At 72.0% G+C, this 47390-nt stretch carries 55 protein-coding genes; 29 read left to right on the top strand and 26 right to left on the bottom strand.

Annotated features, from left to right (window positions below):
• Window positions 1-158 precede the first annotated feature (158 nt).
• Window positions 159-1145 (bottom strand): aldo/keto reductase, encoded by a 987-nt coding sequence (locus ABIC61_RS15860; RefSeq protein ID WP_354030695.1) that lies wholly within the window; start codon window positions 1143-1145, stop codon window positions 159-161.
• Between the two features lie 131 nt (window positions 1146-1276).
• On the opposite strand from ABIC61_RS15860, the gene ABIC61_RS15855 reads away from it, so the two are divergent.
• The 3 genes from ABIC61_RS15855 to ABIC61_RS15845 all read left to right on the top strand — a co-directional run bounded on the left by ABIC61_RS15855 (window position 1277) and on the right by ABIC61_RS15845 (window position 4158).
• A complete protein-coding gene (locus tag ABIC61_RS15855; protein ID WP_354030694.1) occupies window positions 1277-1819 on the top strand; it encodes an acyl-CoA thioesterase in 543 nt (180 codons plus the stop codon).
• 9 nt (window positions 1820-1828) lie between these two features.
• Complete coding sequence (locus ABIC61_RS15850; RefSeq protein WP_354030693.1) at window positions 1829-3391, top strand: FAD-binding oxidoreductase; 1563 nt, start codon at window positions 1829-1831, stop codon at window positions 3389-3391.
• A 185-nt stretch (window positions 3392-3576) separates the two neighbouring features.
• Window positions 3577-4158: a YdeI/OmpD-associated family protein gene (locus ABIC61_RS15845; protein WP_354030692.1), complete on the top strand. Its 582-nt coding sequence runs from the start codon at window positions 3577-3579 to the stop codon at window positions 4156-4158.
• A 19-nt stretch (window positions 4159-4177) separates the two neighbouring features.
• Here the strand turns inward: ABIC61_RS15845 and ABIC61_RS15840 are convergent, their stop codons facing one another.
• Entirely contained in the window at window positions 4178-5098 is a 921-nt protein-coding gene (locus ABIC61_RS15840; RefSeq protein ID WP_354030691.1) for an endonuclease/exonuclease/phosphatase family protein, read from the bottom strand.
• 85 nt (window positions 5099-5183) lie between these two features.
• Here ABIC61_RS15840 and ABIC61_RS15835 point away from each other — a divergent pair, with 85 nt between their 5' ends.
• The 4 genes from ABIC61_RS15835 (at window position 5184) to ABIC61_RS15820 (ending at window position 10349) form a co-directional block, all read left to right on the top strand.
• On the top strand, window positions 5184-6065 hold the full coding sequence (locus ABIC61_RS15835; protein WP_354030690.1) for an aldo/keto reductase: 882 nt from the start codon (window positions 5184-5186) through the stop codon (window positions 6063-6065).
• Between the two features lie 152 nt (window positions 6066-6217).
• On the top strand, window positions 6218-6793 hold the full coding sequence (locus ABIC61_RS15830; RefSeq protein WP_354030689.1) for a PadR family transcriptional regulator: 576 nt from the start codon (window positions 6218-6220) through the stop codon (window positions 6791-6793).
• Window positions 6790-7518: an ABC transporter ATP-binding protein gene (locus tag ABIC61_RS15825; protein WP_079237515.1), complete on the top strand. Its 729-nt coding sequence runs from the start codon at window positions 6790-6792 to the stop codon at window positions 7516-7518. The genes ABIC61_RS15830 and ABIC61_RS15825 overlap by 4 nt, the downstream gene beginning before the upstream one ends.
• On the top strand, window positions 7515-10349 hold the full coding sequence (locus ABIC61_RS15820) for an ABC transporter permease (protein ID WP_354030688.1): 2835 nt from the start codon (window positions 7515-7517) through the stop codon (window positions 10347-10349). The genes ABIC61_RS15825 and ABIC61_RS15820 overlap by 4 nt, the downstream gene beginning before the upstream one ends.
• 74 nt (window positions 10350-10423) lie before the next feature.
• On the opposite strand, the gene ABIC61_RS15815 is transcribed toward ABIC61_RS15820, so the two are convergent.
• Entirely contained in the window at window positions 10424-10867 is a 444-nt protein-coding gene (locus ABIC61_RS15815) for a hypothetical protein (protein ID WP_354030687.1), read from the bottom strand.
• A gap of 119 nt (window positions 10868-10986) precedes the next feature.
• On the opposite strand from ABIC61_RS15815, the gene ABIC61_RS15810 reads away from it, so the two are divergent.
• The 3 genes from ABIC61_RS15810 (at window position 10987) to ABIC61_RS15800 (ending at window position 12681) form a co-directional block, all read left to right on the top strand.
• Entirely contained in the window at window positions 10987-11781 is a 795-nt protein-coding gene (locus ABIC61_RS15810) for an SGNH/GDSL hydrolase family protein (RefSeq protein WP_354030686.1), read from the top strand.
• 73 nt (window positions 11782-11854) lie between these two features.
• Window positions 11855-12448: an ArsR/SmtB family transcription factor gene (locus ABIC61_RS15805; RefSeq protein WP_144753728.1), complete on the top strand. Its 594-nt coding sequence runs from the start codon at window positions 11855-11857 to the stop codon at window positions 12446-12448.
• Window positions 12445-12681 carry a hypothetical protein gene (locus ABIC61_RS15800; RefSeq protein WP_354030685.1) on the top strand — a complete coding sequence of 79 codons (237 nt, stop codon included), beginning with the start codon at window positions 12445-12447 and terminating at the stop codon, window positions 12679-12681. The genes ABIC61_RS15805 and ABIC61_RS15800 overlap by 4 nt, the downstream gene beginning before the upstream one ends.
• Before the next feature lie 26 nt (window positions 12682-12707).
• Here ABIC61_RS15800 and ABIC61_RS15795 read toward each other — a convergent pair whose 3' ends face one another.
• Both ABIC61_RS15795 and ABIC61_RS15790 read right to left on the bottom strand, forming a co-directional pair.
• A complete protein-coding gene (locus ABIC61_RS15795) occupies window positions 12708-13823 on the bottom strand; it encodes a hypothetical protein (protein WP_354030684.1) in 1116 nt (371 codons plus the stop codon).
• Between the two features lie 131 nt (window positions 13824-13954).
• Entirely contained in the window at window positions 13955-14620 is a 666-nt protein-coding gene (locus ABIC61_RS15790; protein WP_354030683.1) for an SDR family NAD(P)-dependent oxidoreductase, read from the bottom strand.
• 150 nt (window positions 14621-14770) lie between these two features.
• Between ABIC61_RS15790 and ABIC61_RS15785 the strand changes: the two genes are divergently transcribed.
• From ABIC61_RS15785 to ABIC61_RS15770, 4 genes are all read left to right on the top strand, one after another.
• Entirely contained in the window at window positions 14771-15901 is a 1131-nt protein-coding gene (locus tag ABIC61_RS15785) for a PQQ-dependent sugar dehydrogenase (RefSeq protein ID WP_354030682.1), read from the top strand.
• A 68-nt stretch (window positions 15902-15969) separates the two neighbouring features.
• On the top strand, window positions 15970-16884 hold the full coding sequence (locus tag ABIC61_RS15780; RefSeq protein ID WP_354030681.1) for a helix-turn-helix transcriptional regulator: 915 nt from the start codon (window positions 15970-15972) through the stop codon (window positions 16882-16884).
• The gene (locus tag ABIC61_RS15775; RefSeq protein ID WP_144753750.1) at window positions 16881-17087 is read left to right on the top strand and encodes a hypothetical protein; all 207 of its coding nucleotides are present in this window, start codon (window positions 16881-16883) and stop codon (window positions 17085-17087) included. Before ABIC61_RS15780 ends, ABIC61_RS15775 begins: the two co-directional genes overlap by 4 nt.
• A complete protein-coding gene (locus tag ABIC61_RS15770; RefSeq protein WP_354030680.1) occupies window positions 17084-18274 on the top strand; it encodes an MFS transporter in 1191 nt (396 codons plus the stop codon). Before ABIC61_RS15775 ends, ABIC61_RS15770 begins: the two co-directional genes overlap by 4 nt.
• Before the next feature lie 72 nt (window positions 18275-18346).
• Here ABIC61_RS15770 and ABIC61_RS15765 read toward each other — a convergent pair whose 3' ends face one another.
• Complete coding sequence (locus ABIC61_RS15765; RefSeq protein ID WP_354030696.1) at window positions 18347-19363, bottom strand: aldo/keto reductase; 1017 nt, start codon at window positions 19361-19363, stop codon at window positions 18347-18349.
• A gap of 122 nt (window positions 19364-19485) precedes the next feature.
• Between ABIC61_RS15765 and ABIC61_RS15760 the strand changes: the two genes are divergently transcribed.
• Window positions 19486-20184 carry a carboxymuconolactone decarboxylase family protein gene (locus ABIC61_RS15760; protein ID WP_354030679.1) on the top strand — a complete coding sequence of 233 codons (699 nt, stop codon included), beginning with the start codon at window positions 19486-19488 and terminating at the stop codon, window positions 20182-20184.
• A 3-nt stretch (window positions 20185-20187) separates the two neighbouring features.
• On the opposite strand, the gene ABIC61_RS15755 is transcribed toward ABIC61_RS15760, so the two are convergent.
• From ABIC61_RS15755 to ABIC61_RS15735, 5 genes are all read right to left on the bottom strand, one after another.
• Entirely contained in the window at window positions 20188-20520 is a 333-nt protein-coding gene (locus tag ABIC61_RS15755) for a helix-turn-helix domain-containing protein (protein WP_144753756.1), read from the bottom strand.
• Window positions 20520-20903 (bottom strand): hypothetical protein, encoded by a 384-nt coding sequence (locus ABIC61_RS15750; protein WP_079237529.1) that lies wholly within the window; start codon window positions 20901-20903, stop codon window positions 20520-20522. Before ABIC61_RS15750 ends, ABIC61_RS15755 begins: the two co-directional genes overlap by 1 nt.
• Window positions 20904-20972: 69 nt before the next feature.
• Window positions 20973-21944, bottom strand: a complete 972-nt coding sequence (locus ABIC61_RS15745) for an NAD-dependent epimerase/dehydratase family protein (RefSeq protein WP_354030678.1) — start codon at window positions 21942-21944, stop codon at window positions 20973-20975.
• A gap of 102 nt (window positions 21945-22046) precedes the next feature.
• Window positions 22047-23219 carry an FAD-dependent monooxygenase gene (locus ABIC61_RS15740; protein ID WP_354030677.1) on the bottom strand — a complete coding sequence of 391 codons (1173 nt, stop codon included), beginning with the start codon at window positions 23217-23219 and terminating at the stop codon, window positions 22047-22049.
• Complete coding sequence (locus tag ABIC61_RS15735; RefSeq protein WP_354030676.1) at window positions 23216-23704, bottom strand: DUF4126 family protein; 489 nt, start codon at window positions 23702-23704, stop codon at window positions 23216-23218. Before ABIC61_RS15735 ends, ABIC61_RS15740 begins: the two co-directional genes overlap by 4 nt.
• Window positions 23705-23874: 170 nt before the next feature.
• On the opposite strand from ABIC61_RS15735, the gene ABIC61_RS15730 reads away from it, so the two are divergent.
• From ABIC61_RS15730 to ABIC61_RS15700, 7 genes are all read left to right on the top strand, one after another.
• The gene (locus tag ABIC61_RS15730) at window positions 23875-24222 is read left to right on the top strand and encodes a PadR family transcriptional regulator (RefSeq protein ID WP_097181398.1); all 348 of its coding nucleotides are present in this window, start codon (window positions 23875-23877) and stop codon (window positions 24220-24222) included.
• Between the two features lie 2 nt (window positions 24223-24224).
• Window positions 24225-24593: a DUF1048 domain-containing protein gene (locus tag ABIC61_RS15725; protein ID WP_079237533.1), complete on the top strand. Its 369-nt coding sequence runs from the start codon at window positions 24225-24227 to the stop codon at window positions 24591-24593.
• Window positions 24590-25351 carry an ABC transporter ATP-binding protein gene (locus tag ABIC61_RS15720; RefSeq protein ID WP_354030675.1) on the top strand — a complete coding sequence of 254 codons (762 nt, stop codon included), beginning with the start codon at window positions 24590-24592 and terminating at the stop codon, window positions 25349-25351. The genes ABIC61_RS15725 and ABIC61_RS15720 overlap by 4 nt, the downstream gene beginning before the upstream one ends.
• Window positions 25351-26112: an ABC transporter permease gene (locus tag ABIC61_RS15715; RefSeq protein ID WP_354030674.1), complete on the top strand. Its 762-nt coding sequence runs from the start codon at window positions 25351-25353 to the stop codon at window positions 26110-26112. Before ABIC61_RS15720 ends, ABIC61_RS15715 begins: the two co-directional genes overlap by 1 nt.
• A 118-nt stretch (window positions 26113-26230) precedes the next feature.
• On the top strand, window positions 26231-26878 hold the full coding sequence (locus ABIC61_RS15710; RefSeq protein WP_354030673.1) for an SDR family oxidoreductase: 648 nt from the start codon (window positions 26231-26233) through the stop codon (window positions 26876-26878).
• A gap of 5 nt (window positions 26879-26883) precedes the next feature.
• Window positions 26884-27669 carry an SDR family NAD(P)-dependent oxidoreductase gene (locus tag ABIC61_RS15705; RefSeq protein WP_144753783.1) on the top strand — a complete coding sequence of 262 codons (786 nt, stop codon included), beginning with the start codon at window positions 26884-26886 and terminating at the stop codon, window positions 27667-27669.
• Window positions 27666-28367: an alpha/beta hydrolase gene (locus tag ABIC61_RS15700; RefSeq protein WP_354030672.1), complete on the top strand. Its 702-nt coding sequence runs from the start codon at window positions 27666-27668 to the stop codon at window positions 28365-28367. Before ABIC61_RS15705 ends, ABIC61_RS15700 begins: the two co-directional genes overlap by 4 nt.
• Here ABIC61_RS15700 and ABIC61_RS15695 read toward each other — a convergent pair.
• The 3 genes from ABIC61_RS15695 to ABIC61_RS15685 form a co-directional block, all read right to left on the bottom strand.
• Window positions 28318-28887, bottom strand: coding sequence for a DUF6611 family protein (locus ABIC61_RS15695; protein ID WP_354030671.1), 570 nt, complete (start codon window positions 28885-28887; stop codon window positions 28318-28320). The genes ABIC61_RS15700 and ABIC61_RS15695 overlap by 50 nt on opposite strands.
• On the bottom strand, window positions 28884-29414 hold the full coding sequence (locus ABIC61_RS15690) for a hypothetical protein (protein ID WP_354030670.1): 531 nt from the start codon (window positions 29412-29414) through the stop codon (window positions 28884-28886). The genes ABIC61_RS15695 and ABIC61_RS15690 overlap by 4 nt, the downstream gene beginning before the upstream one ends.
• Window positions 29415-29506: 92 nt before the next feature.
• Window positions 29507-30208: an SDR family oxidoreductase gene (locus tag ABIC61_RS15685; RefSeq protein ID WP_354030669.1), complete on the bottom strand. Its 702-nt coding sequence runs from the start codon at window positions 30206-30208 to the stop codon at window positions 29507-29509.
• Window positions 30209-30293: 85 nt separating this feature from the next.
• On the opposite strand from ABIC61_RS15685, the gene ABIC61_RS15680 reads away from it, so the two are divergent.
• Window positions 30294-30689 carry a MerR family transcriptional regulator gene (locus ABIC61_RS15680; protein ID WP_354030668.1) on the top strand — a complete coding sequence of 132 codons (396 nt, stop codon included), beginning with the start codon at window positions 30294-30296 and terminating at the stop codon, window positions 30687-30689.
• Window positions 30690-30692: 3 nt separating this feature from the next.
• Here the strand turns inward: ABIC61_RS15680 and ABIC61_RS15675 are convergent, their stop codons facing one another.
• Together ABIC61_RS15675 and ABIC61_RS15670 are read right to left on the bottom strand one after the other, a co-directional pair.
• Window positions 30693-31214, bottom strand: coding sequence for a P-loop nucleotide/nucleoside kinase family protein (locus ABIC61_RS15675; protein ID WP_354030667.1), 522 nt, complete (start codon window positions 31212-31214; stop codon window positions 30693-30695).
• Entirely contained in the window at window positions 31211-32458 is a 1248-nt protein-coding gene (locus ABIC61_RS15670; RefSeq protein ID WP_354030666.1) for an FAD-dependent monooxygenase, read from the bottom strand. Before ABIC61_RS15670 ends, ABIC61_RS15675 begins: the two co-directional genes overlap by 4 nt.
• A gap of 33 nt (window positions 32459-32491) precedes the next feature.
• Between ABIC61_RS15670 and ABIC61_RS15665 the strand changes: the two genes are divergently transcribed.
• The 5 genes from ABIC61_RS15665 to ABIC61_RS15645 all read left to right on the top strand — a co-directional run bounded on the left by ABIC61_RS15665 (window position 32492) and on the right by ABIC61_RS15645 (window position 36327).
• A complete protein-coding gene (locus ABIC61_RS15665) occupies window positions 32492-33031 on the top strand; it encodes a MarR family winged helix-turn-helix transcriptional regulator (protein ID WP_354030665.1) in 540 nt (179 codons plus the stop codon).
• Window positions 33032-33126: 95 nt separating this feature from the next.
• Window positions 33127-33921, top strand: a complete 795-nt coding sequence (locus tag ABIC61_RS15660; protein ID WP_354030664.1) for an alpha/beta fold hydrolase — start codon at window positions 33127-33129, stop codon at window positions 33919-33921.
• Window positions 33922-34665 (top strand): sulfite exporter TauE/SafE family protein, encoded by a 744-nt coding sequence (locus tag ABIC61_RS15655; protein ID WP_354030663.1) that lies wholly within the window; start codon window positions 33922-33924, stop codon window positions 34663-34665. It begins immediately after the preceding gene.
• Window positions 34666-34759: 94 nt separating this feature from the next.
• Window positions 34760-35077: a helix-turn-helix domain-containing protein gene (locus ABIC61_RS15650; protein WP_144753808.1), complete on the top strand. Its 318-nt coding sequence runs from the start codon at window positions 34760-34762 to the stop codon at window positions 35075-35077.
• On the top strand, window positions 35074-36327 hold the full coding sequence (locus ABIC61_RS15645) for a type II toxin-antitoxin system HipA family toxin (protein WP_354030662.1): 1254 nt from the start codon (window positions 35074-35076) through the stop codon (window positions 36325-36327). Before ABIC61_RS15650 ends, ABIC61_RS15645 begins: the two co-directional genes overlap by 4 nt.
• A gap of 60 nt (window positions 36328-36387) precedes the next feature.
• Here the strand turns inward: ABIC61_RS15645 and ABIC61_RS15640 are convergent, their stop codons facing one another.
• From ABIC61_RS15640 to ABIC61_RS15625, 4 genes are all read right to left on the bottom strand, one after another.
• The gene (locus ABIC61_RS15640; RefSeq protein ID WP_354030661.1) at window positions 36388-36621 is read right to left on the bottom strand and encodes a hypothetical protein; all 234 of its coding nucleotides are present in this window, start codon (window positions 36619-36621) and stop codon (window positions 36388-36390) included.
• 9 nt (window positions 36622-36630) lie between these two features.
• Window positions 36631-37515 carry an NAD(P)-dependent oxidoreductase gene (locus ABIC61_RS15635; protein ID WP_354030660.1) on the bottom strand — a complete coding sequence of 295 codons (885 nt, stop codon included), beginning with the start codon at window positions 37513-37515 and terminating at the stop codon, window positions 36631-36633.
• A 35-nt stretch (window positions 37516-37550) separates the two neighbouring features.
• Window positions 37551-39581, bottom strand: coding sequence for a GMC oxidoreductase (locus tag ABIC61_RS15630; RefSeq protein WP_354030659.1), 2031 nt, complete (start codon window positions 39579-39581; stop codon window positions 37551-37553).
• Window positions 39582-39736: 155 nt separating this feature from the next.
• Entirely contained in the window at window positions 39737-40105 is a 369-nt protein-coding gene (locus ABIC61_RS15625) for a VOC family protein (protein ID WP_354030658.1), read from the bottom strand.
• A gap of 61 nt (window positions 40106-40166) precedes the next feature.
• Between ABIC61_RS15625 and ABIC61_RS15620 the strand changes: the two genes are divergently transcribed.
• A complete protein-coding gene (locus tag ABIC61_RS15620) occupies window positions 40167-40613 on the top strand; it encodes a MarR family winged helix-turn-helix transcriptional regulator (RefSeq protein WP_354030657.1) in 447 nt (148 codons plus the stop codon).
• Window positions 40614-40678: 65 nt separating this feature from the next.
• Here ABIC61_RS15620 and ABIC61_RS15615 read toward each other — a convergent pair whose 3' ends face one another.
• The 6 genes from ABIC61_RS15615 to ABIC61_RS15590 all read right to left on the bottom strand — a co-directional run bounded on the left by ABIC61_RS15615 (window position 40679) and on the right by ABIC61_RS15590 (window position 47179).
• Window positions 40679-42016 (bottom strand): glycoside hydrolase family 1 protein, encoded by a 1338-nt coding sequence (locus ABIC61_RS15615; RefSeq protein ID WP_354030656.1) that lies wholly within the window; start codon window positions 42014-42016, stop codon window positions 40679-40681.
• The gene (locus ABIC61_RS15610; RefSeq protein WP_354030655.1) at window positions 42013-42930 is read right to left on the bottom strand and encodes a carbohydrate ABC transporter permease; all 918 of its coding nucleotides are present in this window, start codon (window positions 42928-42930) and stop codon (window positions 42013-42015) included. Before ABIC61_RS15610 ends, ABIC61_RS15615 begins: the two co-directional genes overlap by 4 nt.
• Window positions 42920-43888, bottom strand: a complete 969-nt coding sequence (locus tag ABIC61_RS15605) for a carbohydrate ABC transporter permease (RefSeq protein ID WP_354030654.1) — start codon at window positions 43886-43888, stop codon at window positions 42920-42922. Before ABIC61_RS15605 ends, ABIC61_RS15610 begins: the two co-directional genes overlap by 11 nt.
• Complete coding sequence (locus tag ABIC61_RS15600; protein WP_354030653.1) at window positions 43885-45147, bottom strand: sugar ABC transporter substrate-binding protein; 1263 nt, start codon at window positions 45145-45147, stop codon at window positions 43885-43887. Before ABIC61_RS15600 ends, ABIC61_RS15605 begins: the two co-directional genes overlap by 4 nt.
• 80 nt (window positions 45148-45227) lie before the next feature.
• Window positions 45228-46277: a LacI family DNA-binding transcriptional regulator gene (locus ABIC61_RS15595; protein ID WP_354030652.1), complete on the bottom strand. Its 1050-nt coding sequence runs from the start codon at window positions 46275-46277 to the stop codon at window positions 45228-45230.
• A gap of 104 nt (window positions 46278-46381) precedes the next feature.
• Window positions 46382-47179: a hypothetical protein gene (locus ABIC61_RS15590; RefSeq protein WP_144753848.1), complete on the bottom strand. Its 798-nt coding sequence runs from the start codon at window positions 47177-47179 to the stop codon at window positions 46382-46384.
• Window positions 47180-47390: the final 211 nt, after the last annotated feature.

The following is a 47390-nucleotide window of genomic DNA, read 5'->3' as shown; positions in this document are numbered from 1 at the left end:
ATGTCCCGGCCCGCGGGAGGTTCGGCGGCGGGTGTTGCCCCGGTTGGGCGGGGGTGGGCCGCACCCGCCCCGGGGGGGGGGCCCCCACCCCCCCCCCCCCCGGCGGGGGGGGGGGGGGCCCGCGGCCCCCGCGCCTCCAGGCCGTCATCCGGTCGCGTCTACCGACCGATGGTCGACATGTCGGGGTAGCGGTCGCCCGTCGGGACGGGCAGCGCCGACAGGCGCGTGATCTGATCCTCCGTGAGGGCGAGGTCGGCTGCGCCGACGTTCTCCTCGAGCCGCGAGACCCGCTTCGTGCCGGGGATCGGGACGATGTCGTCGCCCTGCGCGAGCAGCCAGGCGAGGGCGACCTGCGCGGGGGTCCCGCCGGCCTCGGTGGCGATGTCCTTGACGGCGTCGACGATGCGCATGTTCTCGGCGAAGGCCTCCTCCTGGAAGCGCGGGTTCGCCAGGCGGAAGTCGTCGGAGTCCAGGTCGGACGGCTTCGTGATGGCACCGGTCAGGAACCCGCGGCCCAGCGGCGAGTACGGCACGAGGCCGATGCCGAGCTCGCGGAGGGTGTCGAGCACGTCGCCCTCGGGGTCGCGCGTCCACAGCGAGTACTCGCTCTGGAGGGCCGTGATCGGGTGCACGGCGTGCGCCTTCCGGATCGTGGCCGCGCTCGCCTCGGAGAGACCGATGTGGCGGATCTTGCCCTCCTGCACGAAGCCGGCGAGCTGCCCGATGACGTCCTCGATCGGGACGGCCGGGTCGACGCGGTGCTGGTAGTAGAGGTCGATGTGGTCGGTGCCGAGCCGACGGAGGGAGCCCTCGAGCGCCTCTCGGACGGACTCGGGTGCGGAGCTGATGCCGCGACCGGTGGCCGGGGTCTCCTCACCGGCGGTGTGGGTGATGAGGCCGAACTTCGTCGCGATGACGACGTCGTCGCGACGGTCCGCGAGGGCGCGGCGGAGCAGGTCCTCGTTCGTGTAGGGGCCGTACGCCTCGGCGGTGTCGAACAGGGTGACGCCGAGGTCGATCGCGCGGTGGATGGTGCGGATCGACTCGTCGTCGTCGGTGCCTGCGCCCGTGTAGAAGGCGCTCATGCCCATGGTGCCGAGGCCGACGGTTGCGACCTCGAGGTCTGCGAGCTTGCGTGTCTGCATGGGTGCAGGTCTACTCCGGGTCCCTCGGTTGGAGGGAGGCACTGACCGGACCCGTCAGCCGGGAATGCGACTTCGTGCGGTTCCTCCAAGGTTCCGCGCGTTCGGCGGTCACCCCTGGTGGGATCGGGTCCGTGAACCTGTACTTCCGGCTGTTCCTGCTCCAGTTGCGCGTCCGGCTCCGCCCCACCATCGGCGGACGGCGACCCTCGCTCTGGGACGAGGTCCGCACGCCGTTCCGCGTGACCCTGACCGACCTCGACCCGCTGCGCCACGTGAACAACGGGAAGTACCTGTCGATGCTCGACCTCGGGCGGCTCGACCTCATGCTCCGCTCCGGGTTCTGGGGCGCCATCGCGGAGCGGGGCTGGTACCCGGTGGTGTCCGCGCAGACGATCACCTACAAGCGGTCGTTGACGCTCGGGCAGCGGTTCGAGCTCGTCACCCGGGTGCTCGGGGTCGACGACCGCGCCGTGTACCTCGAGCAGACGTTCACCCGGCGCGGGGCCGTGGTCGCCCGAGCGGTGGTGCAGGGACGGTTCCTGCGGAAGGCCGACGGGAGGGTGCCGCCGTCGGAGCTCCTCGAGGCAGCGGGCGCGACGGACCGGGACCTGTCGGTGCCGGAGTGGGTGCACGAGTGGGCGGGGGCGACCCGCATCAGCAGCTCCGCGGGGTAGACAGGTCCGGTGAGCGAACGCGACGACGAGCACCGCACCCCTGCCACCAGCCGACGGGTCCTGCTCGCCGGGGGAGTCGGACTCGGGATCGCCGGGGTGCTCGCGGCGTGCAGTCGCCCCTCGCCGTCCCCGTCACCGAGCGCGACGTCGACATCCCGGCCGACCCGCACCCCGACCGCGTCCCCGACACCGGGCGGACCCGACACGTGGGACGCCCTCGCCGCCGCGGTGTCCGGCCGGCTGCTGCGGTCGGGGTCGAACGGCTGGGACTCGGCACGGCTCGTCGAGAACCCCCGGTACGACGACGCCGATCCGCAGGCGATCCTCCGGGCCGCCGACGCCACCGACGTGCAGGCCGGGCTCGCCTTCGCCCGGAACACGAACACGCCCGTCGCACTCCGAGCCGGCGGACACTCCTACACGGGGTGGTCGGCGGGCGGCGCGAGCGGCACCGGCGTCCCGCGGTCGCTCGTGATCAGCACGCAGGACCTCGACCGGGTCCAGCTGCACGACGACGACACCGTGACGATCGGCCCCGGTGCGCAGCTCGGGGACGTGTACGCCACGCTCGCGAAGGCCGGTCGTGCCATCGGCGCCGGGTCGTGCCCGACGGTCGGTATCGGCGGACTGACGCTCGGCGGCGGTGTCGGGGTGCTCGTGCGCTCCTTCGGCCTGACCTGCGACCAGCTGACCGGTGCGACCCTCGTCACCCCGGACGGCACCGTGCACGAGGTCTCGGCGACCGCCGAACCCGACCTCTTCTGGGCCTGCCGGGGCGGTGGGGGTGGAAGCGTCGGCGTCGTGACCGCACTGACCTACCGGACGCAGGCCGCGCCTCCCGTGCTGCTCTTCCGCATCACCTTCCGGTGGTCTGCCGCCGCTGCCGTGGTGCGCGCCTGGCAGGACTGGGCGCCCACGGCGGACCGACAGCTGTGGTCGACGCTCAAGCTCCTGAACGGCTCGCGGCACACCGCCCCGACGGTCACGGTGACGGGCGTCTGGACCGGGGCGAAGACCGGGGCGGACGCCTCCGTCGACGGGTTCATCCGCGCGACCGGTGCCACGCCGCTCGCGCACACCGCCCAGCAGCTGACCTACGGAGCGGCGATGTCGACGCTCGCGGGGAAGGCGCAGCGGGTCTCCCAGGCGGCGACCTCGTCGATCGGCACCACGAAGCTGACGGACGCGCAGATCGACACCCTGGTGCAGCACGCGGCCGCGGCGGGCGACGTCGCCGGCAACCGCGAGGGCGGGGTCGCCCTCGACGCGCTCGGCGGCGTCGTGTCGGACGTCGGACGGACCGACACCGCGTTCCCGTGGCGGTCGGCGCTGATGACCGTGCAGTACACGGCGGTGTTCGCGGACGAGGCGGACCCGGCGCCGTTCGACGCGTACGTGCGGGGGTTCCGGAAGGCGATGCGGCCGGCGTGGGGCGACGCGGCCTACGCGAACTACTGCGACGCGGCGATCACGGACCCGGCGGACTACTTCGACGTGAACACCTCGCGGCTGCACCGGATCGCGGAGCAGGCGGACCCGACGGGGATGCTGGCGCAGCCGCACTGGGTGTGACCGCGCGGGGTCTGGCCGTGCGCGACGCGAGTCTCGGCATGCGCGACGCGAGTTTCGCTGTGAGCGACAGTTCTCGCGATGCGCGCCGCGAGAAGTGTCGCCCACGCCGAGACTCGGGCACGGCCGGGCCGGGCACGACCGGGCCGGCCGGACCGGGGACCGGACCGCCGTCCTACGATGAGCGCGTGGACATCGACGACCTCGTGCTGCCGGACACCGCCGCCTGGCGCGCCTGGCTCGACGCCCACGAGGACGAACCCGACGGGGTGTGGCTCGTCCTCGCGAAGAAGGGCACCACGGAGCCGACTACCCTGACCTACGACCAGGCACTCGACGAGGCCCTGTGCTCCGGCTGGATCGACGGCCAGAAGCGTGGGCGTGACGAGGCCACGTTCCGGCAGCGGTTCACCCCGCGGCGGAGGGCCTCGCTCTGGTCGCAGCGGAACATCGGACTCGTCGCGACACTCATCGCCGAGGGACGGATGCGGGACCGGGGCCAGGCGGAGATCGACCGCGCGAAGGACGACGGCCGGTGGGACCGCGCGTACTCCGGGGCCGCTGCGGCGACCGTGCCGGAGGACCTGCAGGCAGCGCTCGACGCCTCGCCCGCGGCCGCCGCGCTGTTCGCCGAACTCGACGCCACGAACCGGTACGCGGTGCTTCACCGGATCATGACGGCACCGAGCGCGACGGCTCGGACGAACCGGCTGGCGAAGCTCGTCGGCGGGCTCGAGCGCGGCGAGACCCCGTACCCGCGGAAGGCCTGAGCCACCGGCCGACCGGCCGTCAGCCCCGGAGCCCGACCTGCACGCCCCGGTGGTCGCTGCCGTTCGCCGGGAGGACCTCGGTCGACGTCGTGGAGAGCCCGCGGACGAACACGTGGTCGATCCGCACGACGGGCGCCTGCGCGGGCCAGGTGAACCCGAACCCGCCGCCCTCGTCGAGCATCCGGGTCAGCGGGAGCATCTCCGGGTCCTTCGAGCCGCCGTTGAAGTCCCCGGCGACGACGAGCCGCTCCGAGTCGTCGTCACGGACCGCGGTCGCGAGGGACGCCAGCATCGTCGGCCGTCCGTCCTCGCCGCCGAGCCGCAGCGAGTCCATGTGCACGACGTACAGCCGGACGTCGCCGAGGTCGGTGTCCACGGTGACGCGGAGCGCCCGCGCCCACCCGAGGCCGAGCGTCAACGGCTCGCCGCCGCTCAGCGTCGTCCGACTCCACACCCCGATCGACCCGACCCGGTAGTGGTGCGGGTACCGTTCGTCGAGCACGCCCGCGACGGCGGTGCCCGAGGACTCCGTGAGCTCCTCGAGGGCGATGACGTCCGGGGTGCGTGCTGCGATCGACCGCGCCGTGGCCGCCGGGTCCTCGTTCGCGGCCTCGACGTTCTCCGTCACGACCGTCAGCTCCGGCGACCCCGGCGCGTCCGGCGTGAGCACACCGGGCAGGATCGCGAACGCCCACGCGGCGGCGAACGCCAGGGAGCCCACAGCGAGCCGCTTCGACCGGGTGCCGAGGGCGACCCCGGCGACGGGCACGAGCAGCAGGGCGAGCCAGGGGAGCAGGGAGCCGACGACCGAGCCGGCGGTCCCGAGGACACCGAGCGCGGCGGGGAACACGAGGACGACGATCCCGGCGAGCAGCACGATCCCGACGACACCGATGACGAGCGAGCGGCCGGGACTCCGTCGTGGGGAACGGAAGGGCACCCGAGGAGCATACGAACCGGCGCTGACAGCACCCCGGGGGACAACCGTCCAGCACGGGTCGAACGCTCAGGCGTACACCGGGTGCATGACCACTGGCACCGACACCACGAACCGTCCGGCCGCCGCCTCCGGCACCTTCCGCATCGGGGGCGACCTCGAGGTCCACCGCCTCGGCTACGGCACCATGCAGCTCACCGGCCCCGGGGTCTGGGGGCCGCCGAAGGACCACGACGAGGCCGTGCGGGTCCTCAAGCGCGCGGTCGAGCTCGGCGTGGACTTCTTCGACACCGCCGATTCGTACGGCCCCTACGTCGCCGAGGACCTGCTCCACGAGGCGCTGCACCCGTACGGCGACGACGTCGTCATCGCGACGAAGGCGGGGCTGACGCGCACCGGCCCGAACGAGTGGCCGCCGGTCGGCCGCCCGGAGTACCTGCGCCAGGAGGCCGAGATGAGCCTCCGCCGCCTGGGCCTCGAGCGCATCGATCTGTTCCAGCTCCACCGCATCGACCCGAAGGTCCCGCTCGAGGACCAGGTCGGCGAACTCAAGAAGCTGCAGGACGAGGGCAAGATCCGGCACATCGGCCTGTCCGAGGTGTCGGTCGACGACGTCAAGGTGGCCCAGGAGATCGCGACGATCGTCTCCGTGCAGAACCTGTACAACCTGCAGAAGCGCGACGCCGAGGAGCTCCTCGACTGGTCGACCGAGCAGGGCATCGCGTTCATCCCGTGGTTCCCGCTCGCGACCGGCGGGCTGACCGGCGAGGACTCCCCGCTCACCGAGATCGCGTCGCGGAAGGGTGCGTCGCCGGCGCAGCTCGCGCTCGCCTGGCTGCTCAAGCGCTCGCCCGTCGTGCTGCCGATCCCGGGCACGTCGAGCGTCTCGCACCTGGAGGACAACCTGCAGGGCGCGACCATCGAGCTGACCGACGACGAGTTCGAGGAGCTGTCGAAGCTGGGTCGCTGACGCGACCACGAGACGGACTGGAGGCGCGGTGTCGGCTGGCACCGCGCCTCCAGTCCGTCTGCTGTCCGTTTTCAGGACGCTGGCTTGCGTCGGCATACCGGGTATGTGCATACTCAGTATGTCCACGGTGGACGGAAACTGGGGGGATCGTCATGAGCGTACGGATGGGCGTACTCGCGCTGCTGGTGGGGGGACCCGGCTACGGGTACCAGCTCCGGGGGGAGTTCGAGCACCGGACCGGGGGCAGCTGGCCGCTGAACATCGGCCAGGTCTACACGACGCTCGACCGTCTGGAACGGGACGGCCTCGTGGCCCGCGGCGACGCCGACGACGACGGACACGTCGTCTACACGGCGACCGACGCGGGTCGCGAGGCAGTGGCGCGCTGGTTCAGCGAACCGGTCCCGGCCAAGCGCGGACGCGACGAGCTCGCGATCAAGTTCGCCCTCGCGGTCACCGTGCCCGGCGTCGACGTCACGCACCTCGTGCAGGTGCAGCGCGCGGCGGCCGTGCGGAACCTGCAGGACCTCACCCGGCTGAAGCGGGGCACGGACCCGGCGGAGGACCTCGCGTGGTCGCTCGTCCTCGAGTCGATGCTGTTCCAGGCGGAAGCCGAGGTGCGCTGGCTCGACCACGTGGAGTCGAGCGTCGCCCGGTACCGGCCGAACGAGCATCCCGCTCCGGTCGACGCACCGGCGTCCGACGCGACCGTCCGGAGCGCCCGGTGACCGCCGCGCCGCTCCTCGAGCTCGACGCCGTGAGCGTGCAGTACGGCTCCGGCGCGAAGGCCGTCACCGCCCTCGCCGGCATCGACCTGCAGATCCGCCGCGGCGAGATGGTCGCGGTGATGGGTACGTCGGGCTCCGGCAAGTCCACGCTGCTCGCGTGCGCCGGTACCCTGCTCCCACCGACCAGCGGTGAGGTGGTGATCGACGGGGACTTCGTGTCGGACCGTCCCGCGAAGGACCTCGCCGCGCTCCGCCGACGCCTGGTCGGGTTCGTGTTCCAGGACTTCAACCTCATCCCGTCGCTCACCGCCGTCGAGAACGTGGCCCTGCCGCTCGAACTCGACGGGTGGAAAGCCTCGCAGGCACGGCGAGCCGCAGAACTCGCGCTCGACAACGTCGAGCTCGGTCACCGTTCCGACGCCTTCCCGGACGACCTGTCCGGCGGGCAGCAGCAGCGCGTGGCGATCGCCCGCGGGGTCGTCGGCGAGCGCCGGCTGGTCCTCGCCGACGAGCCGACGGGTGCCCTGGACTCGCAGACCGGCGAGGTCGTGCTCCGGATGCTCCGCCGACACGTCGACGCCGGCGCGGGGGCGCTCCTCGTGACACACGACGCCCGGCACGCGGCGTGGGCGGACCGGATCGTGTTCCTCCGCGACGGCCGGGTGGTGGACGAGACGGTGTACTCGGGCGTCGAGATGGCGCTCACGGACCGGGCCGCCTCGTGAGCGCGCGTCGGCGCCGAGCCGACGTCGACCAGCCCCGTGTCCGCACGCCGTTCGCACTCCGGCCGGCGCTCCGGCTCGGGCGACGACTGGCGTTCGCGAAGGTCGGGCGTGCGGCGCTCATCGTCGCGCTGATCGGGATCCCGACGGCCGGGTTCGCCGCGGTGTCCGTCGTGGTGCAGTCCACGCAGCCGACCACGACCGAACAGCTCGGGTACGACCTCGGGCACGCGGCCGCGCAGATGCGGGCGATGGGCCCCGACCTGCCGGGCATGCGGCAGGACCCGGTCGCCTGGCAGTACTCCGAGGCAGCGAAGGGCAGCCCCGCGTCGAAGGCCGAGGGCGACCTCCGCTACGCGAACGTCCTCGACCACGTGCCGGCGGGCGCGGTGTCGATCCCGGTCGGGTCCGCGTCGATCGTGCTCTCCGGGCCGAAGGGTCCGATCGGGCTCATGGCCGTCGAGGGTGCGGTGTGGTCGAAGGTGCTCGCGGGGCACTGGCAGGTGCTCGAGGGCACCGCGCCGACCGACCGCGACGAGCTCATGGTGACGCCGGCGACCCTGACACGGCTGGGGGCGTCGATCGGGGACACCGTCGACCTGACCGACCCGGTCACGAAGCGGTTCACCATCACCGGGACGATGCGCGACCTCGGCTCCGACCCGGGCGAGCAGGGTGTCTTCCTGCCGTGGGGCACCACGCTCTCGCCGACCACCGGGGAGGACGCGCGCGGTGTCTCCGACGTCACGGTCTACCTGGCGTCCGACGCACCGACGTGGTCGGAGATCCGGCAGCTGAACGCGCACGGGATCGTCGTCCAGTCCCGCCCCGTCGTCCTCGACCCGCCGGACGAGCGGTTCCCTGCCGCGCAGCGGAACTCGTCCCTCGGCTGGTACCTCGGGGCGATGGCGCTGCTCGGGGTCTTCGCGATGTTCGAGGTCGCCCTGCTCGCCGGGGCCGCGTTCCTGGTCGGGACCCGGGCGGACACCCGCTCGTACGCGATCGTGACGAGTGTCGGTGGGGACCGTCGGTTCGTGCGGACGATCGTGGCCGGGTCGGGTCTCGTGCTCGGTGTCACCGGGGCGGTGCTCGGCGTCGCGCTCGGCATCGGGATCGGCGCGCTGGCGTTCCGTCTGGTCGACAACGGCAACGTCAGCACCTGGCCGGGCCTGCACGTCCCCGGGTTCCTGCTGCTCGCGATCGGTGCGGCCGGGGTGCTCGCCGGGCTCGTGGCCGCGCTGGTCGCCGCGCGTGCCGCCACCCGGATCAACGTGCTCGCCGCGCTGCGCGGATCCCTCCGACCGGCGCAGGTGAACCTCCGCGCCGAGCGTCGACGACGCGTCTGGGCACCGATGCTCATCGTCGTCGGCACGGTGATGACCCTCGCGTGCGGCGTCGGGGTCCTGCTGCTCAACGACCGTCCGGTGCAGGGCGACGACTACGCCTGGGTCGCGGGGGCGGGCGTCGCGATCGGCCCGTGCCTCGTGCAGGTCGGCGTCGCGATGTGCTCGCCGTGGCTCCTCGCGCTCGTCGCCCGCCTGTCGACGCGGCTCGGGCTGTCGGCACGCCTCGCTGCGCGGGATGCCCGACGGAACCCGGTCCGGACCGTCCCGGTGCTGGCGAGCGTGATGAGCGTCGTGTTCGTGGCCTCGGTCGCGATCACGTGGAGCGCGTCCTCGCACGCGCAGTTCGTCCGCGACTACGAGTACCGGACGGCGGTCGGCGTCGCGACGGCGTCCGTGTCGCTGAGCGACGACGAGGGGAACTCCGTCGGGTACGACGCGGCGCTCACCGCCAGGGCGGCGAAGATCGTCTCCGGCGTGCTCGACCACGACCGGGTCCGGGTGCTCGGCGTCGTCCAGGAGCAGGCGGGCAAGGGACCCTCCACGGTGACGCTGCCGCACGACTGGGTGCGCAAGGACTGCCGGACGAACGACACGACGTCGTGCTCGCAGTACCTGCAGTCGCAGGACAGCACGACGCCGCACATCTGGACCGGCACCGTCGACGACTACGCCCTGCTCACCGGGCACCGTCCGTCCGCGCGCGTCCGCGACGCGCTGGCCTCCGGCAAGGCCGTGTCGCTCTGGCCGGAGTACGCGCACGACGGCGCCGTGCGGCTCGACACGTTCCACGACCAGACCTGGGACAGCATGACGACGACGTCGGGGGAGCGACCGGACGCCACGACGACGATCCCCGCCGTGCTCGACGTGCAGTCGCCGCGGATCCAGGTCGGCGTCTTCATGACCCGCCAGACCGCCGAGCGGTACCGCGTGCCCGCCGTCGACGGGATGCTCGTGACGACGCAGCCGACCGAGCTCACCCCGACGCAGTGGGACGAACTGTCCTCCGCGTGGCAGAGCCAGGGCGGCCTCGACCGCGATCGGTGGGGTGGCCCGACGTTCATGTACGAGACCGGTCCGGTGGACGCGCAGGGCGTGGTGAAGGCGCTCGTGCTCGCACTCGCCGCTGCCGTGACGATCGGCGCGACGGCGGTCGCCATCGGACTCGCACGCTCGGACGGGCGCCGTGACGACGAGGTGCTCGACTCGGTCGGTGCGGCCCCGGTCCTCCGGCGTCGGGTGTCGGCCTGGCAGGCGGCGATCCTCACCACGGTCGGCGCGGTGATCGGCACCCTGCTCGGGCTGCTGCCGATCCGGGCGCTCACGCTGCGCTTCACGGCGGGTCCGGTCGGGACGTCGCACATGCCGTTCGTCGCGGACTGGCCGTTCCTCGCGTTGCTCGCCGTCGGCCTGCCCCTGCTGGTGACGGTGGGGACGTGGCTGACGGCGGGCCGCAGCCGACGGGTCGCGGTGCGTCGCGCACTCTGACGCGGCCCCACACCGGACTGGAGGCACGGGGCGGCGCCGCCACGCGCCTCCGGTCCGGCGGGATCTCGGCCCCGTCAGGAACGGGCGCCGGGCTGCACGACCATGAGGACGGCGACCGCCACCCACACGAGGTTGAACAGACCGACGAGGAGCGCGAGTCGACGCGGTGACGCGGCCGTGCCGTTGCCCCGGAGCACCTCGCGCTGCTCCGGCAGCACCCCGAACGCCAGGATCGCGGCCGCCACCGCCGTGAGTCCGATCGACACGAGCAGCCAGACATCGCCGAGGGAGTCCAGCTCGTACGCCAGCGCCACACCGAACGTCGGGACCGCGAGCGACACGATCGAGTAGACGTGGCAGATCCGGTGGAGGACCGTCGCGACCGCCCGCGCCCCCTGGTCGGCGGCGTCGGTGACGAGCGCACGAGCCGGCTTCGGGAACAGGCTGCCGGCGACCGCGACCGGCCCCAGGGTGAGGAGCGCCGCCACCACGTGGACGGTGAGGAGGACGCTGGACATCCGCACCAGCCTAGGGCGTGGGCGAAACTGGGAGCGGCCGCGAGGACCCACAGCGAACGCCGTGGTTCCCCAGGTCTGGGGACTGGTACCGAGCGCCGATCCGGGGGATACCTGATGTCGTGTCCCGCACCCGTCGGCTCGCCCTGATCGCGAGCATCGTCACCGCCGCCTGCCTCGTCGCTGGTGGCTCCTTCGTCGTCGGCTCCGCCGTCTTCGGCACCGCACGGTCGGCCACCGCCGAGAACGCGACCGCGGGCCTGTCCGTCCCCGGCGCCCGCGTCACCCTGGCACCGGTGGAGCGGGCGGACACCAGCATCCCGGTACGCGAGCAGGTCGTGACGGGTGCCCTCGGCGACCGCGGCCGCTCCGGCGCCGTCACCTTCGCGTACGCCGGCGACTCGATCACGGCCCGGCCCGACTCCTGGTTGCACGTCATCGAGTCCGACGCGCGCCTGCACGCCGTCGGCGGGTACGCGCACAGTGGCTACCGGGCGGACCAGGTGCTCCACGAGATCGGCCCGGTGCCGACGGCGGACGTCCTGGTGGTCGAACTCGGAACGAACGACGTCAACCAGGCGGTCCCGACGGCGACCACGATCGCGAACGTCGACGCCGTCGTGCGGAAGGTCGGCGCACAGCACGTCCTGGTCGTCGCCGGGCCGCCGTCGGACTGGACGAGCAGCCACTGGGGTGCCGATCGCCGCGCCGGGCAGCTCGTCCTGAGCCGGGCACTCGAGCGGGACGCGATCGAGCACGGCTGGTCGTACGTCGATCCGTTCACGGCGTTCCGGCAGGCGGACGGCGCCTGGGTGCGCGGTTCCTCGCCGGACGGCATCCACGGGACGGCGGCGACCAACGTCGGGATCGCACGGGAGATGGCCTCGGCGATCACGGCGGCCGCACGCCGAGACTGACCGTCACCGACTGCAAAGAACCTGCTGCAAAGAAGTACTTGCAAAGAGTTCTTTGCAGTCGTACTCTCGAGGCATGGCCCCCGAAGCACGCGTCCTCGACCTCCCGTCGATGAAGGCGCTCAACCATCCACTGCGCACCGAGCTCTTCAACGAGCTCGCCGCGCACGGTCCGGCGACGGCCACCACCCTCGCCGAACGGGTCGGGGAGTCAACCGGCTCGACCAGTTACCACCTCCGCCAGCTCGAGAAGCACGGCTTCATCGAGGAGGTCGAGGGCCGCGGCAACGGCCGTGAGCGCTGGTGGCGCCGGGTCCCCGTCGCCGTGCACTCCGGCGGCACGACCGGTCCGCAGTCGCCCGCGGGCATCGCCGCCGCGAGGTTGCTGGCGAACGGGTCGAACGAGTTCTCCGAGCAGCTGATCCGCGAGTTCCTCGCGCGCGACCAGGAGACGCTCGACCCCGCCTGGCGCGATGCGAGCGAGTTCTCCACCGCGATCATGCGGCTCACCCCGGACGAGGTCGTCGAACTCACCGACGGCATCCACGCCCTCATCGACACATTCCGTACCCGGCACGTGCTCGACGACACCACGGTCGAGGGCACCGAACGTGTCTTCCTCCGCCTCGCAGCACTGCCCGTCCTCGACGACGAAGAGCAAGGATCATGAGCGCAGCACTCCACCTCACCGACGTCGGCCCGCTCGAACGGGCCGCCCACCGCATCGGCACGGCACTGCTCCGCTGGAGCGAGTCGCGTGCCGCCCGGGTCGAGTTCCGGTCCGGGCCCGGCACGGCCCCCGACCGCACGACAGCACGCCTCGCCTTCGAGCAGCGCACCGCCCTGGAGGCACGCCACCGGCACTGGGACACGCTCACCGCCGACGTACCCCGGGTCCGCTGACCGGGGTCGGGCCCGACGGGTCGGCCTCAGCCGCCGACGCAGAACGACTCGACGGCGACGTGCACACCGTCGGGCCCCCCGCCGAGTCGCATCCGCTCGACGGCGGCATCGGCCCGGAGCGGCATGACGAGGTCGGTCCCCATGGCACGGTCGACCGTGGCGTAGCCCGCCGACTCCCAACCGGCCAGCACGCGCGGAGCGAGGTCCTGCGGCCGCACGGTCGGCAGCACGAGCGTCCCGGTCCACCGCCGCCCCTCGCCGTCGCACCGTTCCTCCGTCAGGACCACGGGTGGCGACGCCGCTCGCGCCGGGGTCGGCGAGGACAGGTCGTCGAGCGGACCGGCCCAGCGGATCGTGTCGTCGAGCAGTGTGCGGGTGCCGTCCTCGACCGCGGCGGCGGCGAGTTCCGTCGAGGTCACCGGCGTCGGGCCGGGCCACTCGGGCTCCGGCGTCCGCGCCGGGGCGGACGACGTCGCAGACCCGGGTCGGGACAGCAGCGACGCATCCGGCAGGCCGCTGCCCGCGAAGAGTGGACCGGTCGCGAGCGCGCCCGACAGCGCGACCGCGACGACGGCGTCCGCCGGCCAAGTGGTCATGATCGACGGGAGCTCGTCCTCGGGGATCCCCCGGTGTCGTCGCCACCGCAGCGTCAGCGAGGCGGTCAGGAACGCCGCACCCGCCAGCACGACGGGGAGTTCGACGAACAGCGGGAGGACACCGAGCCCGACGGCCCACCAGGTCGCCGGGAGCGCGGTCGCGACCGCCATCATGCCGTAGGCCGCGACGAGCAGACCGGTCTCACGCTCGGGGAGCCGCTCGTGGTAACCCGTCCTGCGGGTTGCGATCCAGACGGCCGCAGCGACGGCGTTGACGGCGACACCGATCCGACCGAACTCGAAGCCGACGAACTGACCGAACCCCCACCCGACGATCGTGTCGGGGTACGGGCCGTCGAGCTCGTACCGCGTGTGCCCGTCCAGGTGCAGCAGCACGAGCACACCGCCGATGCCGAGCAGGAAGAGCGCCCACGACCACCTCGGGACACCGAGGCGCCTGAGGGCCGCGGCGGCGAAGAGCACTGCGGCGGGCATCAGCAGGAGCAGCGCCGTGCCGGCCGCTGCGTCGAAGGCGTCGGGGTCCACGTCGCGACGCTACGAGTCCGACCTCGGCGCGGCAGAGTCAGGACGGAGGACTACGTCGGACGGCCCATCACAACCGGGTTCCCCGTGGCGGACGGGAGGCGCGTGGCGGGTCCCCACGCGCCTCCAGGCCGTCACTCGGGAAGCGGCTCCGCGTACGTGCGGAAGTCGCCGCGCTCGGTGTGGATCGCCCACAGGCGGTCCGCGATCGACTCGCCGGAGTGGTCCGGCTGCCCGTCGTCGATCCCGAACGGGATGATGAGCTGCCCGACGTGCACCTGTTCGTCGCGGACCGCGTCGTGCAGCAGCTGCGCGTAGGCGCTCTCGCCCGCGAAGGCGACGGACGTGCCGGTGACCCGCGCGCCCGGGCGGACGGCACTGCCGCCGTTCACGAACAGGATCGTGCCGCGGCCGATCGCACGCATGCCCGGCAGGACCTGGCGCACCGCGTTGACCGAGCCGTAGACCGAGAACTCGATCGGGCCGACCAGGTCCTCCGCCGTGGTCTCGAGCACCGGACGCATGTACTCCTTCGCGGGCAGCGGGCTGTACTGCAGCACCTCGATCGGGCCGAGCTGCTCGGTGGCACGCTCGAGCGCGCCGCGGAGCGAGTCGCCGTCCCGGACGTTCGCGGCGAACCCGGCAGCGGTGATGCCCTGCTCCCGCAGCGATGCGGCGAGGCCGTCGAGGCGGCCCTGGTTGCGGGAGACGAGGGCGATCGAGAAGCCCTCGCGGCCGAAGCGTTCGGCGACGGCGAGGCCGAGGCCCTTGCCGGCTCCGACGATGGCGATGGTGGTCATGGCGTGGTCCTTCCGGTTGTGACGGCGTCCTGCTCGTGCTCGGACCCGACGGTAGGCCGCGCAGCGCACCGGAGAGGGGTGCGGACAGGGCCACCCAGCGGATTCCCGAGCGCGCCGAGTGTGATCGACGCACGAACCGGGAGGAACACCGTGCACACGATCCTTCGACCACACCGCACCTGGGCGGCCCTCGGAGCGGCCGCCGTCACCGCACTCGTGCTGACGGCGTGCACGGACGACGGGGCACGGACGCTGCGGGGCACCGCGTCCGCTTCCGCGTCCACGGTCCCGACGGCCCCGGCAGCCGGGGTCCTCGCGCCGGGCGGTGAGACCTCCGACATCGCCACCGGCCTCGACGCCCCGTGGTCGGTGGTCCGCACCGGCGACGGTGTCGACGCCCTGGTCAGCGAACGCGACTCGGCGAAGGTGCTCGAGCTGACCGCGCCGGGGAAGACACGGGAGGTGGGCACGGTCGCGGGCGTCACCGGTGGGGGCGAGGGCGGACTGCTCGGGCTGGCGATGCACGACGGCGACCTGTTCGTGTACTCCACCGCCGAGGACGGCAACCGCATCCAGCGCTACGACCTCACCGGCAGCGCGGGGTCCTACGCGCTCGGCGACGCGACGACGATCATCGACGGGTTGCCGTCCAACAGCTTCCACAACGGCGGCCGCATCGCGTTCGGACCGGACGGCATGCTCTACGCGAGCGTCGGCGACGCCGGCACGGGGTCGGACGCACAGGACCGCGACTCGCTCGCCGGCAAGATCCTCCGGCTCACCCCGGACGGCGACGTCCCCGGCGCGAACCCGTTCCCCGGCTCCCCGGTGTGGAGCCTGGGACACCGGAACGTGCAGGGCATGGGCTGGACCGCGGACGGCACGATGTTCGCGTCCGAGTTCGGGCAGGACACCTGGGACGAGTTGAACGTCATCGAGCAGGGCAAGGACTACGGCTGGCCCGAGGTCGAGGGCAAGGGCGGCGAGGACCAGGGGTTCGTGGACCCAGTGCAGCAGTGGTCCACCGACGACGCGTCGCCGAGCGGCCTCGCGGTCATCGGTGACACGGTGTTCGTGGCGAACCTGCGCGGCGAGGTCGTCCGGGCGATCCCGGCGTCGTCACCCGCGGAGTCCGCCGAGTACTTCACGGGGGACTTCGGCCGCATCCGGACCGTGCTGGAGGGGCCGGAGGAGTCGCTCTGGTTCGTCACGAACAACACCGACGGCCGCGGCGACCCCACCGAGGGCGACGACCGGATCGTGTCGGTGCCGCTCGCCTGACCAGACCTCCGCTGGCAGGTACGGACGGCCCCTCCTTCGCTGCGGCCGGTCGCCGTACCGTGGAGGACATGGACACGAGAGACGAAGTCCGCGACTTCCTCCGCACCCGCCGGGAGCGCGTCACGCCGGAGCAGGTCGGTCTGCCCGACTTCGGCGGCGCCCGGCGCGTGAAGGGCCTCCGCCGCGAGGAGCTCGCCCTCGTCGCGGGCATGAGCGTCGACTACTACATCCGGCTCGAGCGGGGGAACCTCACCGGGGTGTCCGAGAGCGTGCTCGAGTCGCTGTCCCGTGCCCTCCGCCTCGACGACGCCGAGCACGCCCACCTGTTCGACCTCGCCCGTGCGCAGAACGCCTCGGCGACGACGCGGCGGCGGACCCCCACTTCGAAGGTCCGGCCGAACGTGCAACGGGTGCTCGACTCGATGACCGCACCCGCCTGGGTGCGGAACGGCCGTTCGGACTTCCTCGCCGGCAACGCCCTCGCCCGCGCGCTCTACGCACCGCTCTTCCTCAAACCGTCCGGGACACCGAACACCGCACGCTTCGCCTTCCTCGACCCCCGCGGCCGGGAGTACTGGCGCGACTGGGACGGCGTGACCGGTGACATGGTCGCCGTGCTCCGTGCCGAGGCCGCCCGATCGCCGTACGACAAGGGCCTCACCGACCTCATCGGGGAGCTCTCGACCCGCAGCGAGGAGTTCCGGCAGCGCTGGGCCGCGCACGACGTGATGCGGCACCGCACCGGCACGAAGCTGCTCCACCACCCGGAGGTCGGCGACCTCGACCTCACCTACGAGACGATGGAGCTGGTCACCGACACGGGGTTGACGCTCATCGTCTACGGCGCCGAGCCCGGCTCCCCGTCCGAGGAACGCCTGCAGCTGCTCGCCAACCTCACCGCGACCGAGGCGGCGAGCGCCGCGGAGGCGTCCACCGCCGAAGCCGCGGGTTCCGCTGCCGTGACCACCGCGGAGGACGCATGAGCGAGACCGACTCGATCCGCACCGCCCGCCCGGCGGAACCGCTCTCGTTCTTCGGACGGATCAGGTTCCGCCTGCACGCCGAACGCGAGATCGACGAACTCACACGCGACCACGCCCGTGAGGACCGCATCCGCGCCGAGGCAGCCGTCCGCCTGGCCCCGGGGCCGTGGCACCTCGGCGAGCTCTTCCGGCGCCGTCCGTGAGCGACCGCACGGGGATGACGCCCGCGCGGACCCTGCTCTTCGCGATCGCCGGGGGCGCGGCGGTCGGCAACCTGTACTGGGCACAACCGCTGCTCGACGAGATCGCGTCGTCGCTCGGGACCTCCGCAGCGGTCGCCGGGCTGCTCGTCACGCTGACCCAGGTCGGGTACGCGCTCGGCATCCTCCTCGTGGTGCCGCTCGGCGACGTCCTCGACCGGCGCCGGCTGATCCCCGGGGTGCTCGTCGCGTCCGCGGTCACGCTGCTCTTCGCCGCCGTCGCGCCGTCGTTCGCCGTGCTCCTGGTGGCACTCGCGCTCGTCGGTCTCACCACCGTCGCGGGCCAGCTCCTCATCCCGCTCGCCGGCGACCTCGCCGATCCCGCGTCCCGCGGGCGGGTGGTGGGGACCATCGCCTCGGGCGTCCTCACGGGCATCCTGGTCTCGCGGACGGTGAGCGGGCTCGTCGCGGACGCGTTCGGCTGGCGGACGATCTACGTGGTCGCCGCCGTCGCGGCCCTGGTCTTCGCCGTGCTGCTCCGACGGGCGATCCCCGAGCTGGACCGACGCGATCGCGTGCGGTACCCGGCGCTCATCGCCTCGGTGTTCCGTGCGGTCGCCGCGCACCGCTCCGTGCGCGTGACCCTCGTCATCAGCTCCGCGGTGTTCGCCGTCTTCACGATGTTCTGGACGGCGCTGACGTTCCTGCTCAGCGCGGAGCCGTTCGGGTACTCGACGAGTGCGATCGGGCTCGTGGGTCTGGCCGGACTCGCCGGTGCGGTCGCCGCGCAGCGGGTCGGTCGACTCCACGACCGCGGGGTCTCGGTGCCGGTGACCGGCGCGGCGATCGCCCTCGTGCTCGTCTCGCTCGTGGTCGCCGGGCTGGGGTCGCGGTCGATCGTGGTGGTCCTCGTCGCCGTCGTGTTGCTGGACGTCGGCGTGCAGGCGACGAACGTCCTCAACCAGACGCGGCTCTTCGCGATCGACCCGGCAGCGCGGAGCCGCCTCAACACCGCGTTCGTCACCGGGAACTTCGTCGGCGGAGCGATCGGGTCCGCACTCGCCTCGGTCCTGTGGAACGCCGGCGGGTGGACCGCGGTCACCGTGGGCGGCGCGGTGCTGGTCGGGTTCGCGCTGACGGTCTGGGCGGTCCACCGCCGACGTGGCTTGGTGGTGCGCACCGCGCACTGACGCGCGGATGGTGCGATGCACGGACTGGAGGCACGGGGCGGGCCGGCACCGTGCCTCCAGTTGCGTCCCGTGTCAGCGGCGGCGAGCCGACGCGAGGAGCGTGTGCTGACCGTAGCTGTCGTCATCGGGGTTGATCGTCACGCCGGGGGCGACGACCTCGTCGATGCGGTCGAGCACCTCGGCACTCAGGACCCGGTCGGCAGCCGGCAGCTGGGAGTCCAACTGCTCCATCGTGCGGGGACCGATGATCGCGCTCGTGACGCCGGGGTGGGTGATCGCCCACGCCAGTGCCAGCTCGATGAGCGACATGTCCTGCGACTCGGCGAGCAGTGCGAGCTCCTCGACGACGTCGAGCTTCCGCTGGTTCGCGGGTGTCGACATGTCGAACCGGGCGGCCGGACGGTGCTTCGCGGTCGGGGTGCCCGGGGCGTCCTTGCGCCACCGCCCGCTCAGCCAGCCGCCGGCGAGCGGGCTGTACACGAGGGTGCCCATGCCGTACCGCTGGGCGGTGGGGAGCACGTCCTGCTCGATGCCGCGCACGAGGATCGAGTACGGCGGCTGCTCGGTGCGGAAGCGCTCGAGGCCGCGACGCTCGGAGACCCACTGCGCCTCGACGATCTCGGCGCCGGAGTACGACGACGAGCCGATGTTCCGGACCTTGCCCTGGCGGACGAGGTCGGTCAGGGCCCCCAGGGTCTCCTCGACGTCCATCGACGGCGAGGGCCGGTGCACCTGGTACAGGTCGATGTGGTCCGTGCCGAGACGACGGAGGGAGTCCTCGACCTCCCGGATGATCCAGCGGCGCGATCCCCCCGAGCGGTTCGGTCCCTCGCCCATCGGCATGAAGAACTTCGTGGCCAGCACGACGTCGTCACGGCGACCCTTGAGCGCCTTGCCGACGATCTCCTCCGAGACGCCGTCCGAGTAGACGTCGGCGGTGTCGACGAAGTTGATGCCCGCGTCGAGTGCGCGGTGGATGATCCGGATCGAGTCGTCGACGTCGGCGTTCGCCCACGGGCCGAACATCATCGTGCCCAGCGCGAGCGGGCTCACCTCGACGCCGGTGCGTCCGAGCTGGCGGTACTCCATGGTGTCCTCTCCGTGCCGGTCTGGTCCGACCGGCACGCTTGCCACGGTAGGTCGACGGGCGTGCCGGAAAGGGGTGAGGACCGTACCTCCCTCGCACCCGGACCCACCCGTAGCGTCGAGGCATGAGCCTCACCGAGTTCGACCCCGAGTTCGCCCAGTACTCCGCTGCCTTCGTCGAGGAGACGCTGCGGCACGCATCGCTGGGTGAGCACGACCGACTCGTGGTGCAGCTCGGCGCCGTCGTCGCCGTCGGCGCACACGGGACGTTCCGGGAGCTGCTCGGCTCGGCGCTCGACGGGCCGGTCACGCCGGTCGAGGCGAAGGAGGTCGTGTACCAGGCGGTCGCGTACGTCGGGTTCGCTCGCGCGTCGGACTTCCTCGGGATCGTGAACGAGGCCCTCACCGCGCGGGGCGTCGAACTGCCCCTGCCCGGTCAGTCGACGAGCACCCCGGAGGACCGGCTCGAGCGCGGCCGGGAGGTCCAGGGCGCCGTCGTCGGCACCGAGCGCCTCGACGCGATGTACGACAACGCGACGCCGGACACCCTGCACTTCCAGCGGTTCCTGACCGGCAACTGCTTCGGCGACACCGTGGGTCGCGCGGGCCTCGACCTGCGGACGCGGGAGCTCCTGACGTTCGCGGTGCTCGTCGCGCTCGGCGGGGCGGACGGCCAGGTGCGCGGGCACGTGGCTGGGAACCTGCAGGTCGGGAACACCCGCGCGGACCTGCTCGACGTGCTCACCGTGCTGGTGCCCTGGATCGGGTACCCCCGCACGCTCAACGGCCTGGCCGCGGTGAACGAGGGCGCGCCCGCCGCCTGACGGTCAGATGGCGAGTTCCACGTCGTGGCCGTTGACGGTCACGATGATCCGGGGGTTCTGCGCGCCGGTCGCGGTGATGTAGCTCCGGAGCGTGGAGAGCAGCATGTCCTCTCGACGCTCCATCTGCGACACCGCGCCCTGGCTGATCCCGAGTTCGTGAGCGATCTCGGCCTGCGTCCGCTTGCCGGCTTCCCGCACCATCGCGAGGCTCATCGCGTGGACGCGGTCCAACTCGTCGCCCTCGGCGTCGAGCGCCTCGACGGCCTCCGCCATGCCCGGTCGCCGGAGCAGCCGCTCGAGGCGGTCGTTCCCGCGTACGAAGTCCTTCTCGCCCATCACGCTTCCTTCGCTTCGTCGACCCATCGGTCGATCAATCGGTCGGCCCGGATGCCCACCGAGTCGTAGAACACGTCGCCCATCGAGGCCTTGTCTCCCGAGAACAGCGTGACGACCACTCGATCCGCACCCGGCGGGAACCAGCAGATCAGCCGCAGCGCGATTCCCTCAACGTACGGGTGCGAGACCCGCCAGACGACGTGCTGCTTCGACTGCCGGACTCGCTTGATCATCGCCGTGTCCTGCACGGGCACCGCGTCCAGATCCGCCAACCGTTTGAGCATGAAGGTGAGGAGCTCGAGCCGACGCTGCCCACGCGGGGTCGCGTCGGCTTCGAGTCGGTCGAGCTGGTCGTCGAACTCTCGTGGCCAGTCGATCCGCATGCGATGCAGATTAGTCAGGACTGATATTAGCTGCAACTGATCACAGTCGCAAGCACAACTGGGTCGCGGTCAGGCGATGAGGGGCCGCGCGACGTCGACCTCGCCGTGCTCCACCAGCCAGCGGACCGCGTCGAGCACGGTCGCCTCGGCCGTGTACGCCGGAACGTAGCCCAGCAGGCGGCGCGGCTTCTCGGTGCTGAACACCTGGCTGCGCGACAGGTGCTCCCAGCTCGCACCGGCGTGCTCCGGAGCCGTGGTCTCACGGAACCGGTCCCACGTGACGGAGTCGAGCCGCGCCTCCTGGCCGAACCACGACGCCGCGAGGTGGGCGTACCCGCGCGCCGTGAGCGCTGTCGGGGCCGTGACGAAGAAGTCCTCGCCCGCCGCGGCCTCCCGGTGCTCGACGGCGAGCTGGAAGGCCTGCGCGACGTCGTCGGCGTGCACGTGCGCCATGGTCTCGGCGCCGAGGCCGGGCACCTCGAGGGTCTCGCCGGCCGACAGCCGCGTCCAGACGGACGGGTCGAGGTTCCCGAGCGGACCGATCGGCGCCCAGCCCGGACCGCTGATGTGCCCGGGGTGCAGCGAGGTCGTGACGACACCACCGTCGGCGGTTTCACGCTTGAGCATCCGGGCGATGGCGTCCTTCTGGGTACCGTACTCACCGAACGGCTCGGTGGCGTTCTCCTCAGTGATCGGCAGGACGCGCGAGACCCCGGCACGCCAGATCGACCCGCAGTGCACCAGGTGCGTGCCGGTCCCGCGCAGCGCGGCGACGAGGGCCTCGGCGGAGGACAGCGTGAAACAGACGAGGTCGACGACGGTATCCGCGTGGAGCGCGGCGATGCGGACACCGAACGTGCCGTCGCGGTCCTCCTGCTCGCGGTCCGCGGTGACCCGCTCGACCTGCGCCCACTCGGGGGAGTCGGCGTAGGCGGAGCGGGTCCCGCGGCTCACGGCGACGACCTCGTGCCCGGCACGGACGAGTCGGGGGACGAGGAACGTGCCGATGTGGCCGGTGGCTCCGATGACGACGATGCGCATGCCGGTCACGCTAGGCCGATCAGGCTGGGCGGGACAGGCCCTGTCGCACCCACCCTGCGGGTCGGGAGGAACGGGGCGGGCCCGCACAGCGCCTCCCGTCCGTCAGCGGGTCGACTGCAGGGCCGGGAGCGGCCGGTCCGAATCAGCCGTGTGCGTGAGTCGCGTCATCAGGGGCGCCACCGGACGCGAGGTCAGGACGTGGTGCGCGGCGCGCTGCGCCGCGAGACCCAGCTTCGTCTGCGGGTAGGCGAAGTGCTTGACGCCCGACGGCATGGTCTGGATCCGGTCGACGAGCGGCCGCATCCACGCGTCGAAGGCGTCGAACGCGCGTGCGGTGTCGGTCTCCGAGGCGAGGGACGCGGCCAGGACGTACCCGCCGGTGAGCGCCAACGAGCTCCCACCGCCGCCCATCGGGGTCACGCACCAGGCCGCGTCGCCGAGGAGCACCACGGATCCCCGGTGCCAGGTCGGCGCGTGGATTTGCGTGAGGTCGTCGACGTAGACGTCGTCCGAGTGCTCGAAGCCATCCAGCACACGGTCGGTCTGCCAGCCGGCGCCGGCGTAGCGTTCATGCCGGTCCGGAACCTCGCCGTCGTCGTTGGTGTACGCAAGCATCGCTCTGGTCGTGCCGTGGTTGTCCGGCCGGAGGTGCACTTGTCGGCCCTCGACCGCGTTGTACCAGCGCCAGGTGTCGTCGTCCGACGGGATCCGGGGGATCGTCCCGAACTCCATGGTGACGCCGAGCCGTCGGGGTTCGAAGGTGAAGAGCAGGTCGCGGGTGGTCGACCGCACCCCTTCGGCGATGACGAGGAGGTCGGCCTGGAGCGTCGCACCGTCCCGGGTGCGGACCGTGACGGGTCGTCCGTCCGAGCCGTCCTCGTCCACCGCGGCGACCGCGTCGTCGAAGACGAGCCGCACGCGATCCGGCAACGCCTGACGGATCGCGTCCGCGAAGTCGCCGCGCAGGACCTCGAGCTCCGCAGTCGCGCCCTCACCGGAGTCGTCGTCGGGCAGGCGGACGATGGTCTTGCCCTGCTCGTCGACGATCACCGTGCCGGTCTCGCCCGTGTTGGCGGCACGGACGGCTTCGGTCAGGCCCATGCGGTCGAGGACCTCGCGGGCGACCCCGCGCACGTCGACGTTCTGGCCGCCGGTGCGGAACGCCGCCGAGCGCTCGAGGACGGTGACGTCCCAGCCGGTCCGGTCCAACCAGTACGCCGCTGAGAGCCCGGCGATGCTCGCCCCGGTGACGAGGGCGCGACGCGTGACCGTCACGAGGCGGTGATGACCTTCACGGAACCGGCGATGGTCGCGGCGTCCTCGGCGAGCGCGACCACGGGGTCAGGCAGCCTCGTGGTCGCACCGACGAGCTTGCGCGCACCCCAGCCGACGAAGCTGCCGACGATGGCGCCGACGCCGCCGAGGATCGCGCCCTCGATGCGGAGGTCCCGCTTGCCCGTGGTCCCGAGTGCGGCACCGGCGAGCGCACCGGAGGCGACCCGGCCGATCAGACCGGCGGGGGAGATCCGGTTCGGGGTCCCCGGCAGCTTGTCCCCGATGAGCTCACCGACGGCGGAGGCGACGAGCACGCCGCGGCCGATCGGGGTGCTGAACACCTTCCAGTCCTGCCACGACCCCTTGAGCGAGGAACGGTCGTGGTTCAGCGCCATGACGGCGAGCGGGGTGGCGCTCCGGCCACCGCTCAGGATGCCCAGTGCCAGGGTGCGGACCAGGGTGTGCTGCTCGTTGTTCTTGCTCATCGATTCTCCTGTCGAGTCGGTTCGGAACCTACTCTTGCGCTCCTGGTACTCAGCGATACTATGTACTGGTAGTCAGCGACGCTGAATACCAGCGACACTGAGTACCGACACCGCGACCGGCGGCACGACCGGCACCACGACCGCCACCACATCGACAGCAGGAGGCACGCATGCCCAAGCAGGAGACCGAGATGCTCAAGGGCATCCTCGAGGGGATCGTCCTCGCCGTACTCGTCGGCCGACCGGCCCACGGGTACGAGATCACGGCCTCGCTCCGGGAGCAGGGCTTCACCGACATCGCCGAGGGCACCGTCTACGCCCTGCTCGTCCGCATCGAGCAGCGCGGCCTCGTAGACGTCGAGAAGGTCCCCTCGGAGAAGGGCCCGCCCCGCAAGGTGTTCACGCTGAACGCCCGCGGGCAGGAGCAGCTCGACGACTTCTGGCAGGCATGGGCCTTCCTCTCCGAGCGGCTCGACCACCTCAAGCACACCACCACCAGCACGAACGGACAGGACTGACCATGGGGATCTCGATCTCGGACATCACGACCAAGCTCATCGGCGACAAGAAGCGCTGGAAGCAGTACAAGGCCCGCACGGCAGCGCTGCCGACGAGTCACCGCACCGCCATCGACGGCATCGAGCGGTACCTGATGTACACCGGCCCGAACGACGGCGAGCAGCTCATGCGCATGCTCGACGACCTCGCCGACCTGTTCGAGCAGAGCGCCGCCGACGGCACGAGCGTCCGCGCGGTGGTCGGCGACGACCCGATCGCCTTCGCCGAGGAGTTCAAGGCGAACTACGGCATCGGCTCGTGGCTCAGCAAGGAGCAGCAGCGCCTCGTCGACGCGATCGACAAGGCCGACAGGGAACGAGACCCCTCGTGACCGCGGCGATCCGGGTCCGGGGGCTCGAGAAGTCCTTCGGTGACCTGCACGTCCTGCGTGGCGTCGACCTCGACGTCGAGGCCGGCTCCGTGGTCGCCCTGCTCGGTTCGAACGGCGCGGGCAAGACCACCACGATCCGGATCCTCGCGACGCTGGCGAAGGCCACGGCCGGCGCGGCGTCGGTCGCGGGACACGACGTGGCCGCGGAACCCGGTGCGGTCCGCGAGTCGATCAGCCTCACCGGGCAGTTCGCCGCCGTCGACGAGGTCCTGACGGGTCGCGAGAACCTCGTCCTCGTCGCCCGGCTCCGGCACCTGCCGCACGCCGGCACCATCGCCGACGGCCTGCTCGCCCGGTTCTCCCTCACCGAGGCGGGGTCGCGTCGTGCCGGGACCTACTCGGGCGGGATGCGTCGACGGCTCGACATCGCGATGAGCCTGATCGGGGACCCGGCCGTGGTGTTCCTCGACGAACCGACGACCGGCCTCGACCCCGAGGCACGCATCGAGGTCTGGGACGCCGTCCGCGCCCTCGCCGCCGGCGGCACCACCGTGCTGCTCACCACGCAGTACCTGGACGAGGCCGAGCACCTCGCCGACCGCATCGCCATCCTGCACGAGGGCCGCATCATCGCCGACGGCACCCTCGCCGAACTCCAGCGACTGCTCCCGCCCGCGAAGGTCGAGTACGTCGAGAAGCAACCCACGCTCGAGGACGTCTTCCTCGCAGTCATCGGCCACGAGAAGGAGGTCGCGTGATGTCCGCCCACCCGATCCACGACACCGCCGTCCTGACCGGGCGCTCCCTGAAGCACGTGCTCCGGAGCCCCGACACGATCATCACCACCGCCGTGATGCCCATCGCGTTCCTGCTGCTGTTCGTCTACGTCTTCGGCGGCGCGATCGAGACCGGGAGCACCTCGTACGTCGACTACCTGCTGCCGGGGATCCTGCTCATCACGGTGGCGTCCGGGGTGGCGTACACGTCCTACCGGCTGTTCCTCGACCTGCAGGCCGGGATCGACGAACGCTTCCGGTCGATGCCGATCGTGCGCGCGGCGTCGCTGTGGGCGCACGTGCTGACATCGCTCGTCGCCAACCTGGTGTCGGTGACCGTGGTCGTCGGGGTCGCCCTGCTCATGGGGTTCCGGAGCAGTGCGGGCGTCGGTGCGTGGCTCGCGGTGCTCGGGATCCTCGTCCTGTTCACCCTGGCGCTCACCTGGATCGCGGTCGTGGCGGGGCTGTCGGCGAAGTCGGTGGACGGCGCGAGCGCGTTCTCGTACCCGCTGATCTTCCTGCCGTTCATCAGCTCGGCGTTCGTGCCGACCGACACCATGCCCGGTCCGGTCCGCTGGTTCGCGGAGCACCAGCCGGTCACGTCCATCGTGAACTCGATCCGTGCGCTGCTCGCGGGGCAGGCACCCGAGTCCGACCTGTGGGTCGCGTCGGCCTGGTGCGTCGGGATCCTGCTCGTCGCCTTCGGCGCCGCGACCCTGGTGCAGCGCCGGCGGGTCGGCTGACGCGACCAACAGGCGGACTGGAGGCGCGGTGCCAGCTGGCACCGCGCCTCCAGTCCGATGATGGTCACCTGCAGACCGCCACCCGGTCTGCTGAGGCGCCGCGAGTAGCGTCCGCCGCATGAGCAACGTCATCCTCTTCGGCGGCCACGGCAAGGTCGCACTCCTCGCCACCCGGATCCTCGCCGACCGCGGCCACACCGTCACCTCGGTCATCCGCGACCCCGACCAGGCCGACGAGATCCGGTCCCACGGCGGCGAGCCGCACGTCGCGGACATCCAGCAGCAGACCCTCACCGACTTCGCCGAACTCATCCACGGGCACGACGCCGTCGTGTGGTCCGCGGGCGCCGGCGGGGGATCCGCCGACCGGACGTGGGCGATCGACCGTGATGCCGCCGTGCTGTCCGTCCAGGGAGCCGCGAAGGCCGGCGTCGACCGGTACGTGATGGTGTCCTGGTCCGGTTCGGTCCTCGACCACGGGGTCCCGCAGGACAACGACTTCTTCGCGTACGCGCAGTCGAAGATGGTCGCCGACGCCGTCCTCCGTGACTCGGGGCTGCGGTGGACCGTCGTCGCACCGAGCACCCTCACCGACGACGAGCCCACCGGCTCGGTCGACTGGGACGGGTCCTCGACCGAGGTGCCGCGCGGGGACGTCGCGCACGTCGTGGCGGACGCCGTCGAGAGCGACGAGACCGTCGGGAAGACCATCCGCTTCAACACCGGGTCGACCCCGATCGCCGACTTCCTCCGCTCGGCGGGCTGAGCACCGTGGCACGCAACCGCGACCCCTACCGCGGCCGGCTCGCCGTCGTCACCGGTGCGAGCGGCGGCATCGGCGAGTCCCTGGCGGAGGGCCTCGCAGCGGGCGGGGCCGACCTCGTGCTCGTCGCCCGCTCGGCCGACCGCCTCGAGACCGTGGCGGGTCGTCTCCGCTCGCGTCACGGGGTCTCGGTGCGGGTACTGCCGGCGGACCTCGCGACCGGTCCCGGCGTCGACTCGGTGATCGAGGCGCTGCAGGGCACACGGGTCGACGTCCTCGTCGCGAACGCCGGTGTCGGGTGGCACGGCTCCTTCGCGGAGCAGCCCGACGACGGCATCGTCCAGCAGATCGCCCTCAACGAGACCGCGGTGGTGCGGCTCGTCCGCGCGTTCCTCCCCGGGATGACCGCGCGCCGGGTGGGCGGCGTGATGACGGTCGCGTCGACGGCGTCCTTCCAGCCGACACCGCACATGGCACTCTACGGTGCGACGAAGGCGTTCGTGCTCTCGTTCACCGAGGCGCTGTGGGAGGAGACCCGGGGCTCCGGCGTCCGGGTCCTCGCGCTCTGTCCGGGGCCGACGTCGACCGGGTTCTTCGAGGCTGCCGGCGGCGGGTCCTTCCTGGAGGGCGGACGCCAGACCGCGGACGAGGTCGCACGGGTCGGGCTCGAGGCGTTCGCGCGGAACGGGGGTCCGACGGTGGTGTCCGGTGCCCGGAACGCCGTGATGGCAAGCGCGCACCGGTTCGTGCCGCGGGGGCTGATGGCGCGCATGTCCGCGATGGTGATGCGATGACGAACCCGACGGTCCTCTTCGTGCACGGCGCGCTCGTCCGCGACGGTGCGTGGTGGTGGGGCCCGACGGCCGACCTCCTCCGGGAACGCACCGGCATCGAGAGCCGAGCGGTCGCGTTGCCGTCCTGCGGCGAGACCGAGGCGGCCGGTGGCCTGACCGAGGACGCCGCGGCGCTGCGCCGAGCACTCGACGAGGTGCCCGAGGCGCTCCTCGTGGGCCACTCCTACGGCGGGACCGTCATCGCCGAGGCCGGCCCGCACCCCGCCGTGTCGCACCTGCTGCTCGTGTCGTCCTACCTGCCGCCGGTCGGGTCGTCGCAGGGCTCGATCATGTCCGGCGAGCCGGACCCCGTCGCGGTCCGCCAGGACGACGACGGACGCATCGTCGTCGACGGGTACGACGCGGACTCGTTCGGAGCACGGTTCCTGCAGGACGCCGACGAGGCCACCCGCCGCGAGGCCTGGAGCCGCGTCACCTCGCAGGACGTCCGAGCGTTCGGGACGCCGACGACCGCGGCCGGGTGGACGGACGTGGACTCCACGGCGATCGTGTGCGGTGACGACCGATCGACCACGGTCGCCCTGCAGCGGCAGCACGCCGGACGGGCGACGCGCGCCGTCGAGCTGCCGACCGGGCACCACCCGTTCATCAGTCGACCGGACCTCGTCGTCGAGCAGCTCGAGGCGTTCCTGGTCTGACCGGGCGCGCCGGCAGGTCGTTCCACACATCGGCCCAGACCGACTCGAAGTCGACCGGCCGGAGGTCCCCGGCCCGGAGTGCGCGCTCCGTGACGGCCAACGCGTCGAGGGAACGCCGGAGCAGCCGGACGTCCCCGTGGACCTCGGGCCGGCTGTTGCCGTGGAACGTCGTCACGGTGACCGAGCGGACACCGGGTCGCAGCCGCCGGGTCGCTCGGGCGAGCGTCGCGAACCCAGCCCCGTAGACGAGCACCGCCGCCAGGGTGCCGATGACCGGCGACCCGGCGAGCGCCGCCATCACCGCGACGGCGAGGAGCGCCCCGACGCCCGGCCACGTCGACCACGCCCGCAGCCGCGCACGTTCGCTCCGCGTGGTGCCGGGCGGGAAGACGACCAGGGTGCGGCTGCTCCACATCGTGCGACCCACAGGGCGTGCCGAGCAGCTGCCCCAGACGTGCGGTCCGTCGACCACTCGGGCGCGCAGGTCCGCTCCGGTCCGGTGCCACGTGGCGTGGCTCACCGCGACACCTCGGCCCGCACGGGCGCGACGACGTCACGGTGCCGGATCGCCGAGACGCAGGGGAAGCAGAGCAGGTCGCCCTCCCGGACGTCCGCGGGCAACGGTGCCGGCAGCCGGTGGAAGGGTTCGCCGTCCGTTCCGTCGTACAGCGTGACCACGGAGGTCCGGGTCGGGGCGGCCGTGCTGACCCGTCCGATCAACCGCACCTGGTCGAGCACGGCGAACGGGGGCAGCACGGCGTCGAGCTCGAGGAGCACCAGACCGGTCCGCGGTCGACGGACCCGGAGGACCGAGGCCACGGCGACGCTCACGTCGCGCGGCGTCCACGAGCGCGGTCGGTGACGGGGCGGCGCCTGCTCGGCAGTGTGCACGCACGGGGTGCCGGTCAGTCCGGCGAGCCGCACCATCGACACGGCGGCGACCAGGACGTCGTCGGTGGTGGTCTCGGTGTGGGCCGGCCAGAGGGCGGGGTCCATCGGTTCCGGGAGGGACGCGCGGAGCGTCGGGAGGATCGCTGTCAGGGTCACACCGACACGATCCGTCCGGGAGCCGGCCCGGGGAACGGGTCCTGACGGACTCCTCACGCCCCGGTGCCGACTCCGTGCGGCGCCCTGACGGCTCAGGCGAACTGGGCGTAGAAGCGCTCGGGCTCGTGCGCGAGCGACGCCTTCACCATCGCGCTCCACTCGTCCACCACGACCTCGGCCGCACCGCGCTCGACCCCGTCGAGTGCAGCCCGCGCGGCCTCCGCCGGGTCGATCATCGGGCCCTCGTACCCGGCCATGATGTCGGTGTCGGCCGCGCCGAGGTGGAGGCCCTGCACCGTGATGCCCTTCGCGGTGAGTTCGAGTCGGGCGGCGTTCGTCATGTTCCACTCCGCGGCCTTCGCCGCTGCGTACCCGCCGGAGCCCGGGTAGGCGAACCACGACAGCGCCGACAGCACGTTCACGATCCCGCCGCCGCCGTTCCGCTCGATGACCGGCGCGAAGGCCCGGACCATCCCCAGGTTGCCCCAGAAGTGCGTGTCCATCTCGCGTCGGACGTCGTCCAGGGGGTCCGTGAGCAGGGAGCCGGTCGTCGCGATCCCCGCGTTGTTGACCAGCAGCGTGACGTCCGACGCCGAGGCGGCAGCGGCGGCGATCGACGCCTGGTCGGTGATGTCCAGCGGCAGGACCTCGACGCCCTCGATGTCGACGAGCTCGGGGCGGCGGGCGGTGGCGTAGACCTTGGCCGCTCCGCGTTCGAGCAGCTGCAGCACGAAGCGTCGTCCGATGCCGCGGTTCGAGCCCGTGACGAGTGCGACCGATCCAGCGATGTCCATGGTGTTCCTCCTGCCGGGCGGGCACTTCCCGCGGCGGCTCGGCTACGCTAAGACCTGACATCCATGTGAGGTGCAAGGAGGAATCGTGCGCATCGGAGACCTCGCCGCCGCGACCGGGGCCAGCGTCCGCTCACTGCGGTACTACGAGGAGCAGGGCCTGCTCGTCGCGACCCGCACGCCGAGCGGGCAGCGCACCTACGGCGCACCCGCGGTCGAACGCGTGCAGCTCGTCCAGCAGCTCTTCGCCGCCGGGCTGCCCAGCCGGACCATCGTGCAACTGCTGCCCTGCGTCGACTCGGGTCGGGCGACCCCGGAGTCGTTCGCGCTGCTGGTGTCCGAGCGCGACCGGATCACGGCGCAGCTGGCCGAACTCGAGGCCGCACGGGAACGGCTCGACGAGGTCATCGCGATCAGCGAGCACCCGACGCCCGAGCACTGCCCGGCGCTCCGGGACCCCCAGCCGCAGGCCCAGGCGGCCTGACGGTCAGCCGAGCACGGCGCTCGCGATCTGCCGTGCCGCCTGCTCGGCGGTCGCGTTCGTCGTGTCGACCACCTCGGCCTCGTCGTGCAACCACGTCCGCGCTGCCTCGGCGTAGGGCTCGACCCGACTGAACCGGAACGTCGACGGACCCATGTCGGTGTCGTTCCGGATCCGGTCGCGGAGCGTGACCGTGTCGGTGTGCAGCACGAAGTGCCGCACCGGGATGCCGTGCCCCGCAAGGCCGTCCGCGATCTCCCGCCAGTACCGCTCGACCAGGACGGTCTGCGGCATGATCAACGTCCCGCCCGCGTACTGCAGGACCTGCCGGGCGGTCTCCACGACGAGCGGCCGCCACGGGTCCCAGTGCTGGAAGTCGTCCGTCGCGCGCAGGGTCGGCCGGATGTCCATCAGCGTCTCGCCGACCTTCTCGGGGTCGAGGACCCGGGCGTCCGGCAGCAGCGGCTGCAGCAGACGACTCGTGGTGGTCTTGCCGACGCCGTGGGTGCCGTTGAGCCAGACGATCATGCGTCCAGTGTGCCCGGGCCGTCGACCTCGAGGTGCGCGTGGTCGGGCAGGTCGATCGCGTCCGCCGGGGGCGTGAAGAACCGGTCTCCGAGCCGTCCGATCAGCGGCGTGGAAGCGACGCGCACCGCCGCTCCGAACGCCGCGATGCCGAGCCGGGACTTCGGGTTCGCGACGCGCGGGGTGCCCGGCGGCAGCTGCTGGGCCTGCGTGACGTACGGGCGCATGATCCGCTCGTACCCACGGAGGGCGTCCCGGTGGTCGACGTGCGCCGCGAGTTCGCCGGCGAGCACGTAGGCGCCGGTGAGGGACAGGCTCGTGCCCATCCCGCTGACCGGGGAGGCGCAGTACGCCGCGTCGCCGACCAGGGCCACGCGACCGTCCGACCACCGCGGCGCGTGCACCTGGCCGATCGACTCGGAGTACAGGTCGTCGGACCGGTCGAAGCCCTCGAGGACCCGACGCGCCTCCCACCCGGCGTCGGCGAAGAGCGCGTGCAGCCGGCGGCGCTGGGCGTCGAGGTCGCGGCGCTCCGATCCCGCCCGTTCGTGCTTCCGGTCCGTCACGATCGACATCGCCGCGCGGATCGTGCCGTGTGCGTCCGGTCGGAGCGTGATCGACCGTCCGCCCGGGGCGTTGTACCAACGCCACCAGTCGTCGTCGGCGGCGGTTCGGGGGATCGTGCCGTAGGTCGTCTCGAGACCGAGCGACCGGATCTCGGGTTCGTCGCCGAACACGAGCCGCCGGGTACTCGACCCGATGCCGTCCGCGGCGACGACCAGGTCGAACCGCTCGTCGGGGGCGGTCTCGAACGACACCGTGACGCCGTCGTCGTCCTGGTCGACCCCCGTGATCCGGTCGCCGTAGCGGTACTCGGTGGCTCCGGTGGTCCGGTCGACGAGCAGGCGCGCGAGGTCGCCGCGCAGGACCTCGAGCTCCGCGGTGGCCCCGCCGGAGTCGGACGTGCCCGCCGGGAACTCGGCGACGGTCCTGCCGCGCGGGCCGACGAAGCGTGTGCCGACCTCACCCGTCGTCGCCGCCCGGATGTCGTCCTCGATGCCCATGCGCCGCGCGACCTCGCGCCCGGCACCGCGGACGTCGACGTTCTGGCCGCCGGTCCGGAGTGCCGGTGCACGCTCGACGACCACCGTCCGGTAGCCGTAGCGGTGGAGCCAGTACGCCAGTGCGGGTCCGGCGATGCTCGCGCCGGAGATCAGGACGCGTCCACGGTCGGTGCGCTGCATCATTCCTCAGATCCTTGATTACCAATGATATTGGCAATGTACACGGTTACCATGGAAGCCGTGCCGCACGAGGACCAGCCGGGGCAGCCCCGACGAGACCGCGACGACCGCCGCGACCGCGAGTCCGCCCGCCGCGACGGTCGGCCACTCCCCGACGACGACATCCGTTCCCGCGTGCAGCAGGTCGCGGTCCGGCAGCAGCGGTTCGAACGGCACCTGGCGCGGGCGCTCGAGGTCGACGCGATGGGCCTCGAGGCGATGGACCACCTCATCGCGACCGGGCCGGCGACGCCGACCGAACTGGCCCGCCGACTCGAGATCTCGACCGCCGCGATGACGCTCGTGCTGAACCGGTTGGAGACCGCTGGGCACGTCCGGCGCGACCGCCACCCGAGCGACGGACGGAAGCTCGTGGTCACTGCCGCCGAACGCTCCTCCGACCGCGCGTACGACCTCGTGCTGCCGCTGATCGACGGGATCGAGGACCTCGTGGACGGCATGGACGCCGACCAGCGGGCCGCCGTCGAGACCTTCCTGGACCGGCTGATCGCGATCTACGACGACGCGACCGGTTGACGGAGAGGAGGCGCGTGGCGGCGCCGCCACGCGCCTCCAGTCCGTCGGCGGTCGCGACTACCGTTCGAGAGGTCACCACCGGAAGGGACCACCAGATGCCGACCATCGATGTCCTGGGCCACCGGATCGCGTACGAGGCGTACGGCGATCCGCAGCAGCCGCTGCTGGTCCTCGTGCACGGGCTGAACGGCGACGCGTCCACCGTCGCACCGCTCGCAGCGCGACTGGCGAGGCGTTTCCACGTCGTGACGCCCGACGCGCTCGGGCACGGCCACTCCGACCACCCGGCGTCCTTCACCATCGAGGACCAGGGTCGCGTGCTGAACGCCCTCGTCGCGGCACTCGGACGGTCCAGCGCGACCCTCGCGGGCATCTCGATGGGCTCGTACCTCGTCGCGCAGGCCGCGATCCTCGAACCCGTGCGCACCGACCGACTCGTCCTCGTCGTGAGCAAGGCGCACGGCACGACGTCCTCGTCGGCCGCGTTCGCCGCACGCCGTGGGGTCGATCTGGCGAGCCTCGACCCCGAGGCTGCGATGGCCCTGCTCGCCGAGGCGCTCTGGTCCCCGGACACCCCTGCCGATCGCCGCGCGGAACTGCTCGGCTCGATGGCGGGGGAACAGGTGCAGCTCACGCCGGACGAACAGGCACGGGTCGAACGGTCCCTCGCCGGCTTCGACCTCCGACCCGGTCTCAGCACGGTCACCGCACCCGCGTTGGTGATCTCCGGCGCGAGCGACGGGTTGAACCCACCGGAACTCGGCCGGGAACTCGCAGACCACCTGCCGCACGCACGGTTCGAGGTCTACGAGCACTCCGGCCACATGCTCGCGTACGAGGAGGCCGACCGGCTCGTCGACGACGTGCTGTCCTTCACCGCGGGCGACTGAGTGCCGGAGGCGCTGTTCCTCGTCGCGGCCGGAGTCGTCGCGGGGGTCATCGGCACCGCCGGCGGCATCACCTCCCTCGTCGCGTACCCGGCGCTGCTCGCGGTCGGCATCCCGCCCCTGGCGGCGAACGTCACGAACTCCGTCGCCCTGATCGGCTCCGGACTGAGCTCGGCGCTCCGGGCCGGACCCGACGTCGTCGGCCACGGGCGGACCATCCGCACCTGGTTGCCGGCGTCGGTCGCGCTCTCGCTCGCGGGAGCCGCACTGCTCGTCGTCACCCCCGGCGAGGTCTTCGACCGGATCGTGCCGTTCCTCGTCGCCGCCGGGTCGCTCGTCCTCCTGCTGCAGCCGGCGATCTCACGGTGGCAGACCACACGAGGGCGTGCACTCTCCCGTCCGGTCGTCGGAGTTGCCGGGGCGGGCGTCGCGATCTACAACGGGTACTTCGGCGCGGGGTCGGGGATCCTGCTCATCGCCCTGCTGCTCCTGACGACCGAGCCGGTGTTGCACCGGGCGAACGCGCTGAAGAACGTCATCCTCGTCGCGGCGGACATCCTGCCGGCGGTGCTGTTCGCGGTGCTCGGGGCAGTCGTGTGGCACGCTGCCGTGGCGCTCGGGATCGGAGCCGTGATCGGCGGGCTGATCGGGCCGTCCGTGGCGCGGCGGCTTCCGGCCGCGGTGCTCCGGGTGCTCATCGCGGGCTGCGGGTTCGTACTGGCGGTGTACTTGTTCGTGACGACGTGACCCGCCTTGCGAAGCGGTTCAGCCTCCCAGTAACTGGCACTCTGCTGCTGTTTGACAGTGCTAAGTCGCGTTACAGTAGCAGTTGGGAGGAAACATGGCTGGCTACGACATCTCGCGGCAGGGTCAGGACTTCGGCGCACACCTCCGCGGATGGCGACTCGTCCTCGGACTGACTGCGGTCCAAGTCTGTGAACGCGCGGACATCACCCCGACGACGTTGCGGAACCTCGAACGAGGCAAGACGACGGTCGGGTTCGACGTCGTGCTCCGAGTGTGCCGTGCGCTCGGCGTGATCGATCAGCTCACGGCGAGCGTCGACCCGCTCGCGAGTGACCTCGGGCGAGCACGAGCGTCCGCGCTCGGTCGGGTCCGTGCCGGTCGCACTCCACGAGTGCAGGGATCGAGCCGGTGAACTCGGGTCAGATCCAGGTCCACCTGGACGAGGACGGCAGGACACGCCGCGCCGGCACCGCGTTCGTCACCCGAGGCCGGAACGCGCTCAGCACGACGTTCGCGTACGACCCGGACTATCTGGCCGTGGAACGTGCGCCTGCGATCGATCCACACCTCCCGCTCACCGGTGGCGCGCAGCACACGACCGGACTGCCCGGTGCTTTCGGTGACGGCGCTCCAGACCGTTGGGGGCGGAACCTCATCGACAGGCGTGAGCGAGCAGCGGCCCGGATCGAAGGCCGTCGGGCACGTCGGCTCGACGAGCTCGACTACCTGCTCGGTGTGAGCGACCACACTCGCCAGGGTGCGTTGCGCTACCGGGTCGACGACGGGCCGTTCCTCGCGGAGGACACCACGGTCCCCAAATTGATCAGCTTGCCGGAACTCCTCCACGCCGCAGACCACGCCGTCGCCGACCCCGATGACGCGGCGGCTGTCAAGGCACTCCTCGACGCGGGCACCGGATCACTCGGCGGGGCGCGTCCGAAGGCCGCCGTCCGACTCGAGGACGGCGGGCTCGGGATAGCGAAGTTCCCGCACGCGCATGACGAGTGGGACGTGATGGGCTGGGAGGCAACCATGCTCGACCTGGCCGCGAGCGCTGGCCTACCCGTCCCCGAGCGCCGCCTCACTCGGGTCGATGGCCGCCACGTGCTGCTGCTCCGCCGCTTCGACCGCGAAGCAGACGGACGACGGCACGCGTACATCAGCGCAATGAGCCTTCTCGGAGCCGAGGACGGAGCGGAGAGTGACTACATCGAAGTCGGCGAGAGTCTGGCGGATGCTTCGAGCGCTCTCCGAGCCGATCGGGCTGACCTGTTCGACCGCGTAGCGTTCTCGGTCGCCGTGCACAACACCGACGACCACCTCCGGAACCTGGGGATCCTCGACAGTGGGCGCGGGTGGCGCCTCGCGCCGGTGTTCGACGTGAACCCGAATCCGAACAGTTCGGCTGACCGGCGGACAGCGATCGCCGGAGCAACTTCGATCGAAGACGAAGCGGACGGTCTCCGCGCACTCGGCGACGACCTCGGTCTGCGACTCGACCGCGCCGCGGAGCGAGTCGAACGCATCGCCGAGGCCGCATCCAGCTGGCGCGACCGAGCACGGATCAACGGGGTCCCCGAGCGTGAACACGCGACTCTCGGGGGCGTCATCGAGGCCGGGGTGGCGACGCTCCGTACCGTGAGAGCCGCCCTACGGCGCTGATCGTGGAGCGGAACTCTCGCACGCCGCGCAGCATGCCCGTTGCCGACATAGTGCCGGGCGTCAGCGCCCCTCGTACCGCCCGCGCCCGTGTCGCCGGTCCGAGATCGCCACGAACAACCAGAGCACCCCGATCCCCAGCCAGATCCCGCCCACGATCCAGCGCCAGACCCCGTCCGCACCGACGGCGAGCGCGATCCACGCGGCGCCGATCACGATCCAGGCGACGGCCTGCCAGATCCTCGGCCGCCCGACGATGGATCGCCACAGGGCCTGTGCGTCGGCGTCGTCGCTCATGGGGTCAGGCTAGCCCTGGAGCCGTCGGCCCGCCTCGTCCTCGAGCCACCGCACCGCCAGCAGCTCCCCCAGCTCCGGCCCGTACCGCGCCAGGGCCGCCCGGTGCACCGCGGCCGAGGCACCGAGCACCGGCATCGGCGTGCCCGTGTCGGTGCCGAGCGCCGCGACGGTGTCGAGCTCCTCGACGACCCGGTCGATCCCGAACGTCGCGAAGGGATCGCCGTCGAGCATCGGGCCGAGGTGCCGGTCCGCGAAGACGCTCCCGCCGGCGCTGTCGCGCAGCAGGGCGGCGAGCGCCGGCGGCTCGATGCCGAGGGACCGTCCGAGCAGCAGCGCCTCGCTCGTCGCGACGGCGATGGCGAACCAGAGGGCGTTCGCGACCAGCTTCGCGGTCTGGGCGTCCCTGGCGCGGGGTCCGGCGTCCCGCACGGTCCCGCCGGTCGACAGGTGCTCCAGGAGCGGCGCCGCAGCGGCCTTCGCCGACGGCGGACCGCCGACGAAGAAGGTCAGGGAACGTCGCTCGGCGTCCAGTGGTGACCCGGCGATCGGAGCGCCGACCGCCTGACCGCCGAGCGCCTCGACGGCCGCCGCGAGCCGGTCCGACACCCGCGGATCGCCCGACGTCATGTCGATCCACAGGGCCCCGGGGCGCAGGAACGCGGCGGACGCCATCACCGACTGGAGCTCCCGCGGCCCGGGGAGCACCGTGACGAGGGTCGTCGCGGACCGGAAGACCTCGTCGACGTCGTCCGTCCACTGCGCGCCGGCGGTCCGGACGGCCTCGGCCCGGGCGGGGTCGGCGTCGTGCGCCACCACCGGCGCGACGGACAGCAGGTGCGGGAGCAGCGCGCCGCCCATCCGCCCCACGCCGACGAGCCCGATGGTGGAGTGCATCCGTCGACGCAACTCGGTGCGCGGGCGGAGGCGGCTCAGGCTCCGCGTTCTGCGACCATCGCGTCGATCGTCCGCAGGGCCGTGGCGAAGATCGTCAGCACCGGGTTCACCCCGCCGTTCGTCACGTGCACGGAGCCGTCGGCGACCCGGAGGTTGTCGTGGCCCCACACCCGTCCGACGGGGTCGACGACCGAGGTCGCGGGGTCGGTGCCCATCCGGAGCGTGCCGGCCTGGTGCTGCCCGCCGCTCGTCCCGACCACGGGTCCGTGCAGTTCCGCGACCCGGGCGGCCCCGGCTGCTCGCAGCCACTCGGCACTCCGCACGCTCGTGTGGTCGCGGGCTCGGACGTCCTCGGCGTGCACCCCGCCGCTGAACCACGCCACGGGGATGCCGTGGCGGTCGGTCACGGACGGGTCGACGCGGACGCGGGCGTCGGCGGTCGTGACCTCCTGGATCGGCCCCATGATCCGCATGCTGCGCCGGGCGAGGTCGCGCATCGCGTGCTTGCTCTCGATGCCGGCCCGGGGGACGAGTCCGGTGCCGACGAGGTACTGGTAGGTGTTCGACGGCGTCGCGATGAACTCGTTCGCCAGGATCCCGCCGCCGACCTGCCCGTCCACGCCGTGGCGGAAGGCGGTCGTGGCGATGGAGGGTCCCGGTCCGAGTCCGTCGTCCACGACGTCGTCGAAGAGCCCCATCGCCCCGCCGTACACGTGTCCCTGCAGGTGTCGTCCGACCTGGTCGGTGCCGTTGCCGATGCCGTCCGGCTCCCGGTCGCTGCGGCTGTTGAGGAGGAGCCGTGCGGACTCCACCGCCCCCGCGGCGACGACCACCTCGGCGGCGTCGACGTCCCGGGTCCAGTCCCGCCCGTCCGCCGTCCCGACGATCGTCACGCCGACGACCCGGCCGGCGCCGTCGGTCCGGAGCCGGGCGACCCGGCTGCCGAGCAGGATCGAGGCGTTCCCCCTCGCGAACGCCCGCGTCAGCATCGTGTTCTGGCTGCCGTTCTTCGCGTCCACCGGGCACGCGAACCCGACGCACATCCCGCACTGCTCGCACGCCCGACGCCCCAGGTACGGCGTCGAGTTGACGAGCAGCGGGACGTGCACCGTCGACATCCCGAGGACGTCGGCCGCACGCGCCAGTCGGTCCCGAGCGGCGCCGGACGGCACCGGGGGCATCGGGAACGGCCGGCCCCGGTGCCCGGCCCAGGGTCCGTCGGTGTCGCCGCCGCTCACCCCGACCTCCCACTCGGCGCGCTCGTACCAGGGCTCGAGTTCGTCGTACCCGAACGGCCAGTCCGCCAGACTGCTGCCGTCCGGCACCCCGTACGTCGAGGCCATCGTGAAGTCGCGCGGCCCGAACCGCCACGCCTGTGCCCCGTACACCCGGGTGCCGCCGCCGGCCGTGACCGCGTTGTTGTGCCAGCCAGGCGAGGACGGCCGGAGCAGCAGCTGCGTCCGCCCGTCGGACACCGTGCGCGGGTTGCCCGCGTCGGAGGGCCCGGAGCGCGGTGCGACGCCCCACGTCGACCGCGGGTTCCGGATGTGGTCGCGGCTCAGCTCGGCGGTGCCCGGCCACTGCCCGGCCTCGACGACCAGGACACGGCGGCCCGACTCGGCCAGTCCGCACGCGGCGACTCCGCCCCCGGCACCCGAGCCGACGACGATCGCGTCGTAGCGCCCGGCCAGCTCCGACGGGTGCACGACGACCGGCTGTGCCGTGGGGACGGGGACCGGGACGCTCCACCCGTCCGGCGGTCCGGGCTGCCACCCGACCATCGCCCAGGAGCGCTCACCGTCGTTGCCGCCGTTCCCCGCGTCGGCGTAGTAGCCGGCCGACACGAGTTCGGCGAACCAGACCCAGTCAGGGTCACCGTCGTCGTCGGCGCCGTCGATCACCGCGCGGAGCCGGTCGGTCCAGTCCGGCCGGTCGTCGAGGACGGTGGCGAGGAAGTCCAGGGCCCCTGCCTCGGACGCCGACGGGTACTCGTCGCCCGGCAGCACCCGGTCGACCAGCGCGCGCAGGCGCGCCGTGTGCTGCTGGACGAACGTCCGTCCGGTCATCGGTGTACCAGCCCTCCGGGCTGCTCCGCTGCGGCCCGCGACCACCGTACCGGGGCGGGCTGCGGTGGTCGGTGGCGACCACGGCCTGGAGGCGCGGTGTGCGCCGGACGCGCACCGTGCCTCCAGGCCGTGGTCGCGTCGCGGGCGGTCGCGCCTCAGGCGCGGTCGTGGAGCGTCACGTGGTAGCCGTCCGGGTCGGCGAAGGTGAAGGTCCGACCGAACGGCCCGTCGATCGGCGCGGCGACGATGGTGTGCCCGTCGGCGACCAGGGCGTCGTGGATGGCCTGGACGTCGGTCGCGTGCAGCCAGATCGCGGCACCGATGCCGGGCTGGGACACGGCGTCGAGGTCGGTGCCGGGGACGATGTCGCGCAGTGCGAACGCGATCGGGGCGGTCTCGAAGACGACCGCGTGGGGCGGGCCGGCCTGGGAGCGGACGAGTCCGAGGTACTGCTCGTAGAACGCCTGCGACGCGTCGAGGTCGCGGGTCTGCAGGGAGATGAAGTCGGGGCCGGTGACGGGCATGGGTGCTCCTTCGTTGGGTGTCAGTCTTCTGACACGAGGCAATCTATGTCAGACTACTGACATGAGTCAAGACGCTGATCGCATCGACCTCGACTCGTCGCTGGGCTACCTGCTGAAGGAGGCCTCGAGTGCGCTGCGCGCCGCGATGGAGGCGGTGCTGCGGCCCCTCGGGCTGACCGTGACGCAGTACTCGTGCCTCGAGCTGCTCGCGCAACGACCCGGGCTGTCGAACTCCGACCTCGCGCGCGGTGCCTTCGTCACCCGGCAATCGATGAACGTGCTGCTGCAGGCGTTCGAGCGGGACGGGCTCGTGACCCGACCGGCCGCGGCACCGGTGGGGAAGGCGTTGCCCACGCGGCTGACGGCGATGGGGCAACGGACGCTCGAGCAGGCCTCAGCGGCGGTGCGCGGCGTCGAGGTACGGATGCTCGGTGGCATGAGTTCGCAGGAGCAGGCGGCGGCGCTCAGTGCGCTGCGGAGCATGGTGCGGGCGCTCCGCGAGGAGTGAGCGACTGACGGACTGGAGGCACGGTGCCACCCCGCACCGTGCCTCCAGTCCGTCAGGTGAGACGTCTACCGCGTGACCCGACTGCCCGTCCCGTCACCCACGGCCACAGCCCCGGCGAGCGCCGCGTACACCGCGGCCGCGCCCGTCGGCACGCGCCGGAGCGCGCCGTCGGCGTCCTCCTCGAGCCGGATGAGCCCCATCCGTCGCAGGTACGGCTCCTTCGACGCCGATGCCGACCGGGCCGCGACGACGTCAGCGGCGAGTTCGAACTCCTCGACGTTCCGCCCGCCCGAGGCGTACGACCAGTCCACGAAGTCGAACACCGGCCACCAGGTCCACCCGCGCACGTCGACGCCGTCCGCGACCACGGCCCGGACCGCTTCGACCGAGTCCCGAGCCCAGCTGCCGCGGCGCTCGTCGTCGCCCTCGGTGCTCGTCTCCGTGACGAGCATCGGCAGCCCGTAGCGATCGGCGAAGGAACGCAACGACTCCTCGAGGCCGGAGGCCCACCGGTCGTGGGTGTGCTGGACCGTCCCGGCGGGCGTCGCGACGAGGCTGCGCGGGGTGAGGTCGGGGTAGTAGTTGACGCCGAGCAGGTCGATCGTGACCGCACCCTCGACCAGGGCGGCGAGCGCTTCCGGTGCCGCTCCGTTCCGGACGAGCCAGTCGTACGAGCGGTGCCCCGGGGTGACGCGGCCGAGGACGAGGTCCGTCGGGACGGTGCCGAGGTCGTTGAGGAGCGCTGCCTCGGCCACGAGTGCGGGATCCGAGGGGGTCCCGGCCGAGAACAGCGACGAGGCCTCGACGTGCACGACCCGGACGTCCGGGTTCTCGGCGCGCATGGCCGTGACGGACCGCTGGATGCCGTCGGCGATCCCGAGCACCACCCGGGTCCACCCGTCCCACCCGTGCAGCGCCGGCGGCCACACGCCCCGGAGTCCGGCGAACGACGCGGTCGTGATCGGCTCGTTGAGCGGGGTGACGTGGTCGACGACGCGGGCGTACCGCGCCGCGAACGCCGCCGCGAAGTCCGCGACCGCGTCCGGGTAGCCCGGGTCGGCGAACGCCTCGTCGAGCCACGTCGGGGTGCCGTAGTGGACGAGGTCCGCGATCACGGTGAGGCCGAGCGCGGCCGCGTACGGCAACCGCTCGTCGAGCACCGACCAGTCGAAGGTCCCCGGCGCCACGTGCACCCGGGGCCAGTCGACGCCGTAGCGGAGCGCGGTCGCCCCGAGGTCCCGCACCTGGTCGAGGTCGGCACGCCAGGTGTCGTCGTGTCCGGTCAGGCGGTGCTCATCGAGCGGGGCCATCGCGAACCGCTCGGGCGGGTAGACGCAGGTGTCCTCGATCCCGGCGATCCACGTGAACGTCCCCGGAGCGAACGCCGGGTCGCGGCTGCTCACTTCAGCCCCGTCGTGGCGACGCCCGCGACGAAGAACTTCTGGGCGAAGAAGAACCCGAGCGCGATCGGCAGCAGGGAGATCACGGCGCCGGCGAGCAGGACCGCGTGGTCGGTGACGTGCGCGCCGCCGAACAGGGTCAGCCCGGCGGGCAGGGTGAGCATGTCGTTCGAGGTCGTCACGACGAGCGGCCAGAGCAGGTCGTTCCAGAGCGCCATGCCGTTCAGCACCGCGACCGTCGCGATCGCCGGCTTGGCCAGGGGCAGGATCACCTGCCAGTAGATCCGCCAGTGCCCGGCACCGTCGATGCGTGCGGCCTCGTCGAGTTCGGTGGGGATGTCGATGAAGAACTGCCGGAACAGGAAGATCCCGAACGCGCTCGTCGCCCTGGGGATGATGAGCCCCTGGTAGGTGTTCAGCCAGCCGAGGTGGAACAGCTCGACGAACACCGGGATGAGCGTCACCTGGAACGGCACCATCAGCGTCGCGATGACGAGCACGAACGCGACGTTCCGGCCGACGAACCGCATCCGGGCGAGGGCGTAGGCGCACATCGAGTCGAACAGCAGCGTCAGGACGGTCGTCACGACGGTGAACACGAGGGAGTTCAGCAGGAGTCGGAGGAACGGCAGCTGCGACCAGACACCCTCGTAGCCGTGCAGGGTGACGCTCGTCGGCAGGAGCGAGGCGGGGTGGCCGAACAGGTCGGCCTCGGACCGGAACGACCCGCTGACCATCCAGACGAACGGTACGAGGGCGAACACGAGTCCGACCCCGAGGTAGACCCACTTCAGGACGGAGCCGGTGCGCGCGGCTCCGGTCCGCCGACCGGGTCGCCTCGGGTGCACGGCCTCCGGACTGGAGGCACGGGTCGGCTCCGCCACGGGCGGTCGCCGGACGCTCGCCTCAGTCGACATCGTCGTACCGGAAGAGCCGGAGCTGCAGGAGGGAGATGAGCATGATGATCACGAAGAGGACCCAGGAGATCGCCGACGCGTAGCCGGTCTGGTAGTTGACGAACCCGTCGCGGTAGAGCAGGTTCACGAGGGTGTCGGTGTGGAAGACCGGGCCGCCCCCGGTCATCACGTACACGAGGTCGAAGACCTGGAACGACTGGATCGTCAGGATCATCGACGTGAAGAGCATGGTCGGCCGGATGCTCGGCAGGGTGATCCGCGAGACGGTCTGCCAGCGGTTCGCACCGTCGAGCTCGGCGGCCTCGTACCGTTCGGCCGGCACGCCCTTGAGCCCGGCGACGAAGAGGATCATCGCGAACCCGATGCTCTTCCACACCGACACGAAGATGATCGTCGGCAGGGCGAGCGAGGTGGACTGCAACCAGGCGACGCTCGGCAGCCCGAGCATCGTGGTGATGCCGCCGACCAGCCCGATGTCCGGGTCGAGCAGGAACTTCCACACGAGCCCGATCGTCACGAGCGACACGATCGTCGGGAAGAAGAACACCGACCGGACGATCCGGTTCGCCAGGGTGTCCCGCTGCAGCAGCAGGGCGGCGACGAAGCCGAGGACGACCAACAGCACGACCGACACGATCGTGTACTCGAGCGTGATCCGCAGGGCGTTCCAGAACTGCTGGTCGTGGAACAGCTGCACGTAGTTCCCGAAGCCGACGAACGGTTGCGAGACCGCGCCGACGGTCCAATCGAAGAACGAGTAGTAGAGCGACCGCAGGATCGGGAAGACGACGAACGCGCCGAGGATGAGCAGCGACGGAGCCATGAAGAGCCAGGCCGGCTGGAACCGACGCGTTCGGCGGCGGGTGGGTCGTGCCTCCAGGCCGCTCGTCCGGCCGGAGGCCGGGGCCCCGTCACGCGGCGTGCGTGGCGGGGCCGAACCGGTGATCTGGTCGGTCACTGGCTGCAGCCGGTGAGACCGTCGATCGTCTGACCGGCGGACTTGGTGGCGTCCGCGATGGACTTGCCTCGGGTGATCTCGCCGATGAGCGGGACGTACCCGTCGGAGTCGACCTTCGTGGCGCTCGGCACGTGCGGCAGGTACAGGCGCGAGTCCGGCACCTGGCTGGCGAACACGGACACCGTGGGGTCGGCCTTGAGTTTCGCGTCGTCGGACAGGTCGGTGCGCAGCGGCGGGAAGCCGGTCTGCAGCGAGAACTTCTGCTGCGCGCTCTTCGAGGTCCAGTACGCGAGGAACTCCTGCGCCTGCTCCGGGTACTTCGTCTTCGCCGAGATCGACAGCGGGGCGATCGAGCCGAGCGTGGTCGACTTGCCGTCGACGCCGACCGGGACCTTCACGATGCCGAGGTCGATGCCGGCCGACTTGTACCCCGGGGCCGCCCACGGACCGTTGATCTCCATCGCGGCCTTCCCGGCCGAGAACAGCGAGTCGGCCTCGGCGCCGGTGAGTCCGACCGGGCTGACCTTGTCCTTCGCGACGAGGTCGGCCCAGGTCTTCAGGGACTGCTGCCCGTCACTGGTCTGCAGGACGCTGCAGTTCTTACCGTTCACGATGTCGCCGCCCTCGAGCCACTGCAGCACCGGCCACATCTGGATCGTCTGGTTGTCGGCGAGCGCGATGCCGTACTTGCCACCCGTGGTGAGCTTCTTCGCGTCGGTCGCCATCTCCTGCACCGTGGTCGGCGGGTTCGCGATGCCGGCGTCCTGGAAGAGCTTCTTGTTGTAGTACAGGCTCAGCGTGGCGAAGTTCGCCGGGACGCCGTAGAGCTTGCCGTCGTAGGTGAACTCCTTGACGGTGCCGGGGGCGAACTCGGACGTGTTGATCTTGCCGTCGCCGCTGCCCGTGTTCGTGATGGCCATCACCGAGTTCGTCTTGACGTACTGGGCGACGGCGTTCGGGTCCGAGCTCACCGCGGCCACGTCGGGGCCCTGACCGGTGAGCCAGGCCGACGGCAGCTTCTGCTGGATGGTGTCCCACGGCTGGACGGTCATCTCGACCTTGATGTCCGGGTGGGCCTTCTCGAAGTCCTTGACGATCGTGGCGTAGCCGGGGCGGTCGCCGCCGGTGAACCCGGTCCAGACCTTGAGGGTGACGGGGCCGTCGGTGCTGGCGTTGCCGCCGGCCGAACAGCCGGTCAGGGCCAGGGCCGCCACGGCGGCGAAGGCTCCGACCGTGAGGGTCGCGCGTGCGTGCTTCATCGGGGAACGCTCCTTTGCGTTGCTGTGCTCGCAGGGTGGTGTGGTGTTCGGTGTTCGTGTTCGGTGTTGGGTGCGTCCGGTCAGGTGCGGACGCGTTCCGCGTCGGGGTCGCACCCGCACGAGGCGCGGACGACCAGCTCGACGGGGAGTTCGGTGTGGGCGGGCTGGCCGCCACGGTGGTCGACGAGGTCGAAGAGTCGCTCGGTCGCGATGCGGCCCATCTCCTCCGCCGGGACGCGCACGGTGGTGATGCCCGGCGTCGTCACACGTGCGAGTCCGAAGTCGTCGAAGCCGACGACCGAGACGTCGCCCGGCACGTCGACGCCGGCGCGACGGAGGGTGTGCAGCCCACCGACCGCCATGTCGTCGTTCGCGAAGACGACGCCGTCCGGCCGGGTCGACGGGTCCTCGTGCACCATCTGCTCCATCGCGCTCGCACCCGAGGTCTCGGAGAGGTCGCCCTCGATCACGGAGACGTCCGTCAGGCCGTGCCGTGCGGCCGCGCGGAGGAAGCCCTCGCGACGGTCGAGACCGGTCTGGTGGTCGAGCGTGCCGGTGACGTGCAGCAGACGACGGCGTCCGTGCACCTCGACCAGGTGGTCCACGAGCCGCTCGGTCGCGGCGACGTCGTCGATGCCGACCGTGACCGCGCCGGACAGGTGCGGGTAGTTGCCGATGAGGACGGCGGGCAACCCGCTCGCGACGAGGCCCTGCACGTGGTCGTCGTCGATCGCGGCACTGGTGACGATCGCGCCGTCGGCCGTCCGGGACCGCATGACGCGCTCGTAGGCGACGTCGCCCGAGCTCGTGTCCGCGTTCGTCGACACGATGACCTGCGCGTCGTGGGCGTTCGCCGCGGTCGACATCCCGGTGAGGACGTGCATGAAGTACAGGTGGCCGAAGACGTGCGCGGACGAGTTGGGGACGATGAGGGCGACGGCGTCGGCGCGCTGGCTGCGGAGCGCCCGGCCCGCGGAGCTCGGGACGTACCCGAGTTCGTCGGCAGCGCGGCGGACCGCTTCGCGGGTCCGTTCGCTGATGCGGTCGTGGCCGGCGAGGGCCATGCTCGCCGCGGCGGACGTCACGCCGACCTTCGCGGCGACGTCCTTCAGGGTGACGGACTTCGGCATGACGCCTCCTCTTCTCGGGGATGCTTTATCGATTAACTGGCATCATCATGCACCTGCTTAATCGATGAAGCAAGCGTTGTCCGAAAACGCACGCCCTGCGGGAGTCAGTCGCGTCGCAGTGCTTGCTTGTTCCACGCGTCGAGCACGGTGATCAACTCGTCCTGGAAGCGGTTCAGCAGGAATGCAACGGCCCTGTTGGCGACGACCGGCAGGGGTTCCCCCGCCCACGACCGGCTCTCATCGCGCATGATGTCCCGACGATCGTCGAGGATCGCTGGCCACGGCGAACCGGGTTCGCGGTAGTACGGCACCCGATCCGGGTCCATCCCATCGGGAAGACTCGCGAGCAGCCGCGCGTCGATGTTCTCCAGGTGACCGCTCACCAGGTCGTCGAACACGGAGTCGTCGGATGAGTCGTCCGGATCCTCGAAGTGCGTGTACGCCGCGAACTGGGCAGCGCTGGACAGCCAGGTCCCCTCGTCGGTCAGCCGGCTCACCGCAGCTCGGGCGTCGGGGTCGGGTGCGTTCTCCGGCCCGTTGGGCATGGTGACGCCGTAGGCACGGAGCAGGCCGACCTCGGTCTCGAGCCGCGTCAGCGCCTCACTGAGCTTCTCCTGTCGGCTCGCACGACGTTGCTCGTCTTCGGCGGGGATCTGCAGGAGCTCGTCGCGGAACCGAGTGCTCGTCAGCGCCCACACCGTTCGTGCTTCGGTGACGACGGCGCGCGCGTGGTCGACGAGGCCCTGCATCCGGCCCGCGAGGTACGCCTCGCGCTCCTGGCGGACCTGGTTCGCCGCGATCGAGGCGGACTGCCGCCCCACGAACAGCGCCACGAGGACGCTCACGATGACCGCTGCGCCCGACGACGCTGCGCCGATCCAGTCTGCTGTGGTCCCACCCATGTGTGCTGCCCCTCCCCGACGTGCTCACGGTAGCGGATGAGTGCACGGCACGACGGCATCCTCACCGACAGGTGTCGGCTCGTGACCTGCGGAACGGCGGACTGGAGGCGGGGGGGGCGGGGGGCCCCCCCCCCCCCGCCCCCCCCCGGGGGGGGGGGGGGCCCCCCCCCCGGGGGCCCCCCCCCCGCCCCGCCGCCGGGAGGGGCCCCGA

This window comes from Curtobacterium sp. 1544, assembly GCF_040544915.1.
GTDB classification, from domain to species: domain Bacteria; phylum Actinomycetota; class Actinomycetes; order Actinomycetales; family Microbacteriaceae; genus Curtobacterium; species Curtobacterium pusillum_C.
The sequence above is the reverse complement of the archived record's forward strand: the minus strand, read 5'-3'. Positions and strand labels throughout refer to the sequence as shown.

Coding starts and splice junctions, on each gene's coding strand:
- ABIC61_RS15860 (WP_354030695.1), bottom strand. CDS start 1,145: ATGCAGACACGCAAGCTCGCAGACCTCGAGGTCGCAACCGTCGGCCTC.
- ABIC61_RS15835 (WP_354030690.1), top strand. CDS start 5,184: ATGACCACTGGCACCGACACCACGAACCGTCCGGCCGCCGCCTCCGGC.
- ABIC61_RS15830 (WP_354030689.1), top strand. CDS start 6,218: ATGAGCGTACGGATGGGCGTACTCGCGCTGCTGGTGGGGGGACCCGGC.
- ABIC61_RS15815 (WP_354030687.1), bottom strand. CDS start 10,867: ATGTCCAGCGTCCTCCTCACCGTCCACGTGGTGGCGGCGCTCCTCACC.
- ABIC61_RS15805 (WP_144753728.1), top strand. CDS start 11,855: ATGGCCCCCGAAGCACGCGTCCTCGACCTCCCGTCGATGAAGGCGCTC.
- ABIC61_RS15800 (WP_354030685.1), top strand. CDS start 12,445: ATGAGCGCAGCACTCCACCTCACCGACGTCGGCCCGCTCGAACGGGCC.
- ABIC61_RS15790 (WP_354030683.1), bottom strand. CDS start 14,620: ATGACCACCATCGCCATCGTCGGAGCCGGCAAGGGCCTCGGCCTCGCC.
- ABIC61_RS15780 (WP_354030681.1), top strand. CDS start 15,970: ATGGACACGAGAGACGAAGTCCGCGACTTCCTCCGCACCCGCCGGGAG.
- ABIC61_RS15775 (WP_144753750.1), top strand. CDS start 16,881: ATGAGCGAGACCGACTCGATCCGCACCGCCCGCCCGGCGGAACCGCTC.
- ABIC61_RS15765 (WP_354030696.1), bottom strand. CDS start 19,363: ATGGAGTACCGCCAGCTCGGACGCACCGGCGTCGAGGTGAGCCCGCTC.
- ABIC61_RS15760 (WP_354030679.1), top strand. CDS start 19,486: ATGAGCCTCACCGAGTTCGACCCCGAGTTCGCCCAGTACTCCGCTGCC.
- ABIC61_RS15755 (WP_144753756.1), bottom strand. CDS start 20,520: ATGGGCGAGAAGGACTTCGTACGCGGGAACGACCGCCTCGAGCGGCTG.
- ABIC61_RS15750 (WP_079237529.1), bottom strand. CDS start 20,903: ATGCGGATCGACTGGCCACGAGAGTTCGACGACCAGCTCGACCGACTC.
- ABIC61_RS15745 (WP_354030678.1), bottom strand. CDS start 21,944: ATGCGCATCGTCGTCATCGGAGCCACCGGCCACATCGGCACGTTCCTC.
- ABIC61_RS15735 (WP_354030676.1), bottom strand. CDS start 23,704: ATGAGCAAGAACAACGAGCAGCACACCCTGGTCCGCACCCTGGCACTG.
- ABIC61_RS15730 (WP_097181398.1), top strand. CDS start 23,875: ATGCCCAAGCAGGAGACCGAGATGCTCAAGGGCATCCTCGAGGGGATC.
- ABIC61_RS15725 (WP_079237533.1), top strand. CDS start 24,225: ATGGGGATCTCGATCTCGGACATCACGACCAAGCTCATCGGCGACAAG.
- ABIC61_RS15715 (WP_354030674.1), top strand. CDS start 25,351: ATGTCCGCCCACCCGATCCACGACACCGCCGTCCTGACCGGGCGCTCC.
- ABIC61_RS15710 (WP_354030673.1), top strand. CDS start 26,231: ATGAGCAACGTCATCCTCTTCGGCGGCCACGGCAAGGTCGCACTCCTC.
- ABIC61_RS15700 (WP_354030672.1), top strand. CDS start 27,666: ATGACGAACCCGACGGTCCTCTTCGTGCACGGCGCGCTCGTCCGCGAC.
- ABIC61_RS15685 (WP_354030669.1), bottom strand. CDS start 30,208: ATGGACATCGCTGGATCGGTCGCACTCGTCACGGGCTCGAACCGCGGC.
- ABIC61_RS15675 (WP_354030667.1), bottom strand. CDS start 31,214: ATGATCGTCTGGCTCAACGGCACCCACGGCGTCGGCAAGACCACCACG.
- ABIC61_RS15670 (WP_354030666.1), bottom strand. CDS start 32,458: ATGATGCAGCGCACCGACCGTGGACGCGTCCTGATCTCCGGCGCGAGC.
- ABIC61_RS15665 (WP_354030665.1), top strand. CDS start 32,492: ATGTACACGGTTACCATGGAAGCCGTGCCGCACGAGGACCAGCCGGGG.
- ABIC61_RS15660 (WP_354030664.1), top strand. CDS start 33,127: ATGCCGACCATCGATGTCCTGGGCCACCGGATCGCGTACGAGGCGTAC.
- ABIC61_RS15650 (WP_144753808.1), top strand. CDS start 34,760: ATGGCTGGCTACGACATCTCGCGGCAGGGTCAGGACTTCGGCGCACAC.
- ABIC61_RS15640 (WP_354030661.1), bottom strand. CDS start 36,621: ATGAGCGACGACGCCGACGCACAGGCCCTGTGGCGATCCATCGTCGGG.
- ABIC61_RS15635 (WP_354030660.1), bottom strand. CDS start 37,515: ATGCACTCCACCATCGGGCTCGTCGGCGTGGGGCGGATGGGCGGCGCG.
- ABIC61_RS15630 (WP_354030659.1), bottom strand. CDS start 39,581: ATGACCGGACGGACGTTCGTCCAGCAGCACACGGCGCGCCTGCGCGCG.
- ABIC61_RS15625 (WP_354030658.1), bottom strand. CDS start 40,105: ATGCCCGTCACCGGCCCCGACTTCATCTCCCTGCAGACCCGCGACCTC.
- ABIC61_RS15620 (WP_354030657.1), top strand. CDS start 40,167: ATGAGTCAAGACGCTGATCGCATCGACCTCGACTCGTCGCTGGGCTAC.
- ABIC61_RS15610 (WP_354030655.1), bottom strand. CDS start 42,930: ATGTCGACTGAGGCGAGCGTCCGGCGACCGCCCGTGGCGGAGCCGACC.
- ABIC61_RS15600 (WP_354030653.1), bottom strand. CDS start 45,147: ATGAAGCACGCACGCGCGACCCTCACGGTCGGAGCCTTCGCCGCCGTG.
- ABIC61_RS15595 (WP_354030652.1), bottom strand. CDS start 46,277: ATGCCGAAGTCCGTCACCCTGAAGGACGTCGCCGCGAAGGTCGGCGTG.
- ABIC61_RS15590 (WP_144753848.1), bottom strand. CDS start 47,179: ATGGGTGGGACCACAGCAGACTGGATCGGCGCAGCGTCGTCGGGCGCA.